Raw genomic sequence first — 57,671 nt, forward strand, 5'->3', positions numbered from 1 at the left:
CCAGGATCAAACTCTCCGATAAAGTAGTTTGACTGACTACGCACATCGCTGTGCGATTTATTTAAAACTTTGAATTAACAGGTACGTTTTGTCTTGTTTAGTTTTCAAAGAACTTTTTTCACTTCTCTCGAAGCGACCTCTTAATCATAACATTTTCAGTTTGCTAGGTCAATACTTTTTTAAAAAATATTTTCGCTAGGCTTGCCTTCTATTAAAAAGACAACAAAAATGATTATATCAGCATCATCACTATGTGTCAAAGCTTTTTTTCAATTCTTTATATAGTAAAAGCGCAGCCTATTACAGCTGCGCTTTTTCGTTTATACTTCTTCCGTTTCTTCCGGCTCTTCTTCATTCTTTTCCACAAGCGCCACAGTGGCTACATGCTCTTGATCAGACATGCGGATCAGACGGACGCCTTGTGTTACGCGTCCCGTAGTGGAAATATCATTAATATCCATTCTGATTAACACGCCGCTTGCCGTAATAATCATTAAGTCCTCTTCGCCTTTTGTTGCTTTCACGGTTACTAACGGACCATTGCTGTCAGTGATTTTACATGTTTTAAGGCCTTTTCCGCCCCGGCTTTGAACTCTGTATTCTGAAGCCGGTGTGCGTTTGCCGTAGCCGTTTTCTGTCACTATGAGGACGTGGGAGTCTTCTTCAAGAATCTCCATGCCTACAACGACATCATCATCTGTCAGCGTGATGCCTTTAACACCCGCAGCTGTGCGTCCCATTTGTCTTACATCTTCTTCAGGGAAACGGATCAGCAAACCGTTCTTCGTTCCGATGATGATTTGTTTCTTGCCGTCAGTCAGGCGGACGGCCATCAGTTCATCGTCTTCCCGGAGACCTAGGGCGATCAGCCCGTTATTCCGTATATTCGCAAACTGGGACAGTGCCGTACGTTTCGACACCCCTTGTTTGGTCGTAAAGAAGAGGTATTGCTCTTCATCAAACGTGCTGACCGGAATAATGGCATTAATCCATTCGCCTTTTTCAACTTCCAGAAGGTTAATAATCGGAATGCCTTTTGCCGTACGGCCGTATTCAGGGATTTCATAACCTTTAGAACGGTAGACCTTCCCTTTATTAGAGAAGAACAGGATCGTATCGTGCGTTGATGTGGAAATTAAGTGTTCCACAAAGTCATCTTCATTCGTTCCCATTCCCTGTACGCCTTTTCCGCCCCGTTTTTGGCTGCGGTATGTGGACGCCGGGAGACGTTTAACATAGCCGTTATGGGTCAGTGTGATGACGATGTTTTCTCTCTCGATAAGATCTTCATCTTCAATTGTTTCAAGACCGGACGTCACGATTTCAGTGCGTCTCTCATCATTGAAACGCTCTTTGATTTCATTAAGTTCTTCACGGATGATCTCAAGAACTCTTTCTTCATTGGCTAAAATATCTTTCAGCTCGGCGATAAGCGCAACAAGTGATTGATATTCCTCTTCAATCTTTTCGCGCTCCAGACCGGTTAATCGCTGAAGGCGCATATCCAGAATGGCTTGCGCTTGTTTTTCAGTCAGTGAGAATTGTTCGATCAAACCTGTTCTCGCAATTTCAGCCGTCTGGGAACTGCGGATAAGAGAAATAACAGCATCTAAATGATCGAGAGCAATTCTTAAACCTTCCAGAATGTGAGCTCTCGCTTCCGCTTTGCGAAGTTCGTAAGCCGTTCTGCGCCGGATCACAATCTTTTGGTGATCAAGATAATGCTCCAGACATTGTTTCAGGCTTAGTACCTTCGGCTGTCCGTCAACGAGCGCCAGCAGGTTGATTCCGAAAGACGTCTGCAGGGCCGTTTGTTTGTACAGGTTATTCAAAATGACGTGAGCATTGGCGTCACGGCGGATCTCAATGACGATTCTCATTCCGTTACGGTCGGATTCGTCACGCAGATCGGTAATTCCTTCGATTTTTTTGTCCCGGACAAGATCTGCGATTTTTTCAATTAATCTCGCTTTGTTCACCTGATAAGGAAGTTCTGTGACAATAATTCTTTCTTTTCCCGATGATGTCTCTTCGATTTCAGCCTTAGCCCGGATCGTAATGGATCCCCGTCCGGATTCATATGCCTTGCGGATGCCGCTCCGGCCCAAAATCTGACCTGCAGTCGGAAAATCCGGGCCCGGGATGTATTCCATCAGCTCCTGGTTTGTAATCTCAGGATTCTCACTTACGGCAAGCACGCCTTCAATGACTTCCCCAAGCTGATGCGGAGGAATATTTGTCGCCATTCCGACCGCAATACCGGCAGCTCCGTTTACGAGCAGATTCGGAAATCTCGAAGGCATGACGACAGGTTCTCTTTCTGCGCCGTCATAGTTATCTTGATAATCAATCGTATCTTTCGTAATGTCCCGGAGGATTTCCATTGCGATTTTTGACATTCTCGCTTCTGTGTAACGCATCGCGGCCGCTGAGTCGCCGTCAACCGAACCGAAGTTGCCGTGTCCGTCAACAAGCATGTAGCGGTAGTTAAAATCCTGCGCCATTCTGACCATTGATTCGTAAACCGCTGAGTCACCGTGCGGGTGGTACTTACCGATAACTTCACCGACGATACGGGCAGATTTTTTATATGGTTTGTCACTGGTCATGCCTAAATCATTCATTGCGTACAAAATCCGCCTGTGAACCGGCTTCAGACCGTCACGCACATCCGGAAGCGCCCGGGATACGATAACGCTCATTGCATAGTCCAGGAAGGATGTCCGCATTTCCTGACTGATATTGACTTCACGTACTTGTGGTGTGTTTTGTTCACTCATTAAAAAAACCTCCCTGAAGTATCACATGAAATAATGTGGGAGTAGATTGTCCATTATGATCTTCAATACGATTTCACTATTCTCCATTATATCAATAAACTTGTGTTTATACACATTAATTTAGTAGAATATACGGGTTTTGCGGGTTTTCAGAGGCTTTAGAAGCCGCTTTGAGAAAAAAGCCTTATTTCTTAACGAAAATAAGGCTTTCTTGGTTAAATATCAAGATTTTTCACGTATCTGGCGTTTGCTTCTATGAAGTTTCTCCGCGGTTCTACTTTGTCACCCATCAGCATTTCAAAAGTCTCGTCAGCGTCCATTGCATCTTCAAGATTGACTTGCAGAAGCGTTCTGGTCGCAGGGTCCATTGTCGTTTCCCAAAGCTGAGTCGCGTTCATTTCTCCAAGACCTTTATAACGCTGGAGGCCGGGCTTAGGTGATTGCGGAAGTTCTTTTAACAGCTCATCAAGCTGCTTATCATTATAAGCGTATTCCACCCGTTTTCCCTGCTGCACTTTATAAAGCGGCGGCTGGGCAATGTAGACATAGCCGTTTTCGATGATTTCCCGCATGTATCTGTAGAAGAACGTTAATAAAAGCGTTCTGATGTGGGCGCCGTCAACATCGGCATCCGTCATGATGACCACTTTATGATAACGCGCTTTTTCAAGATTAAAATCTTCTCCGATTCCTGTTCCGAGGGCCGTGATCATTGATCTGACCTCATTGTTTGAGAGAATCTTATCAAGTCTGGCTTTCTCAACGTTCAGAATCTTACCGCGCAGCGGCAGAATGGCTTGGAAATGACGGTCCCGTCCCTGTTTCGCTGATCCGCCCGCAGAGTCACCCTCTACGATATACAGCTCGGAAATGCTCGGATCTTTAGAAGAACAGTCCGCCAGTTTGCCCGGCAGATTGGAAATCTCAAGCGCACTTTTGCGGCGGGTCAATTCCCGCGCTTTTTTCGCTGCCATCCGCGCTCTTGCGGCCATTAAACCTTTTTCAACGATTTTGCGGGCTGAGTCCGGATTTTCAAGAAGGAATGTTTCCAGCGCAGAAGAAAACAGCGTATCAGTGATCGTTCTCGCTTCGGAGTTGCCGAGCTTCGTTTTCGTCTGCCCTTCGAATTGCGGATCAGGGTGCTTAATTGAAATAATGGCAGTCAGCCCTTCCCTCACATCATCCCCGCTTAAATTCGGATCATTTTCTTTGAAAATCCCTTTTCTTCTTGCATAGTCGTTTATAACACGGGTCAGACCGGTTTTAAATCCGGCTTCGTGCGTGCCGCCTTCGTATGTGTTGATATTATTTGTGAAAGAATAAATATTGCTTGTATAGCTGTCGTTGTATTGCAATGCAACTTCAACCGTTATGCCGTCTTTCTCGCCTTCGATATAAATCGGCTCTTCATGAACGACTTCTTTGGAACGGTTTAAGTACTCAACATAGCTTTTGATTCCGCCTTCGTAGTGGTACTCGTTTTTCCGTTCTTGTCCTTCACGTTTGTCTTCAATCGTGATGTTTACACCTTTTGTCAGGAAGGCCAATTCCCGGACACGGTTTGAAAGCAGGTCATAGTCGTATTCGGTTGTTTCTTTGAAAATTTCCGGATCCGGAACGAAGTGCGTAATCGTTCCGGTCTTATCAGTATCACCGATCACTTCAAGATCGGCCACAGGTACACCGCGCTCGTACGCCTGATAGTGGATTTTTCCGTCACGATGAACCGTAACGTCAAGAGTGGTCGACAAGGCGTTTACGACAGACGCCCCTACACCGTGAAGACCGCCGGATACTTTATATCCGCTTCCGTCAAATTTACCGCCGGCGTGGAGAACGGTCATGATGACTTCAACCGCAGGGCGGCCCATCTTCTCCTGGATACCGACCGGAATTCCGCGCCCGTTGTCCTTAACGGTAATGCTGTTATCTTTTTCAATCTCGATGTTAATATCTGTACAATAACCGGCCAGGGCTTCGTCAATACTGTTGTCGACGATTTCCCACACCAAGTGGTGAAGGCCTTTGCTGTTAGTTGATCCGATGTACATCCCCGGTCTCTTTCGAACAGCTTCCAAACCTTCTAATACCTGTATCTGATTCTCATCATAACTATTTTGCTGCTGTTCCATAGCCATGCACATTCACCTACACTTTTCTTAAACGATATATTCATTGTAAAGATCCGCTAAGAATCTATTTCTAACATAAATTGCGCACGTTTCTTCAGTGTGCCGGAAGATAAGGGAGAGTAATATATATTCTCAGTCGTGACTACGATAGACTTTGGCGTGCCGTTTACGGACGGCACTACTTTTTCTTTCTGTCTGTCCAGAAATTCTTCAACGATCGGCGATACATTGACCTTGCAGTCAAAAATGCCGACGATATCGCGTGTTGAAACGACAAAGTCGTCACCTAAATGAATATACAATCGCTCACCTCATTTCTTCACTTCACTAACGTACCGTTTTCCACACGGAACATTCCTGCTTGATGTAAGGTATCGTGGTCAATGCCATCCACGCTTGTCGTGGTGACAAATGTCTGCACACGGCCTTGGATCGTATGAAGCAAATGGGACTGTCGGTAATCATCCAGCTCGCTTAGTACATCATCCAAAAGTAAAATGGGGTATTCTCCGATTTCTTCATGAATCAAATCTATTTCGGCCAGCTTCAAAGACAAAGCCGTCGTACGCTGCTGTCCCTGTGAACCGTACGTCTGCACATCGCGTCCGTTCACATAAAAAAGGACATCATCCCGATGCGGTCCGAATAATGTGACGCCTCGTTCTATTTCTTTTTCTTTTAATTTCGAAAAAGACTCCTGGTAGCTGTTACCTATTTTCGACAAATCTTTGGGATCTGATACATCAAGCGCCGTGTGATACTTAAGCGTCAGTTCTTCAAGTCCCCGGGAAATGCCGGAATGGATCGGCTGCGCCCATTTTTCAAGCTGTGCCGTAAACTGCAGACGTTTGGCGACAACTTTTGCGGCTGCTTCAATCAGCTGATCAGTGAGAACGTCAAGCATAGTCCGGTCAGTCTGTTTCCGGCTTTGCAGCTGTTTCAGAAAATGATTCCGCTGTGAAAGGATTTTTTGATAAAGAGATAAATCATACAGATAAACGGCAGAAACCTGCCCGATCTCCATATCGAGAAATCTCCTCCTCACCTGAGGGCTTCCTTTGACGAGATTTAAATCCTCAGGGGCAAACATAATGGTGTTCAGCGCTCCGACATACTGACTGAGTTTTTGCTGCTCTATATGATTGACCTTGCCCTTTTTACCTTTTTTGGAGATGACAAGCTGCATCGGGATGTCCCCGTTACGCTTCATCACTCTTCCTTCTATTTTAGCATAGTCTTCGTCCCACCGTATAAGTTCTTTGTCATTTGAGGTGCGGTGTGACTTTGCCATCGAAAGGACATAGATGGCTTCCATCAAATTGGTTTTGCCTTGGGCATTTTCTCCGATGATCACATTCACCTTGTTTTCGAATTGAAGCTCAGCGCGCTCATAATTACGGTAGGATGTTAATTCTAAATTTTGGATATACAACCGCTGTCACCCGCTTTAATTGACGACTTGAAATGAACCAAATCCTTCAATCGCGACCACGTCTCCAACGTAAAGCTTTCTGCCGCGGCGATTGTCAGGTTCATTGTTGACAGTCACCTCATGCTCGCTCAGAAACCACTTCGCCATGCCGCCGGACTGAATCACATCGGCTAATTTTAAAAACTGGCCAAGCGTAATCATTTCTGTATCAATCGAAATCGGATTTGCCATATTATCGACCTCTTTCAAATATCACTAATATCTAATTGTACTAAAAAATCCTGAAATAAGGAAAGGGAAAACTCGAGGGAGCGGCTGATGAATAGAAAAGCTGCCGAACAAAGCCGGCAGCACATTCTGTTTGATTAATACGTTCTGACCGGAAGGATGAGCTGAACGATGGTTTCATCATTCGGCGTACGGATAAGAAACGGTCTCATCGCTCCCGTAAAGCTGATACGGATGTCCGCTCCTTCAAGTACTTTCAGTGCGTCCATCATATATTTTGGACTGAATGAAATATTTAATTCCTCGCCGTCAATCTGGTCAGCCAGCACAGCTTCGACCACTTTCCCGATTTCCGGAGAATTTGATGAAATCTCCAGCGAATCCGCCGGTTTGGCAGAAAGCTTTACAACGTTGTTGCGGCCTTCTCTCGCCAATAAAGAAGCACGGTCTATCGCCTGTAAAAATTCCTTCGTGTTCACGACGATTTCCGTTTTGCTTTCCTGCGGAATTAAGCTGGTCGTGTCCGGATAGTTTCCGTCAAGCAATCTTGAGAAGAACAATACGTTTTTCGCTTTGAACAGAACTTGGGTTTCTGTAATGACGATATCAACCAGTTCTTGGTTGTCATCAAGAATTTTGCTCAGCTCGGTTAAGCTTTTCCCGGGAATGACCACGTTATAAGAGCTGTCTTCCGGAATATCAAGCTTCGCCTTTCTTAAAGCGAGTCGGTGGCTATCCGTGGCAGTGCATAATAATTCACCGTTTTCGACTTTCCAGTTTACACCTGTCAAGATAGGGCGTGTTTCTGAGGCGGACACAGCGAACACGGTTTGGCGGATCAGGTTTTTCAAAAGATCCGTCGGAATCTGAATGGCGTGATGCTCTTCGATTTGCGGTAGATGCGGATATTCATCTGCATCAAGGCCGTTTAAATTAAATTCGGCTTTTCCGGAACGGATAATCGTTAAATATTGATTTTGAACTTCGATTTCAACAGTCGCCATCGGCAGTTTTTTAACGATTTCACTGAAGAAACGCGCTTGCAGCACGATACTTCCCGGCTGATCGATCGTCACGATTTCTTTATCATCATCTTCTTTCGGAATGAATGACTCGATTGAAATATCAGAGTCACTTCCTGTGAAAGATACACCTTCATCTGAGGCGACGATCTTAATACCAGTGAGAATGGGAATTGTGGTTCTGGATGAAACGGCTTTTAGAACGTCTTGTACACTTTCGACTAAACGATCTTTTTGAATCGTAAATTTCATGTTTATCCTCCTAACGGATAATATAATTAATATATTTTAAAAATAGCAGTAGTAATAGTAGGGCCTGTGGATTTGTGGATAAGTTGTGAAAAAGACAGGAAACACAGCCTATCCACATGTGGACAGACTGTGTATGGCTATGAAAAAGTTATTCACACTTTCCCCGATTCATCCGAGGACACTATTATTTAAGCAGTTCTTTTATTTCTTTCACCTGCTGCTGAAGCTGCTCGTCATCAATCAGCAGTTTTGAAATCTTTTCATGGGCGTGAATGACGGTTGTATGGTCTCTGCCGCCAAATTCTTCCCCGATTTTAGGCAAAGAAGAATCCGTCATTTCTCTTGAAAGATACATCGCAATCTGTCTTGGGAACGCCACGGATTTCGTGCGCTTTTTCGCTTTGAAATCTTCTAGCTTAATGTTGAACTGCTGTCCGACAATCCGCTGAATCTCTTTTATCGTAATGACCTTCGGCTTAGAAGACGGAATAATATCTTTCAATGCTTCTGCAGCCAGGTCTGCGTTAATGTCTTTATTGATTAAGGATGAATAGGCGACAACCCGTATTAATGCCCCTTCCAGTTCGCGGATGTTGCTGTCAATCTGATTCGCGATGTAAAGCATGACCTCGTTCGGAATATCAAGGCCTTCCGCCTTCGCTTTTTTTCTCAGGATGGCAATCCGCGTTTCCAGATCCGGCGGTGTGATATCGGTAATCAATCCCCATTCGAACCGCGAACGCAGGCGGTCTTCAAGGGTCGGGATCTCTTTCGGCGGTCTGTCGCTGGAAATCACGATTTGTTTGCTTTCTTCATGAAGCGTGTTGAATGTATGGAAAAACTCTTCCTGTGTTTGTTCTTTTCCGGCTAAAAATTGAATATCATCTATCAAAAGTACATCAACGTTCCGGTAGCGGTTGCGGAAATCAACGGCTTTATTATCGCGGATTGAGTTGATGAATTCATTTGTGAATTTTTCAGAAGACAGGTACACCACTTTGGCTGAAGGATTATGATCAATGACATAATGGCCGATCGCGTGCATTAAGTGGGTTTTTCCTAAGCCGACTCCCCCGTATATAAATAAAGGGTTGTACGCTTTAGCGGGTGCTTCCGCCACAGCCAGTGATGCTGCATGGGCGAATCGGTTTCCCGATCCGATGACGAATGTGTCGAATGTATATTTCGGGTTGAGCATGCTTTGGGGAAAATCAGACGGTTCCTCTTTTGCCGCTTTTTTCACTTGCGGTTTCGGTAAAAAGTTTTCTTCGTCCTGATTTTGAGGAATGACAAATTTGACGCTCAATTCTTCCCCGGTTAATTCGTATATGGTATCTGCAATGAGATGTAAGTACCTGGACTCCAGCCAGTCTCTGGCAAATTCATTGGGAGCGGTGATGGTTAAGGTATCCCCTTGCAGCGAATGGGCTTTCGTCGACTTCATCCAAGTTTCGAAACTCGGTTTGCTTAGCTTTTTCTCAATTTGAGCTAGAGCTTGATTCCAAAGATCTAATATATTCTCCATTATCCGGCACAGCCCTCCTTTTCTTTAAAAATCAGCGCCCTTTCCCTGTTATAGAACACAAAAAAAGAGCATATGGCTCTGACCATTCGTACACACGAAATGTTGAAAACATATAGTATAGTAGAAAAACAGCTTTTCGACAAATTCCACAAGTTGTGGACAACAATCTACACAAGCTGTGTGAAAACAATCCACAACTTATCCACAGTTTGTGGATAAAGAGAATGGGCTGGATAAGTAATTAAGAGTTAAAACACAAATATAATATCAAATTAAGCGAGGACTTGCAATGGTTCTCGTAATCTTATCCACAAACCTGACAACTTGTTGAAAAATCTTTGTCCACAGGAGTTAGCAATGTGAAAATGTTGTCGATAACGACTGTGGATATTAAAAAAAGGCAAAAAAATTATCCACATGTCGTTTTTTCGGGGGAGCGCGGCTTTTTTTGCGTTAAAAAAAGGAATATGAAAAATAAGGTTTCTAAACTGGTTAAGGTATGTTATCCTATTATGGTTGTAAGAAATAAAAGCACTGCTGAAGTTGACAATGAATAGGCAGCACAAATATAATAAGTAAGACTGTCTTTAACAGCTATTCCTCGAGGGAGGTGTCATAAATGAAAAGAACATTCCAACCGAATAACCGTAAACGCAGTAAAGTTCATGGCTTCAGAAGCCGTATGAGTTCAAAAAACGGTCGTCTAGTATTAGCACGCCGTCGCCGCAAAGGCAGAAAAGTATTATCAGCTTAGGCCACTGAATAATGTCAGTGGTCTTTTTTCACATTAAGAGAAAAGTGATGTCATGCGTCGCCCGGTACTGGAGAAATTTCTTCAGTATTCCGGCGGCCCGTTTTTTTTAGATAGAAATAAAAGTTTCTGCGAGTGAATATCGGAGTGAATTAAAGTGAAGAAGCGAAATCGGTTAAAGAAAAATGAAGATTTTCAAAAAGTGTTTAAACGCGGAACGTCTATGGCAAACCGCCAGTTCGTGCTGTATACGCTTGATCAGCCGAAACAGGAAGAGCTCCGGGTAGGGCTTTCTGTCAGTAAAAAAATCGGCAATGCCGTCGTGCGCAATCGGGTGAAGCGGTTAATCAGACAGGCTGTTCAGGAGGAAAAAGAGCTGCTCAAGCCGAAAGATTTTATTATTATCGCAAGAAAACCCGCCGGCGACCTCAGTTTTGAAGAAACGAAAAAGAGTCTGCAGCACTTATTCAGAAAAACCTCATTATATAAGAAATCTTCGTCAAAATAGCTCATATTTTGTTTTCTTCACGTTTTTAAAAGCGCTTCCTTTTATTTGGCGAAAAATGAACGCCATTTGAAACTGAAAGATGCTAAAATACATACAAGGTTCATAAAGATTGGTATAGGAGGAAACGTTCTTGAAAAGGAGAATATGGTTACTACTGAGTATGGTCGGTATGCTCGTGCTGCTGGCCGGGTGCTCGAGTGTGAAAGAGCCGATTACGGCGAATAGTCCGCATTTCTGGGACAAATATGTTGTGTATCCATTGTCAGAAGTCATTACGTACGTAGCGAAACTGACGGGCGATAACTATGGTTTATCGATCATCATCGTTACGATTTTAATTCGTCTGCTGATTCTGCCGCTGATGATCAAGCAGCTTCGAAGCTCAAAAGCAATGCAGGCGCTGCAGCCTGAAATGCAGAAGCTCAGAGAAAAATACAGCTCTAAAGATCAAAAAACGCAGCAGAAGCTTCAGCAGGAAACGATGGCCCTGTTTTCAAAGCACGGGGTGAACCCGCTGGCGGGATGTTTCCCGATCCTGATTCAAATGCCGATTTTGATCGGATTCTACCACGCCATTATGCGTACGCAAGCCATTTCACAGCACAGCTTTTTATGGTTTGACCTAGGAGAGAAGGATCCTTACTATATTCTTCCTATCGTTGCCGGTGTGGCCACTTTTGTCCAGCAGAAGCTGATGATGGCCGGAAATCCGACTCAGAATCCTCAAATGGCAATGATGGTATGGATTATGCCGATTATGATCATCGTATTTGCGATCAACTTCCCGAGCGCGCTTTCTCTGTATTGGGTAGTCGGAAACCTGTTTATGATTGCTCAGACATTCCTTATTAAAGGACCTGACATTAAACACGATCCGGAAACGCAGAAAGCGGGAGGAAAGAAAAAGTGAAGAAGGTGACTGCTGCGGGACGGAATGTCGAAGAAGCAGTTCAATCAGGCCTTCAGGAACTTCAACTGACGAAAGATCAAATAGAAATAACGGTGGTGCAAGAAGAATACAAAGGGTTTTTGGGTATTTTCGGGAAAAAGAATGCGATCGTAGAACTGGAAGAGAAAAGAAATCCTGTTCAGGAAGCGAAAGCGTATTTGGAAGAAATCATCCATTCCATTGCCGGACCTTCTGAGATTGTTACGGAAGAAAACAAGAAAACAGTCTGTTTTCACATTAAAGGTGAAAAAGCGGCGCTGCTTATTGGCAAAAGAGGACAAACACTCAATGCCCTGGAAACATTGACGCAGCTTGTTTTGAACCGCGGCTCCGGCCAGTATCGCCAAGCCGTTGTCGACGCTGAGAATTATCGGCGGAAAAGAAGAGAAATTCTGGATCAGCTGGCAAACAGGCTGGCCAAGCAAGTGTCGAAAACGAAAAAAGATATGCATTTAGAACCGATGCCGTCAGGTGAAAGAAAAATCATCCATGACGCGCTGTCAAAGCATCCAAATATCAAAACTTTTTCTACCGGTGAAGGCCGGTACCGCCATCTCGTTATTTCCCATAAAGATAGCAGAAAACCGAAGTCCGGGTAAAATCGGAACTTCGGTTTTTTTATTGGTAAAAATGGCTCTATTCCTAAGCAGAATCGCATTTTTTGCGTTTAAGTTTTTTCTTTTTCGGTCTATGCTGTTGATAAAAAAGGTTTTAGGAAATAAAATTAATTGTTATTCACATGTGGATAAGTTAAAGTAATAAGGGATGAATTTCTGCCTTTGTGGATAACGTATCTTCCACTTCAAACCAAACTATGTTATCTTTTAATTTTGGCGTAAATAAAATTTTTTATATAGATGGAAACAGAGATAAAGAGAGGTGAACAGCATGGATACAATTGCAGCGATTTCAACTCCGATGGGTGAAGGCGCGATCGCGATCGTTCGGCTGAGCGGCCCGGAAGCCGTAGAGATCGCCGACAAAATGTACAAGGGTCCGAAAGGCAAAACGCTCAGTTCGGCAGAATCGCATACCATTCATTACGGGCATATCGCGGACAGCACGACGGGACGGATTATTGAGGAAGTCATGGTGTCTGTTTTAAGAGCGCCCAGAACATTCACAAGGGAAGATGTCATTGAAATCAATTGTCACGGAGGTATTGTGACGGTTAATCAGGTGCTCCAGCTTGCTTTAAGAGAAGGTGCGAGACTGGCAGAACCCGGTGAGTTTACGAAGCGCGCATTTTTAAACGGACGGATTGACCTATCACAGGCGGAAGCGGTGATGGATCTGATCAGGGCCAAAACGGACCGTGCCATGAATGTCGCCATGAACCAGATGGAAGGACGGCTTTCCGCACTTGTCCGCCGTCTGCGTGATGAGTTGTTAGAAACACTTGCCCATGTTGAGGTTAATATAGATTATCCGGAATATGATGACGTCGAAGAAATGACGCATCAGCTTTTAGTGGAGAAGGCAAGCGGCGTGAAGAAAGAAATCGAGGCGCTGCTCCGTACGTCTGAGCAGGGGAAAATTTTGCGTGAGGGACTGTCTACCGTGATCATCGGCCGTCCGAACGTCGGAAAATCCTCTCTGCTTAACAGCCTTGTCCATGAAACGAAGGCGATCGTAACCGATATTCCGGGAACGACGCGTGATGTGATTGAGGAATATGTCAACGTGCGAGGCGTGCCGCTTCGGCTTGTCGATACCGCGGGAATCCGTGAGACAGAAGACATCGTCGAAAGAATCGGTGTGGAACGGTCACGGCAGGTTCTGAAGGAAGCGGATCTCATTTTGCTTGTGCTTAACCACAGCGAAGAGCTTTCTGAAGAAGATGTGAAATTGTTTGAAGCGGTTGAGGGAATGGACGTCATTGTCATTATGAATAAGACGGACCTTGAGGCTAAGATTGACGCTGAACGCGTCAAGGAACTGGCGAAAGGCCGGCCTGTCGTCACGACCTCATTGCTGAAAGAAGAAGGCATTCAAGATTTAGAGGAAGCGATTCAGTCGCTATTTTATACAGGAGCGATCGAAAGCGGAGATCTCACCTATGTCAGCAACACCCGTCATATCTCGATTCTGCATCAGGCAAAGCAAGCGATTGATGATGCGCTGAACGGAATTGAACAGGATGTTCCGATTGATATGGTCCAAATTGATTTGACAAGGTGCTGGGAGCTGCTGGGCGAAATCATCGGTGATGCCGTCCACGAAAGCTTAATTGATCAGCTCTTTTCACAATTTTGTTTAGGTAAATAAAAGGGAGGAAAAAACCATGGGGTATGAAGCAGGCCAATACGACGTGATTGTCATCGGCGCCGGGCATGCCGGTGTTGAGGCTGCCCTCGCATCCGCGCGCCAGGGAGCCAAAACGCTTGTTTTGACGATTAATCTTGATATGGTTGCGTTTATGCCATGTAATCCGTCTGTCGGCGGCCCCGCGAAAGGGATTGTCGTCCGCGAAATTGACGCGCTCGGCGGAGAAATGGCTAGAAATATAGATAAAACTCATATTCAAATGAGAATGCTGAATACAGGAAAAGGTCCGGCCGTACGGGCGCTGCGTGCGCAGGCGGATAAATTCCAATATCAGCACGAAATGAAGCATACGCTGGAAAAAACACCGAATTTGACACTTCTTCAAGGGATTGCCGAGCGTTTAATCATTGAAGACGGAGAGTGCCGCGGTGTCATTACGCAAACCGGTGCTGAATACAAGGCAAAAACGGTCGTGCTGACAACCGGAACGTATTTAAGAGGGCGGATCATTCTCGGTGATTTGTCTTACTCAAGCGGCCCGAATAACCAGCAGCCGTCTATTAAACTTTCTGAGCACTTAGAGGAGCTTGGTTTTGATCTCGTCCGTTTTAAAACGGGCACGCCTCCTCGTGTGTCAAGCGATTCCATTGATTACAGCAAAACAGAAATCCAGCCGGGGGACCCGGTTCCGCGCGCTTTCTCATATGAAACGGTTGAATACATTACCGATCAGCTGCCTTGCTGGCTGACTTACACGAGTCCTGAGACTCATGAGATCATCGACAGCAACCTGCATCGTTCGCCAATGTATTCCGGTATGATTAAAGGAACGGGACCGAGATACTGCCCTTCGATTGAAGATAAAGTCGTTCGGTTTAATGATAAACCGCGTCATCAGATTTTCCTCGAGCCGGAAGGCAGAAATACGCAGGAAGTATACGTTCAAGGTTTATCCACGAGTCTTCCTGAGGACGTGCAGCAGCGGATGCTGGCGACCATTCCGGGACTGGAAAAGGTGCAGATGATGAGAGCCGGATACGCGATTGAGTATGACGCGATTGTACCGACGCAGCTCTGGCCTACACTGGAGACGAAAAAAATCCCTAACCTGTACACAGCCGGTCAAATTAACGGTACATCAGGTTATGAGGAAGCGGCCGGGCAAGGAATTATGGCAGGGATCAACGCAGGCCGCAAAGCGCTTGGAAAAGAAGAAGTGATCCTCAGCCGTTCCGATGCTTATATCGGTGTATTGATTGATGATTTGGTAACGAAAGGAACCAATGAACCGTACCGTCTGCTGACTTCACGGGCGGAATACAGACTGCTGCTCCGTCACGACAACGCGGATCTTCGTCTGACGGAAATCGGCCACGATATCGGCTTAATTTCTGATGAGCGCTATGAAGCATTTGAGAAGAAAAAAGCGGCGATCGAGGCGGAGAAAAAACGTCTCTGGTCTGTTATTATCAAGCCGTCTCCTGAGAATCAGGAATATATCCGTTCACTCGGTGGAAGTGAGCTGAAAGACGGAGTGCGCGGCACAGATTTAATGAAACGTCCGGAAATGAACTATGAAACAGTGACAAAACTTGCGCCTGCAGATTCTCCGGTTCCGCAAGATGTGGCGGAACAAGTGGAAATTCAGGTGAAATATGAAGGATATATCGAAAAATCCTTGCAGCAAGTGGAAAAGCTGAAGAAAATGGAAAACAAAAAAATCCCTGATCGGATTGATTATGACGCCATTAAAGGAATTGCTACTGAAGCCCGTCAAAAGCTGAAAGAAGTGCGTCCTTTATCAGTTGCTCAAGCGTCCCGTATTTCCGGCGTCAATCCGGCAGACATTTCAATCCTGCTGGTATACCTGGAGCAGGGCCGTATTGCCAAGGTAGCTGAATAGAAAGGATGACGGCATGAATATAGAGGAATTTACATCCAGTTTAGCGGAGAAAGGGATTTCCCTTTCTGACCGCCAGCTGGAGCAATTCGAGTTGTATTACCGGATGCTCGTGGAATGGAACGAAAAAATGAATCTGACATCCATCACTGAGAAAAAGGAAGTTTATCTCAAGCATTTTTATGATTCGATAACGGCGGCATTTTATATTGATTTTGAAAAGGTCACCACTCTTTGTGATGTTGGCGCCGGCGCCGGTTTTCCAAGCCTGCCCATCAAAATCTGCTTCCCGCATCTGCATGTCACCATCGTCGATTCACTGAATAAGCGGATTACGTTTTTGGAAACTCTCTCTGATGCTTTACAATTAGAGCATACGACATTTGTCCATGACAGAGCGGAGACATTCGGACAGCGGAAAGACGTCCGGGAAAGCTTCGATCTCGTGACGGCCCGTGCGGTGGCGCGTCTGTCGGTCCTGAGTGAGCTTTGTCTGCCGCTGGCCAAGAAAAACGGCGTATTTGCGGCACTAAAAGCAGCAGCAGCTGATGAAGAGCTGAAAGCGGGGCAAAAGGCGATTAAAGTATTGGGAGGAGAGCTTGAACAAGTTCATTCCTTTACACTTCCTGTTGAAGAAAGTGAACGGAACATTATGATCATTCGCAAGACGAAAAGCACTCCGAAAAAATATCCGAGAAAACCGGGTACTCCAAATAAATCGCCAATTGAAGGGTAATTTAGACAGCCTGATGTGACAATTCCATCATATTTTCTGCAAAATTGATGAAGATACAGCAGGAAAAACCATGAGAAAATAGAATTATAAAAATGGCAGTTTTTAAAGGTGGTGTAGGTACATGAAGCATTCATTCTCTCGTTTCTTCGGGTTTGGTGAGAAGGAAGAGGAACCGGAGATAGCTGAGCATGATACAAACAAAGAAGAGATACTCGAAATACCGGTACATGCTATCGTTCCCAACCGTTTTCAGCCACGCACCATTTTCTCAGATGAAAAAATCAAAGAGTTAGCAATGACTATCCATACACACGGCATCATTCAGCCGATTGTTGTCAGACATACAGAAGATGAAGGACAATATGAGCTCATTGCGGGTGAAAGGCGCTGGAGAGCGGTACAGACGCTTGAATGGGAGAAGATTCCCGCAATTATTAAAGATTTTTCTGATACGGAAACAGCATCTGTCGCTTTGATTGAAAACCTGCAAAGGGAAGAATTGTCCTCCATTGAGGAAGCTCATGCGTACGCAAGGCTGTTAGAACTTCATGATTTAACACAGGAAGCCTTGGCGCAGCGCTTAGGAAAAGGCCAGTCAACGATTGCGAACAAGCTCCGATTGTTAAAGCTCCCGGAACCCGTCCAGGATGCGATTATGGAGAAAAAAATTACGGAACGTCATGCAAGAGCACTGATTCCGCTCAAACAGCCGGAGCTTCAGGTCACATTGCTTGCGGAAATCATTGAGAAAAGCTTAAACGTTAAGCAGACGGAAGACAGAGTGGTAAAAATGCTTGAACAGAATAAGCAGAAACCAAAGCCGAGACGCAAAGCGTTCAGCAGGGATACAAGAATTGCGATGAATACGATTCGTCAGTCACTGTCTATGGTAGAAGACAGCGGAGTCAGACTGAATACTGAAGAAGAAGAATTCGAAGAGTACATCCAGCTTACCATTCGGATACCTAAATAAAAACTCTCCTGATCAGCAGGGGAGTTTTTATTTTAATCAAAAAACTATTTTGAGATAATGATAGATTTATTGTGCACTATACATTATATATGTAAAAATTTATCTTTTTATGTCGTGAATTGTCTTTTTACAGTCAAAAAAGTCACTTTATCGGAGAACTTATATTAGAAAGTGTCTTTTTCGTTTACATTTTTTTCACTTGCTGATAAACAAATTATGAAAAAAATAAAACGCTTTACTCTTTTTTTGATAAGATAGAAACAAGACAGTACATGTTCATGTGAAGGTAGGTGACATCGTGGGAAAAATCATAGCAATTACGAACCAAAAAGGCGGAGTCGGAAAGACGACGACTTCTGTTAATCTGGGGGCTTGCTTGGCTTACATAGGTAAAAGGGTTCTTCTTGTTGATATTGATCCGCAGGGCAATGCAACGAGCGGATTAGGGATTGAAAAAGCCGATGTGGATCATTGTGTGTACGACATTTTAGTAGATGATGCAGATGTTACAGATATTATTAAACCGACTTCAGTAGAGAACTTAGATGTCATTCCGGCCACGATCCAGCTTGCGGGAGCGGAAATCGAATTGGTTCCGACGATCTCACGGGAGGTCAGGCTGAAAAGAGCATTAGAATCTGTGAAACAAAATTACGATTACATGATTATTGATTGTCCTCCGTCTCTCGGGTTATTAACGATTAATGCGCTTACCGCTTCAGATTCAGTCGTTATCCCGGTTCAGTGCGAATACTACGCTCTTGAAGGATTGAGTCAATTATTAAATACAGTTCGGCTTGTGCAAAAACATTTAAATACCGACTTAATGATAGAAGGAGTGCTTCTGACGATGCTTGATGCCAGAACGAACCTCGGCATTCAAGTGATAGAGGAGGTAAAGAAATACTTTAGAGATAAAGTGTATCAAACCATTATCCCTCGCAATGTCCGTTTAAGTGAGGCGCCGAGTCACGGCAAGCCGATCATATTATACGATCCGCGTTCGAGAGGTGCGGAAGTATATTTAGATTTAGCAAAGGAAGTGGCAGCGAATGGCTAAAGGCGGGCTCGGAAAAGGGATTAACGCGTTGTTTAATCAGGTTGATTTGTCTGAAGAGACAGTGGAAGAGATTAAAATCAGTGATTTACGTCCCAATCCTTATCAGCCAAGAAAACAATTTGACGATGAGTCATTAGCTGAACTGAAGGAATCCATCATTCAGCATGGCATTCTTCAGCCCATTATCGTGAGAAAATCATTAAAGGGCTATGATATTGTAGCCGGCGAACGCCGTTACCGCGCCGCAAAACTTGCCGGTAAAGAGACAGTGCCGGCTATCGTGCGGGATTTATCTGAATCGCTGATGCGGGAAATCGCTCTTTTGGAAAACCTTCAGCGTGAAGACTTATCACCGCTTGAAGAAGCTCTGGCATATGACTCACTGCTGAAACATTTGGATTTAACCCAGGAACAGCTCGCTAAACGGCTTGGGAAAAGCAGGCCTCATATTGCCAACCATTTAAGACTGCTGACGCTGCCGGAAAGCATCCAGAACCTCATTGCAGAAGGTACGTTATCCATGGGACACGGCAGAACCTTGCTTGGTTTGAAAAATAAAAACAAGCTTGAACCGCTTGTGAAGAAAGTGGTTGAAGAACAGCTGAACGTCCGTCAGCTTGAGCAGCTGATTCAGCAGTTAAACAGCAATGTTCCACGTGAAACAAAGAAAAAAGAACCTGTTCAAGATGTTGTGTTAAAAGAGCGGGAATCGTATTTGCAAAATTACTTCGGAACAACAGTAAATATTAAGAGACAAAAGAAAAAAGGGAAGATTGAGATTGAGTTTTTCTCAAATGAAGATCTTGAACGTATCCTGGAACTATTGTCTGAAAGAGAAGCGTAAAAACCATCTTTTTATAAAAAGATGGTTTTTTATATACGTCTTGTCAGCTTATGAAACGGACTGAGCCGTTCCTGCAGGCCTTCTGATTTATCTGTCAGCTGTAACCCCTCTGCTAAAACATTTGCCATGCTCATAACAAGATGAAGCCTCGTATTCTGCAGGACAAAATACTCCATAAACCCGCTGACATTGACGATTCCGTTGATATGGACGTCACCGATTTCAGGAAGGTCTTTTTGAACACCTGCTCCGGGCTTCAGCGGCCCATCGCCGATTTGAAATGACCCTACGCTTTTGACGCGGCCTAAACAAGCATCAACCGCTATAATAAACGGATTTTTATGTAGATGTTGAATATCTTTCAGCTTGTCTTTCATATTGACGGCGTGAACAGGATCTGACAGCGTGCCGTAAACGTGCAATCTGCCTAAATTCATTTTTTCTAACTTTGTTCCTACGAGCGGACCTAATGAATCTCCGGTCGACCGATCTGTACCGATACACACGGTGACTAACGGTCTGCCGGCTGCTTTACGTAAAGATGAAGTAAGGATCGCTTGTATTTGATTCGCAGCAGAAGAATCCGTATGAGAAACATATTGTTTTGCCCGTTCTTGAGAAAAAAGCCCGCCTTTTCGATTCATAAGGTTCACTTCCTTGTCATGTCATACGAGTAATACATTGTTGTTTTTGGTGTTGTATGGTTGTTTACAGTATATCCAGCGCTGCCTTTTTTTATGCTTATGTCATGATGAGCATGCCGGTTGTTTGAAAAGAGCGGGATAGAAAAAAGAACTCAGAGCAGTTATTCTCTAAGTTCATGAAAGAAATAAGACCATTTGATCTATGTCGACATATTGCTGATGATCTAATTTCAGCGCTCTTTTTTCTGTAGAGAAGAGGATAAATCCTAACTGAGCGTAGAGTTTTTTTGCGGGTTCATTTGTTGAAGTAACAGAGAGATGGAGCTGTTCTGTGTCTTTCATCTTTTTTGCCTGGCCGATGGCTTCTGTCAATAAAGCTTTTCCCGCGCCTGACCCTCGGTGTTTGGGAGAAATATACATAGAACCGATAACCGCAATGTGTCTTAGTTTAAACAGCGGATGCTTGGAGATCTTGAGGATTCCTATCAGTCTGTCTTTTTCAAAGGCGCCAAGCACGATAGCATTGCCGGCTTCAAGCCTGGCTTTGAATTTTTCGGACGGCCATTCTTTCTCCTCCTCATAGCTGACGGCGAATGCGTCGGGGTGATCTTTTAAAGCTTTGAGCCTGATATCGGAGTAAGGCTGGGTATCACTTGCGGTTAAACGCCTGATGTACATGATTTGAGCTCCTTATATAAATAAAATTTTCTGAATAGTTAATCGTCGTTATCATACCATATTTGTCCCATTTGTATGAATGTTTGCCGCTGTCACTCAATATAGTAGCAATATGCGGAGATGATCAGAAATTTTATGAGGTGATGAGGGTGTGGAGAGCCGGGATGAAGTGGATGCTGCTCATATTAAGCAGCCAGATTGGGGCTGGATATGCAAGCGGGCAGGAAATATGGCAGTTTTTCGGTGTCGAAAGCGGACTGGCTATTGTATTGTTTACAGTCATGTTTACGATTTCGGCTTATATTGTGTTGAAGATCAGCTATCGGGTTCAATCAACGCACTTTTTACCTGTGCTTGAGCATTTGATGGGGCCGGCTCTTGCTAAAGTCTATGATGTGCTTATTATGTTTTATTTGTTTTCAATGACGATGGTTATGATTGCCGGCGGCGGTGTGACGCTGCAAATGTACAAGCTGCCGTTTTGGATCGGTATTTTTCTTCTTTGCATTGTGACCGTCGGTTTATTCTTTTGGGATATAAAAGGAATATTATCTTTGAATAGTATTTTGATACCGATTCTTGTAGCGGGGCTGTTATATGCATTGGTCTTTTTTCAGACAACCCATCATTACACGTGGACGATAGATTTGACCCGCCAGTATAATTGGCCGGCAAGCATTACCTTCACGTCCTTAAACATCCTTTCTGTTGTCGCTGTTCTTTCTTCAATCGGGAAAGATATGAAGGGACTGGGAGAAGCGAAAATCGCAAGCGTTGCAAGCGGACTGATTTTCGGTATGATTTCATTTGTTTACAATGAAACGCTTGTACAGCTTGCGGGCAGTCTTACACAATATGAGATTCCTCTTTTCGCCGTCCTTGAAGGCGCTCCTTATCCGTTATTTCTTTGTATGGCAGCCGTGCTTTTTTTAGCCATCTATACGACAACCGTGACCGGTCTGTTCGGGCTGTCCAGCCGCATGCTTGCATTTGTGAAATTGCCGAGATGGACGCTCGTATCTCTTCTTTTAGCTGTGATGGTGCCTTTTACGACAATCGGTTTTTCAGATTTGATCGCCATTTTATATCCCATTTACGGGCTTTTAAGTCTTTATTTGCTGGTATGTCTTCTTCTTTACCCTATTTTAGGGAGATGGAAAAAAGTATAATGCTCATTTTGAGTGCGGCCGTTGCTCTTATCCTGTCTTTTTTTGTACAATAAATAAAGCAGTCTATGGAGAGAGGTGAAGGGTCTTGGCGGATAAAGACTTTGGCCTGAATGATATTGTTGAAATGAAGAAACCGCATCCTTGCGGTGAAAACAGGTGGAAAATCATTCGGATGGGAATGGATATTCGGATCAAATGCACGGGTTGTTCCCACAGTGTTATGATTCCGAGAAGAGATTTTGAGAGAAAGCTGAAAAAAGTACTCGTCAAGCATGAGGAGCCTACATCATAAGGGCTGGCGCTCATGCTTTTTCATATAGAGGAGAGGAAGAGGCCCGATGAGCAAAGTGCATCAGTCAGCGTGCCCGCTGAATTGCTGGGACAGCTGCGGCTTTTTGGTGACAGTTGAGGATGGAAAGGTGACGAAAGTAGACGGAGACCCGAATCATCCCATTACAGAAGGGAAAATTTGCGGCCGTGGCAGAATGCTGGAGACGAAAACGAATGCGCCGGAACGGCTTCGTTTTCCTTTAAAAAAGAAAGACGGCGAATTTGTCCGCGTTTCCTGGGAGCAGGCGTTAGATGAAATCGCGGAAAAAATGGCGGTGATTAAGGAGACGTTGGGCACTGCCGCAGTGCTGCACAGTCATGATTACGCCAATAACGGTCTTTTGAAGGCGCTCGACCAGCGTTTTTTCAATGGATACGGCGGTGTGACGGAGATTGCAGGCAGCATTTGCTGGGGTTCCGGCATTGAAGCGCAGCGCTGGGATTTCGGGCGTTCTTACGGGCATGGACCGCTTGATATTTATCACAGCAAGCATGTGATCGTATGGGGCAGAAACGTGTCCCGGACGAATATGCACCTCTATCATCATCTGCAGCAGGTGAAGAAAAAAGGAGCGACACTGACGGTCATTGATCCTATTTTTAACCCGACTGCAAAGCTTGCCGATCGGTATATATCCGTCAAACCCGGCATGGATGGCTGGCTTGCGGCGGGTGTTTTAAAAATATTATGCCAAACCGGCAGAACCGATTCTGATTTCATTCAAAGGCATTCGGTCGGTTTTGAAGAAATAGAAAAGCTTCTGCAGACGATTTCTTTTGAGGAGATCATTGAGAAAACAGAAACGTCTTTAGAAGTGCTAGAATATCTTGCTGATTTATATGCTGACGGTCCCGCCTCCACTTTTATGGGTCTTGGGATGCAGAGATATAAAAACGGGGGCGGGACGATACGGTGGATTGACGCTTTAGCTGCGGCGAGCGGAAATGTCGGTATCAAAGGCGGCGGCGCAAACTTCGGAAATGTGCAAGTCGGTGAAAGCTTTGCAAAGGCCGAGCTCACCCGTCCCGATTTGAAGAAAAGTTCGAGAACGTTTTCGATGATGACTCAAGCCGAAGAGGCGCTGAATGCAGCCGATCCGCCGATTGAGATGATCATCGTGACGTGCGGCAATCCGCTGACACAGGTGCCGAATACAAAAAAAGTGAAGGAAGCGTTTGAAAAAACACCGGTCACAGTGGCCATTGATTCAGTCATGACCGATACGGCGAAGCTCTGTGACTATGTGCTGCCGACGGCCGTTGTTTTCGAAGAGGAAGATATTTATTATTCCAGCATGTATCATCACTATGTTCAATATGGCAAGAAGCTTGCGGAACCGCAGGGAGAGGCAAAATCAGACCGCTGGATCTGGACGGAACTCGCAAAGCGTCTCGGATTCGGGGAACTCTTTGATTACAGTACGGAAGATTTCTTAAAAATGGGGCTCTCTTCTTTGGAGAAAGAAGGAATCACCCTTGAGCAATTAAAGGAAAAAGGACATATGCCGCTTCCGGTCAAACAGGTTCCGTGGAGTGATTTTCAATTTTTAACCCCGAGCGGAAAATTTGAATTCGTCTCGTCACTGGCAGAAGAGAAAGGATACAGCGGCCTCCCTCAATTGGAAGTGCCGGAGGAGTCTGTTTATCATGACGCCGGACTGGCCGGGAAATATCCGTATACGCTGCTGTCCATTCACCCGCAGCGCTCCAATCATTCACAGCACGTGCCGTTTATTGAAAAGCTTCAGCAGATTCAGGTGGATCTGTCGCCGGATATCGCCGAGGAGCTTTCACTTCAAGACGGAGATACGGCAGAGGTATACAATGACCGCGGCCGTCTGCGCGGCAGGGTGAAAATCATGAAGCAGGCTCACCCGAAGACAGTAAATATAGATGAAGGCATGTGGGCGGCATTCGGAGGCTCCGTCAACATGCTCACAAAGGATTCAAATTCCGATAATGGAATGGGAAGTACGCTTTTTGACTGTCTGGTAGCGGTTAAAAAAGGATAATCTAAGGAGAGAGAGGGCGGGAAATGCTTTTTTCTCAGCTTGTCTTTTCCTATGAACCTCCTTATAATTGCTCTAGGTTTACAATACGTTTATATGATGATGGTTTGATATAGAGGAGATGAAAGAATGGCTTTAACTGCTGGAATTGTCGGTTTGCCGAATGTCGGAAAATCGACGTTATTTAATGCAATTACCCAGGCTGGTGCCGAATCAGCCAACTACCCGTTCTGTACAATTGATCCGAACGTGGGAATCGTGGAAGTGCCGGATGAACGTCTGCAAAAGCTGACTGAATTGGTGAACCCGAAAAAAACGGTGCCGACTGCGTTTGAATTCACTGATATCGCGGGGATCGTAAAAGGCGCATCTAAAGGTGAAGGACTCGGAAATAAGTTTCTTTCTCATATCCGTCAGGTTGATGCGATCTGTCACGTTGTACGCGCGTTCGCTGATGACAATATTACGCACGTGTCAGGGAAAGTCGATCCGATTGACGATATTGAAACGATCAATCTTGAATTGATTCTTGCCGACATGGAGACAGTCGAAAAACGCATCACGCGTGTAAGCAAGCTTGCTAAGCAAAAAGACAAAGAAGCGGTTTTTGAATTTGACATTCTGTCTAAATTAAAAGAAGCTTTCGAACAAGAAAAGCCTGCCCGTTCCGTTGAATTTACGGAAGAACAGCAAAAGCTTGTGAAGCAGCTTCATTTGCTTACGTCAAAACCCGTGCTTTATGTGGCAAATGTAAGCGAGGATGAAGTGGCTGATCCTTCAGATAATGAATATGTTGCGAAAATCCGGGAGTACGCCGCGGGTGAAAACGCCGAAGTTATCGTCGTCTGCGCGAAAATTGAGTCTGAAATTGCTGAATTGGAAGGCGAAGAAAAGCAAATGTTCCTTGAGGAGCTCGGCATCGAAGAATCAGGTCTTGATCAGCTGATTAAAGCGTCATACTCTCTTCTCGGCCTTGCGACATACTTTACGGCGGGCGAACAGGAAGTGCGCGCATGGACATTCAGAAAAGGCATGAAAGCTCCTGAGTGTGCGGGTATCATCCACACTGACTTTGAACGCGGCTTTATCCGCGCTGAAACGGTTGCTTATGAAGACCTTTTGGCAGGCGGCGGAATGTCCGGAGCGAAAGAAGCCGGAAAAGTGCGTCTGGAAGGTAAGGAATATGTAGTCCAAGACGGAGATGTCATTCATTTCCGATTTAATGTATAGGACACAGTTGTAAAGGGACAAGAGCTTTGGTATAATATAAACTTGTGAGTAATAGAATTATTGCTCCTTGCCCATTATAGGGCCGCTTAGACCAAAAGGAGGTGCAAACAGATGAAAAAGTACGAAGTTATGTACATTATCCGTCCGAACATTGACGAAGAGTCAAAGAAGGCAGTTATCGAGCGTTTCAACAACGTATTAACTTCTAACGGAGCGGAGATCACTGGAACAAAAGATTGGGGTAAACGTCGTCTTGCTTACGAAATCAACGATTTCCGTGACGGTTTCTACCAAATCTTAAACGTTCAGTCTGAAGCTGCAGCGGTTGCTGAATTCGACCGTTTAGCTAAGATCAGTGACGATATCATTCGCCACATCGTTGTTAAAGAAGAAGAATAAGCAATTTGAAATATATAATGTTAAAAGGTGGTCTTTCATATGCTTAACCGAGTTGTATTAGTCGGAAGACTGACAAAAGACCCAGAGCTTCGTTATACGCCAAGCGGTGCGGCTGTCGCCACGTTTACTCTTGCTGTGAATCGTACATTCACGAACCAGTCCGGAGAACGTGAAGCCGATTTCATTAATTGTGTCACTTGGAGAAGACAAGCCGAAAACGTTGCAAACTTTCTTAAAAAAGGAAGCCTTGCCGGCGTAGACGGCCGACTCCAGACAAGAAATTATGAAAACCAGCAAGGACAGCGTGTCTTCGTGACAGAAGTCCAAGCTGAAAGTGTTCAATTTCTTGAGCCTAAAAACAACGGCGGTTCTGGATCAGGCGGATACAACGAAGGAAACAGCGGCGGAGGCCAATACTTTGGCGGAGGCCAAAATGATAATCCGTTCGGCGGAAATCAGAACAACCAGAGACGAAATCAAGGGAACAGCTTTAATGATGATCCATTTGCCAACGACGGCAAGCCGATTGACATCTCGGATGATGATCTTCCGTTCTAATAGATTATCGCTATATTCATAACGAGAAAGGTGGGAAATGACAATGGCAGGAGGACGCAGAGGCGGTCGTGCGAAACGCCGTAAGGTTTGTTACTTCACTTCTAACGGCATTACGCACATCGATTACAAAGATGTAGATCTTCTTAGAAAGTTTGTTTCTGAGCGTGGTAAAATCTTACCTCGCCGTGTAACTGGAACACACGCGAAATACCAACGTAAATTGACTATCGCGATTAAACGCGCACGTCAAATGGCTTTACTTCCATACGTAACTGGCGAGTAAGCCGAAAGAAAAGAGCAAGAGCCCGCGGGCTCCTGCTCTTTTTTTATATCAGTCCCCCTCCATCCTGCCGAATGTTTCACATGAAACATGGAAGTGCTTCTTACACCTTTGTTATCTTGCTCCTCTATTCAAAAACGCGTACTTAGGCAATGAATTTGTTTATACTGAAAAACAGGGGGTGGCTGAGATGGAGACAGACAGAAATATCCTGACTGATGAAAAGTGGAGCGCAATCATACGCAATGATGCTTCTTATGACGGAGTATTTTATTATGCAGTAAAAACGACGGGGATTTTCTGCCGGCCTTCTTGTAAATCGAGAGTTCCGAATAAAGAAAACGTACTGGTGTTTGATACGGCTGATGCAGCGCTCGATAAACATTTTCGTCCCTGTAAAAGGTGCCGGCCGAACGGTCTTCGTCTTCCTGATGAAGAATGGATTGCTCAAATCATTGAATACATTGAACGCCATTATCACGAATCCCTGACTCTGAGTGTACTGGCCGAAATGTGTCACGGCAGCCCCTATCATTTACAGCGGACATTTAAAAAAATCAGGGGAATATCCCCGATTGAGTATATACAGAAAATAAGATTGTCGAAGGCGGAACACCTTTTAAAGCATACTGATATGACAGTCATGGAGATCGCTCTGACTGTCGGAATTCCAAACACAGCGCATTTCGCGACTCTTTTTAAAAAGAGAACCGGGAGTTCGCCCACAGAATACCGAAAAACCGCCAAAATGGGACAGGGAGGTTCAATATGAGTAAAGAGCCTATGATCTATTGGACACTCTTCACACGGAATGATTGGAGCCTTTATACAGCCGCCACATCTAAGGGGCTTTGCTTTATAGGCTCAAATTATGGAAGCTTTGAAGAGTTTGAGCAGTGGGCAAAAAAATCACTGCCGCAATACCGATTGGCACGTGATGATGAAAAGCTGGCGCCTTATACGGCAGAGCTGTCCGAGTACATTGAACATGGCAGATCAGTTTTTTCAGTGCCGGTGGATCTTTACGGGACAGAATTTCAGCTTGCTGTATGGAAAGCGCTTATGGACATACCGTACGGCGAGACATACTCCTATTCGAATATAGCAGAAATGATTCAGAAACCGGCAGCTATAAGAGCCGTGGGCGCAGCGATTGGAAAAAATCCGGTATTGATTACGGTTCCGTGCCATCGCGTCATCGGAAAAAACGGGAAACTGACCGGATTCAGAGGCGGTTTAGAAATGAAAAAGCAGCTGCTGGCGTTAGAGGGCGGAAACATTGAAACACTGGAATACCGGCTGAGCCGGACAGGAGGGATCACATGAAACTGATTTCTTGGAATGTAAACGGCTTGCGTGCCGTGATGAAAAAAATAGATATCAATACTTACGTTCAGGAAACGGAAGCCGATATTCTATGTCTGCAAGAAACAAAAGTACAGGACGGACAAGTATCATTACAGCCTGAAGGATATCACGCCTATTGGAACTATGCGGTGAAAAAAGGCTACTCAGGCACGGCTGTTTTTTCGAAAGAAAAGCCGCTGCACGTGTTCTATGGACTGGGGATTGACGATCATGATCAAGAAGGACGGGTGATCACGCTTGAATTTGAGAACGTGTTTGTCGTCAACTGTTACACGCCGAATGCCAAACGCGGATTAGAGCGAATTGATTACCGTCTTCAATGGGAAGCCGATTTTAAGGATTATCTGCAGAAGCTTGACCGGAAGAAGCCCGTGATCTTATGCGGCGATCTGAATGTCGCACACAGGGAGATAGACTTAAAAAAGCCGAAAGCCAACCGGAAGAACGCCGGCTTCTCAGAGCAGGAGCGGGAAGCGTTCAGCGCCCTGCTGAACGCGGGATTTACCGACTCATTCCGCTATTTATATCCTGATCGGGAAGGCGCCTATTCCTGGTGGTCTTACAGGACGAACGCACGTGAGAAAAACATTGGCTGGCGGCTTGATTACGTCATTGTTTCAGACAGACTGAAGCCGCGGATCAACCAAGCGGCCATTTGTGCCGATATCATGGGTTCTGACCATTGCCCTGTTGAAATGACATTGGATTTATGATGAGATAGCAGTAAGAGAAATCCACTCTTGCTGCTTTTTTATCACCGAAAATGGAGGAGCACATGGCAAATATAAAAGAGATTGCAAAACTGGCGAATGTGTCGGTGGCTACCGTATCACGCGTGTTAAACCGACACCCGTATGTATCTGAGGAGAAAAGGCGTCTTGTGAATCAAGTGATGAAGGAGCTGGATTATACCCCTAATCGAACCGCCATTGATCTGATTCGCGGAAAGACCAATACAATCGGCGTGATTTTGCCGTACAGCGACCATCCCTGCTTTGACAAAATTGTAAACGGTATCACGAAGGAAGCGTTTGCCCATGATTACGTGACAACCCTTCTCCCCACCAACTATGACCCCGCTATAGAGATGACCTATTTCGAACTGCTGAAAATGAAAAAAGTTGACGGACTGATTGTCACGTCCCACGCGAATGAATGGGAAACCGCCGTGCCTTACCTGGAATACGGCCCCATTGTCGCTTGTGAATATACACAGCATCAAGAGATTCCCTGCGCTTATAATGACAGGCAGGAAGCATACAGAGAAAGCTTTTTGTATTTGAAAAACCGCGGACATCAAGACGTTGCTTTTACATGTGTGCGGGGAGCGGAAAAAAGCCCGAGTACGGCCGACAAGGTAACCGCTTATAAGGCGGTTTTCGGCTCTCTTGATGAAACCCGCATTCTGGTCGGATGCCATGATATGGACGACGGAAAGCGGGCGGGTGAGCACTTCTGGGGTTTCGACAAGGCGCCGACGGCCATCTATGCGCACAGTGATGACGTGGCTGCCGGCTTGTACCAGTTTGCGAAAGAACAAAAATGGGACGCGGAGATCATCGGAGAGGGAAATCTGAGCGTCAGCCGGGCATTGAATATTCCATCCCTGGAACTTCATTTGGAACGGGTCGGAAAGGAAGCATTTTTATTGTTTTTTCACGAAGAAACGGCTAAAAAACAAATTATGCATCAATTTCAGCGGAAAAAGTCTTGAGCTGAAATGGGTTTCATGCTTTATAAATAGATTGAGAAAAAAAGGGAGGCGGACATATGCGAATTGAACATGCAGCGATATGGGTGAAAGATTTAGAACGGATGAAAGAATTTTATGAGAAATACTTCGGCGCCAAGGCCAATGACCTTTATCATAATGAGAAAAAAGATTTCAAATCGTATTTTCTGACATTTGACTCCGGATGCAGGCTGGAACTTATGAAAAAAGGCGGCATTGATGAAGTTCCGTCACAGAATATGACCGGATGGGCGCATCTCGCATTTTCTACAGGCAGCAAGGAGCGGGTGAATGAATTGACGGAGACGTTTAAAAACGATGGATTTCAGGTTGTAAGCGGCCCGCGCGTGACGGGGGACGGATATTATGAGAGCGTGATAGAGGATGGGGAAGGCAATTTGATAGAAATCACAGTGTAACAGTGCGGGGGAACCCGCACTGTTTTATTGATTAAATTTGCTGTGCATTTGTTTTCGGGCCGAAGAGGATTAACAGAACGGAACATAGAAGCCAGCAGCCGCCGATGAACAAAAAGACGCTGATGTAGCCGAGCTTAACGGCAATAAATCCGACGAGCAGGGAGCCGAATATATTGGAAAAACGGCCGAGCCCGTACGCCAGCCCGCTCCCGGCCGAGCGATATTCCGTAGGATACGGTTCCGATGTGTAGGCGTATAAGTTTGAGGTGAAGATCCGTTCCGTGACGTTGACGACAAACCCAAACACAATAATCATGACGGGAATAAACGTCATGCCGTATAACAGTCCGGCAATGGCAGTCAGAAAAGCGCTTGCGGCCAGAATCCACTTCCTTTGGAACGTCTCGGATATCATGGAACCGAGCAATGCGCCAAGCGGCGCGCCGACAGAGTGAAGCACATTATACCACAGCGTTTTTTCCATGGTGATGCCGTTGCTTTTCAGCAGGCTGGGCACCCATGAAGCAAAGCCGTAAAAGCCAAAGGTTTCCAGAATCCATACCGCTGACAGGATGATGGTGATCTTTAAATTCCTGCCCTGAAACAGCCCTAAGTAGCCTGCGTGCTTCACTGTATGTACTTCTGCCGCCTCTTTTGGCGCGGGAAGCGGGCCTTTTTCTTTCTCTGCACGTGCTTCAAGACGGTTCATAATGGCGTTTGCCTGATCATATGCGCCCCGATTTTCGTGCCAGCGCGGCGATTCCTCAAGCCGGCGGATAAAAAAGAAATAAATGAGACCGGCCGCTCCCCATACGAATACGAGCCGCCACCCCCATGAGCCTAAAGGAATGACAAAAGCGGAAACAACGTTTGTGACGGGAACGCCGATCAGTCCGATCATGGCGCAAAAGGAGATGTATTTTCCTCGTACGGATGATGGGAAAAATTCCGCCAAATAGCTGTTCGTCACAATCATGGCGGCCGCGACGCCGAGCCCGGTCAAGAAGCGGAAAATCATTAAGGACGGAATGTCCCATGCCAGCGCATTCAGAAAAGATGAAATCGAAAAGACAAGGACAAAACAATTCAGCGCTTTTTTCCTGCCGATCCGATCGGACAGCCTTCCGCCGATGGAGGCGCCTAAAAACATGCCCAGGAAGGATGCGGCCGTGATGTCGGCAATGACGGACAGCTTCACGCCCCAATGCTCAATCAGCGCCGGAGCCACGTTGCTGAGCGTAAACAGATCAGCGAGATCGAAAAAATAGATGATTCCGAGAGCGGTTAATACTTGATAGTGCACACGCGAAATGGGGAGACGGTCTAATCGGTTCGCTACATTTGAGAATGTCTGATGTTTCATAAAAAACCCCCTGACTTAGCAATTGTAATCAGAAAATACTGTAAATTTATCTGACGAATACATTATAAAGGTCTTTTTTTGGCAAAAACAGAGTGTAAATAACCAGAGCCAAAGGAAACGGCATAGCGCTTTCTTCTTAAAATATATAACATTTCCTATATCTGTTTCTGTTTATATTATAAAATGTTGAAGGAAAGGAAGTTGATGCATAAATATGAATACGTTTGTACGCCCAGCAGAGGGAAGAAATAGCGTATGGAGATATCTTCTTTCTCTGTTGGTCATTGTGGGTTTGTTCTTTTTCGGAAGCATACTGACCGTGTTTTATATGTTTCTCACGTCCGCTTTCAATCCTTCACTGACGATAAATTGGGATGAGGGGGCATTAAGTGACCCGCTGGCGGATATTTATTTACAGCATATCGTCTATTTCATAGCGATCCCGGGCATTTGGATAGCGGTTCGTTTCATTATGAAACGGCGGTTTTTATCCATCATCACACCGAATCAGTCGCTGAACTGGAAGAGAATTTTCTTTGGATTCGGCACATATGTTGTGCTGATGTTTATCGCGGGGCTGATTGATTTTACAATTCATCCGGATCGTTTCTCGCTTCAGGAATTCCATGCTTCACGTTTTCTGCTCCTGTTAGCGGCGGCCGTCTTGTTGGTGCCGATTCAAACCTCTGCGGAGGAATTTCTCTTTCGCGGTCTTCTGCTTCAGTTCGCCGGAAAATTGACGGCAAACGCGGTGGTTCTGACAGTCATTATCGGCGGATTATTCGGCGCGCTTCATTTCGGAAATCCGGAGATGGAAAATGGAGCTCTCTGGGCGGGAATCGGATATGTCACCATCGGCATGATCTGGACCTTTATCACGATTAAAACGGGCAGTCTGGAGATGTCTCTTGGCGGTCACGCTGCCAATAATATGTTTTTATTTATCTTTCTCACAGAGGATCATTCGGTGTACGGCGGCATTCCGTCGATATTTACAACAGCAGCCGGCGGCTATGAAATATATGATTGCATATCGACTCTGGTGATCAATATCATCTTCGTATGGCTCGCGTTCCGTTTTGTGAAAAAAGAAAAGCAGCAGGCCGCCTAGGCTCTGCTGCTGATTTGTAAGGTGTTCATCGCTTCATCAATATCCGTCGTCGGCCTCCGGCAGGCGAAATTCTCACAAATGTAGACCGTTGTCTTCCCATCAATCATTTGATAACCCGCGGCAAAGTCAGAAATGCCAACAAGCTCATCCGGATGTTCTGCGGCGAGAATCGTATAGGCGGGAGTGAAATGCTCCTGAAGCGCCTCAATGAAACGTTTTCTGTCCGGATCATCTTTCCTTCCGAAAACAACAATTTCTTTTTGGGGCATTGTATGTGCCAGTACGCTTTGCATGAAGAAAGCGTTGCTGCTCGGATAGGCCTCTATTTCCCGTTTGAACACGGAAAACATCGCTTCGGCTTTTTCAATCAGTGATATATCACCCGTCAGGCGGCCGAGACGAAGCAGCTGTACGGCAGCCGCGCTGTTTCCGGAAGGCACGGCCCCGTCATAAACCTCTTTTTCCCTGACAAGAAGGGTCTCAGCATCATTCCCCGTAAAGAAGAAACCTCCGTGCCGTTCATCCCAGAACAGCTCCAGCATGCTTGTACATAACGTTTTCGCTTTCTGCAGATAAGACGGATGAAAACCCGCTTCATACAGTTCAAGGTAAGCCCAGATGAGAAAAGCGTAATCATCGATAAACCCTTTATTTTTCACTTCGCCCTCGCGATAGCGGACCATGACGCGCCCGTCCGGCATGAGGTGCCGTTCGAGAAAGCGGATGGCTGTTTCCGCCATGCTGAGAAAGTCAGGCTCGTGAAATACCTTTGCGGCTTTTGCCAGCCCGGCAATCATGAGCGCGTTCCATGAGGTCAGCACTTTGTCATCTGTATGCGGGTAGCTTCTGTTTTCACGGGCCTCCAGCAATTTTGTTCTTGCCTCTTCAAGGCGTTCGGCCAGCTCATGTCCTGTGAGGCCGGTCTCTTCGAGGATGGCCTCACGCCGCGTGAAAATGAGGTGCGGGATGTTTTCGCCTTCAAAATTGCCTTGATCTGTGATGTTATACACCTTGCAGTAAAGCAGGCCGAGTTCATCACCGAGAAGGTTCATGATTTCTTTTTTAGACCATATGTAATATTTCCCCTCACGGCCTTCGGTATCAGCGTCTAAAGCTGAGAAAAAGCTGCCGTCTTCATGCATCATTTCCCGCTGAATAAACGTTACGATCTGCATCGCAATCTGTTTGTAGCGCTCATTACCCGTGACTTGGTAGGCTTCCGTATAGGCGGTCAGGAGAAGGGCGTTGTCATACAGCATTTTCTCAAAATGCGGCACGAGCCATTCATTATCAGTCGAGTAGCGGGCGAATCCGAACCCGATGTGGTCAAAAATTCCGCCGTTCGCCATGCCGTCAAGTGTCTTGGTTACGCCGGCCAAAGCCTGTTCCTTGCCCGTATAGCTGTAGTAGCGAAGCAGAAACATGAGCATATGCGGCATCGGAAATTTCGGAGCCTGGCCGAACCCGCCGTACACTGTGTCAAACCCGCCGGCCAGCTGGCGATACGTGTCATGAACCGCCTGTTCGCCAAGCATGCCCTCAGCCGGGTGAACCTTGACTTCAAGATGAGCGGCGGCGTTTTCGGCGATATCCTCGACATGCTGCCGGTCATTCGCAAACGTTTCGGACAGATGTTCAAGCACATCGATAAAACCCGGACGGTTAAATTTGCTCGTCTTCGGAAAATACGTCCCCGCATAAAACGGCTTCTGATCTGGTGTGACGAACACGTTCAGCGGCCACCCGCCCTGCCCCGTCATCAGCTGGCAGACTCTCATATACACGGAATCCACATCAGGCCGCTCCTCACGATCAACCTTGATGGCTATGAATTTATCGTTTAACATACCGGCGATCTCTTCGTCCTCAAAAGATTCGTGGGCCATTACGTGGCACCAATGACACGTCGAATAGCCGATGCTGACAAGAACCGGCTTGTTTTCGCGTTTCGCTTTTTCAAATGCTTCATCTCCCCAAGGGAACCAATTCACAGGGTTATGAGCATGTTGAAGTAAATAAGGAGACTTCTCAGCGATTAATCTATTGGGTTTATTGTTAGTGGGCATGGGATCACCTTCTTTCATTTAAGTTACTTATTTAACTTACCATATTTGCTTGAAAAAATACTTCAATGTTTAACATGTATAAGCACAGAAAATTAATAAACGAATAACTATGTTTATGACTATAGAAATTGAGGTGGAGTTTAATGAAACATAGTTATTTTTATAGGGATTGTATTCATCCTCAAACACAACAAGTCTATCCTGATGGAACGTGGACGTGCGTCTTTGCTACAGTGCAGTCTTGTCAAAATGGCCAATGGCATAACACTGGATTAAATTGCGATATCCCTCCATATTATCCAGTGTTTCAGAAAAATTTATGTTGTCAGTATTGGGATGGGCGTGGTTATCGGTATAGATGTGCAGTCAATTCATGTCCTCTTTGGGGACCAGATAATAGTGTTTTTAATCAAGCATGGGAAGTTTTAAATTGTGATGATTGCCATGCCTAAAATTTAAACAAAAAAAATGAATTTAATATAGCACAACGATATCAAGACTAAATATCGTTGTTTTTTATTTTAAAATCTTAGCATTATGATTATACTATCTTCTTACTTCAAATAAGTGGTGTAATTAGGGAAAACAAGGGGACTTGTATATGGAGATTTTAAACGTAATTTTGCAGTTAATATTGGTTTTTGTCGGTTGGTTTATAATTACTTATGTAAAAAAATTACCTGATCAAGTGCATGCCAAAAATTTTAAAAAAATTGAGCACGATTTAAATACTCAGTTAGAAGAATTTAGAAATAAACTGACTACTGACCTAGAGTTAATGAAAATCAATGAAGCTCAGTTACATATTCATAAGACAGAAGAATTTGTGAGACTTATTAGGCTACTTGTTATGAATTTGACTGATAAAGATTATATAAATGACTTGACAACAAATGAAGAAGTTAAGAAAGAGCATAGTAAAAGCATGACTGAGTTAGGTTCTAAACTTTTTTTCTTTGCATCAGATGATACAGTTAAAAAGTTTGTTGAGTATAGAAAGCAATCTTTAAAAATAAAAGGTGATAAGCCCACAGAAGCTGAAAGATTAATAGTCCTTTTGGGTGAACTAATGGTTTTAATAAGAAAAGATTTGGGATACAGTCAAACAGAATGTGATAAGAATGATTATTTACATATCTTGTTGAATGATTGGGATAAGTATGAACAAAAATATAATAATTGAGGATAACTTTTGTTATCCTCTTTTTATTTTTTTAATATCATGTCAAGCCTCGAAAGTATTACTATTGCCGCAAAAAAAACGCAATCAGATTGTTTGTGTGCAGCCAAAATGTACCTTTTTACATTAAGAATTGTAAATGGCTAATTGATCTGACATAATACAATTAATGTAAATATTCGAATAATTTTGTAAATATGCGGGGTGAGATTTGCTTGAATCATATATCTATAAAAAAGAAAGGATTCCATATGAAGTTTTAATATCTAAGTTGAATTCATGGTATACAACCATAAGGAAAAACATGATTGATGAAACCAAAAAGAAGAAGTCAAAAATTGAATCTCTTTTAGAAGAAGTCGAAATGAAGCAAGAGGTTCTCCTATATTATCAACTTTTAGATTTTTAGACATGAACTAATGCTAATTTATTTGAGATCAAAAGACGTTTAAGAAGTTAGGAATACTTACGAAATTTTTTTAAAAAAGAAAGAAGGCAGTGTTTTAAAAAAATGCATTAATATTATTTCTTCTTTTTTATGGGCATGTACGAATTCAGAAGAAAAGAACTTGTTTCTGCAATAAACCGCGTTTAGTTTGTCTGAAACCAAATTATCAGATATATCTGCTCTAATAGACGTGGCACTAATAACATGTTACTGAATGTAAAAAAATCCATTGTCGGGAGATTAACAGAATGAAAACAGCAGACTTCTTCAGAAATCTGCTGTTTTCTTATCACAATATCAAGATCGCCATATAAATACAATTTGCAAAAAGGCAAATCAAAACTAAACTTAGATGTTTCTTTTTTATCTAACGTACTTACTATTCTTGAGATAAATAATTAAAATCCGTTTCTTTAAATTTAGGGAGTTTTTTGTCGATTTTTAAAGTGGACAATAACTCTTGAACATACTCTCGAATTGCAAGCATGTCAAATGGGAAATCGAAATCAAACTCCTCTTTAACAGTTAAAGTGTCCATTACATATGAACAATTATATTTCATACCCAAAAGATCATCATTAAAACTTAGTACATCTTGATATGACGAATCAGATAACTCGAAATGGGAGATTAAAAATATTTTTACATTATTACCTTCTTCAGAATCTAGCAATCTTTCATCAATGAATAACAAAAAAGCAGTTCTGTCATCATCGTTTAATTCCACTTGAAAGAATTCAAAATCTCTTAATCTCAATAAACGTTTAAATCTCGTGTTTAAAGTTCTCATATTCCTTTATCTCCGTTTCTTAATTTAAGCTACTATCGCTTTCCATTGAAACATAGTAAGGGATTTAAATGCAATGCCTAATGCCATAGCTAATACAATAAGAGGTGTAGGATCAATTACCATCTGCCACCAGCTTTTTTTATGTACTTGTTTTCGAGCTTCAGAAAGTTGATTTTCTTTTTTCTTATACTTTTTCCATTGAGAAGTACTCTTTAATTTTTTGACTGCTGATTTAGGTGCTTTTGATAAGTGACTTCCATCATGGCTTGTTCCATCCATGTTTTCACTGGCAATTTCTTTTTTTCCATTATATACATGTACATGCCATTTACCAGTCTTTTTATCATGAGGCTCATCAAATCTAGCTTTATAACCTTTTCCTAAGTTTACCCATTCTCCACCAGCAGCGTGTGCTGACTGGCTCATTGAAGTTGAGAAAACAGCAAAGCTAAATACAATCGTCATCATAATAACTAATGACTTACTTAAAAATTTTAACAATGCAAACATCTCCTTAATCATGTAATCACTCAAAATTATACAAAAAAGAGAGATGTATTTTATTGATTATTGAGGAATTTAAGCTAAAATTAAGGTAATATTACCTAAAAATATAGGGTTTATTACCCTTTGTAGAGATTTTCCTGTTTTGAGAACAAATTATGACACCAGTGACACGTCGAATAGCCGATGCTGACAAGAACCGGCTTGTTTTCGCGTTTTGCTTTTTCGAAGGCTTCTTCTCCCCAAGGGTGCCAGTTGACTGGATTGTGGGCGTGTTGAAGTAAGTACGGTGACTTCTCTGTGATTAAGCTGTTTGGTTTGCTATTGTTTGGCATGGGCTCACCTGCTTTCTATTCATATTTGTACGTTTAACATACCACAATCTTCTAAAAAAATTCAGACACTCAACTTTGTGAACCAAACCCAAGTCATTAAAAAGGAGAACTGCTTATGACTCTATTTTCAGGGTTAAACTTCATCTTTCCTTATTGCTTTTTAGATAAGAAGTAAGGATTTAAAATCTTTATCATTTTATTTACTGTTAGATAAGTGAAACACACCCCGGCGACTGTAACCATCCCGCCTGTCAGTGCAATAAACGTGGGTACTTCACCTAACCACACCCAAGAAATGACCAAGGTTATGGCTGGTGTTAAATAAAGTGAAATGGCTGCTTCTGAAGCACCGACGAGTGAAGTGACATACGCAAGTGCAAAGTAAGGCACAACCGTTGGTAATAAGCCTAAGTAAACGATAGACAATGTTGAGTTCATTGAAGCGTTCAAAAACTCTTCCCCTAAGCCAGGCAAGAATACAAGCATAGGTACTGTCCCGCCCCAAATAGTGAATGTAACGAATGGAATAAATCCATATTTTTTTATATAGCGGGCTTGAAAAACGAAATAAATACTCTCCGAAAAAGCTGCCAGCAGGATTAACAAAATGCCGTTCACTGAATTTGTATAGTTTCCTGCCCCAAATGAAATGATCGACACACCCAATAAACTTATGATAGAGCCAACCCATTTATAAAGCCCAAAATGTTCACCAAAAAACAGACGAGATAACATTGCAGAAAAAATAGGTGTCATGGTCACGAGTAAGCTTGCTACCCCTGCGCTGACTGTTTTTTCTCCGATATTCAGCAAAATGTGATATAGTGCAAAACCTAAAAATCCTAAAGATAAAATAGCAGGGATATCCTTCATATCAGGTAAACGCATATGAGTCAAAACAGCAAAAACCACCAGTGCCATTGACCCAATCAACAAGCGAAACAAAGCGAGGTGTTCCGGCGTGTAACTCTCCAAGCCCGCGCGAATTCCCGGGAAAGCTGATGCCCACAACCCAATCATCAGACTGTAAGATATGCCGATTCGAACTGTTTTCTTTCGCATCTTTCTCACTCCTCTTTACAAAAACCAACCAGTTATTTAATGTGTTTCTATATTAATAAAGATTTGATGATATGACTTCAACCAGTTAAATAGATTTTGACCCAACCACTTTAAGGAGGATACTTTTTATGAGCGCTCCAGAAGAAAAAAAGATGAAAAAGCTTCCTAAGTACATACAAATCATTCAATTTATAAAAGAGAAAATAGGAAATGGAGAATGGCCGATTGGAAGTAAGATTCCAAGCCAGCGCACGCTTGCCAAACACTTTGAGGTGAACAGGAGCACAGTCATTACAGCTTTAGAGGAATTGATGGCGGATGGATTAATCGAAGGCAGAATGGGCAAAGGGACAGTTGTTACGAACAATACATGGACACTTTTGGCTAAGAATTCCGCCCCTGATTGGGATCAGTATGTAACCTCCGGAATCCAGCAGCCAAGCCAAAAAATCGTTCAAGAGATCAATAAATCAGAATCAAATTCCGATCTTATACAGCTCAGTAAAGGAGAACTTTCACATGAGATTTTTCCTTTAGCTGTTATGAAAGAGATCATGGGAAAGGTATCTCAAAACATAGAGGCATTCGGGTATGAGGAACCAAAAGGCTATTTGCCTTTGAGAGAGGCATTAAGCGGCTATTTAAGAACAATTGGGATTCAAGCTTCTCCTTCTTCCATTCTTATTGTTTCAGGCGCACTGCAAGCCTTACAGCTGATATCAATGGGGCTTTTACAAAGGGGATCGACCGTATTTCTCGATCAGCCGTCTTATCTTTATTCACTACACGTATTTCAATCAGCCGGTATGAAGCTGACTGGAGTTCCTATGGATAATGATGGACTTTTGCCTGAACATATCCACATGGCAAGGGGGGAACGGGGGAGGGCTATCTTATATACAAATCCTTGTTTTCATAATCCGACAGGTATTTTAATGTCAGAACGGCGACGAGAAGAAATCCTTGCGGCAAGTGAGAATGCACAGCTTCCCATTATTGAAGATGACATTTATCGTGAGTTATGGATAGATGAGATTCCTCCAGATCCTATTAAAACAATTGATAAAAATGGGCATGTGCTTTACATAGGCAGTTTATCGAAAACATTAAGTCCGGGTTTGAGGATTGGATGGATTGTCGGGCCGGAACCAGTGATTGAACGTTTATCCGACATAAAAATGCAAACAGATTACGGCTCCAGTTCGTTATCCCAGAGAGTAGCGGCAGAGTGGTTTACATCCGGTGAATACCAGCAACATCTAGAACAGGTGAGAAGTCAATTAAAGGTGAGAAGACAATTGGTCATGAGTCTTTTAGAAACCAATTTGAAGAATGTCGCTGCATGGAATATGCCGAAGGGAGGATTCTTTGTCTGGGTCAAAATATTGCCTTCACTATCTATGAAATTACTTTATACAAAAGCTTTGACAAAAGGGATACTTCTCAATCTCGGCAGTATCTATGCTCAAGAAAAAGGGAATTATATTCGCTTATCATATGCTTATGCATCTCTTGAAGACCTTCAAAAGGGAATTTATGAATTGGGTTTGATGATTAAAGAATTGGCAAGCAGATAAATATATAAGAGACATGCTATCAATGACAAGAATCGGCTTGTTTTCGCGTTTCGCTTTTTCAAATGCTTCTTGTCCCCTCATGAAAACCAGTAAAAAAGCCGCTAACAAAGCGGCTTTTCTTAAGTTAAGATGCCGAATGTAAAAAAAAGGTTAATTTCTACTCTCCTTGTTTTATTCAAACTCATTATTGGGCTGTATAACCGCCATCCATTACGACGGCCTGCCCTGTAACACCTTTAGCTTTGTCACTGGCGAGGAATACTGCGTAATCAGCGATTTCTTGCACGGTTAACAAACGTTTTTGAGGAACCAAGGGGTAAATGACTTCTTCAAACACCTTTTCTATAGAAATGCCTCTAGTCTCTGCAATATCTTTTAACTGGTTTTGCACCAATGGAGTGTCGATATATCCCGGACACAAGGCGTTGACAGTAATTCCGTATTCCGCTCCTTCTAATGCTGATACTTTAGTTAAACCGATCAAACCGTGTTTAGCGCTGCAATAAGCTGCCTTCCCTGCAAAACCAATTAAACCATTTATGGAAGCCATATTGATGATGCGGCCAAATTTTTGTTTTTTCATCAAAGGGAATACTCTTTTTGTCGCACTAAAAGGAGCAGTAAGCATTAATTTCAGCATAAATTCAAATTTATCAGTCGGGAAGTTTTCTATATCCGATACATGCTGAATCCCCGCATTGTTTACCAGAATATCCAATCGCCCAAAGGTTTCAAGTGTCTTAGAGAAACTTTTTTCAACTTGTTCTTCGTTTGTTACATCACAAACTGCAGAGAGGACTTCGTATCCTTGTCCCTTAAGTTCCTCAGCTGCATGATGCACGGCTTTTTCGTTCAAATCGGAAATTACCACTTTTGCGCCTTCTTTAGCGAATTCACGTGCAATTTCTAAACCAATTCCGCTAGCCGCGCCTGTAACAAGAGCAACTTTACTTTCCAATAATTCACTCATAGTAACCCCTCCAGGAAACATTTTGGTCTCCTAAAAGTTTACACCCGGCAATTGTATAAGTAAAATGAATAAAAAGAATATAATGTATTCGTTAAACTTATGGAATGGAGATCATACGATGGATATACGCCAAATCACATACTTTCTTGAAGTTGCTAAATCCAACAGTTTTACTAAGGCATCAGAAAATCTGCATTTGTCACAGCCTGCCTTAAGTAAGATGGTTAAAAGTTTGGAAGAGGAATTAAAGGTTGAGCTCATTGATCGATCCGCTAGACAAATCGCTTTGACAGATGCAGGCGAAATTGTATTTGAGCAAGGCCAAATGATTATGAAGTCAATAGATGACTTGTCGACGAACTTATACGATCTTTTACATTTAAAAAAAGGAAAAGTGAAAATTGGAATACCGCCGCTTATCGGTGTCTTGTTTTTTCCTAAAATCATTAAAGGATTTAAACAATTGTATCCTGATGTGAACATCAAGCTGATAGAACATGGGGGTAACAAGGTGAAACAGGAGGTTGAAGATGGGGTACTGGATCTTGGCGTGGTTATTGAACCAGTGGACGAAGAGCAGTTTGATATTATTCCATTGCTTAATGAAGAACTGATGCTCTTCGTTCATTCCGCTCACCCGCTTGTTCATAAAGAGATTGTGGAAATGCAAGACTTGAAAAATGAACCTTTCATCCTGTTTAGTGAAGACTTTTCTCTTCACGATCGGATTATTCAAGAGTGTATTAGAGCCGGTTTTCGTCCAAATATTGTTTATGAAAGTTCTCAATGGGATTTTATCAGCGAAATGATTGGAGAAGAACTAGGTATCTCCATTTTCCCTCAGTCTATAGTGAAAAAGACTGATCAAAGTTTAGTTAAGGCAATTTCCATTGTTAATCCATCAATTCCTTGGAAAGTGGCGATTATTTTAAAAAAAGGTAAATACGTTTCACACGCAGTACGCGAATTTATCCGGTATATTTCATTTTTTTGTAAGAGTAATTACGTAAATCAAGATAACTCATGAAAAAAATGAATGGTTTTTATAGTTTTTATGTATTTTACGGTTAGAGAGGGCTGCGATATATTATCTTATGTCAGAAAATAAGTACCTTTCAGGAGGAAATTCAAATGGATCAAAGCCGTTACCAACAAGGTTTAGACAAATTAATGGAGTACACTTTAACAAGCGATGATAAAATCTCTACGCATTTAAAGATTTCTGAAGACTTGAAAGATATCGCCCCAGATGTAAGTAAGTACATTATAGAATTTGCTTATGGAGATATATATTCACGGCCGGGATTAACCAATCAACAGCGTGCGCTTGTTACCATTTCATCCCTTGTAACGCAAGGAACCGAGCCTCAGCTTGAACTTCATATCAATACAGGGCTTACATCCGGATTAACACCGACTGAGATTGTAGAGAGTATCACCCAATTGGTTCCTTATACAGGCTTCCCGCGTGTACTTAATGCTCTTTCAGTGGCTAAGAAGGTGTTTGCACAACGACATGTAGAAAGCCATTGAGAAATAAAGAGCTTGTATGGAATGCGCGATATTTAGTAAAAACTCATCAGTAGAATATACACAAAACGACAGCCTATAAGGCTGTTTTTTAACATTAAAATGTCTGACCTCTTTTTTGTTTTTCGGTTGATCATATGTAAAAGCGATTATATTAATCGCTTTTTGATACTTCAAAACATGCTAAGCTTTGACCTCTTTATCAGTAAGCACTTTTAAAGCATCTCTCACTTTTAAGGCGAAGTTGACAGGTTTATCAATCGCTTCGAAATGAATATACATCAGTCTCGGTTTGTCAAACAGCCAGTGATTGTGAAGTGACGTTACAATCAGATCATGTTTCCGAAGGACGCTGATAAATGGATTGCTTTCTTTTTGCAGAATTACAGTTTCTCCGCTGCAAAGAGCACGGCCGTCTTTTGTCATTGATTCAAATGAAAACATTTGCGGAATGAGCAAAAATGATCTTCCGGGCCGTCCCAGTACAACCGGTTTTATATTTGTTCGTGATCTCATTACTGTACAAATTCCATTTTCAAACGTATGCATGGTTCCGCCTAGAATATCGTTGAATTCGTCACAAAGACCATGCCGTTCAATCATTTCCCCGTCAGTTTTTGGTACCGCACGCACAGTTTTAGTAGTCAGAACTCTCAGGGCCTCTCTCACTTTTCTTGCAAAATTGAGAGGTTTATCAATTGATTCAAAATGCATAAACATCAGACGCGGTTTATCAAACAGCCAATGGTTATGAACGGCAGTTACGATGATACCGAATTTGCGCAGCTCACTCATTAACGGGTTCACTTCTTCTTGCAGTAAAACAGTCTCACCTAAACATAAAGCTCTGCCTTCCCGATCCATACTTTCAAATGAAAAGGCCTGAGGAATAAAAGGAAATGCTTCGGCTCTTCTTCCGAGTACCACCGGATGAATGTTGCTTCGAAATCTTGTCGCCGTACATACGCCATTTACGACACTGGGCGTTGAATTGAGAATTCTAGCAAATTCTTTGCAGAGCCGTGATGGCTCCATACTCGTTTCTTCCACTTCATATCTCCTCCTGGAATCTATTTACAACGTACTTAGTATTAAAGATATGTGAAGATAGAAAGAATGTAACGCGTCAGCAGTCCATATTAGATAGAATCAGCCTTTCTTGTATAATTTGAGGTTTTCTTCCCTTTTTATAATCTCTTTAACTGTTAATTTTTAATAGATTAAAAGCTTTTGATCGGACTATTTAAGAAATGAAAACATTATAAATTGGTGGTTTTATTCCAGCTTTGATTTTTTTGTGGCGGCCATTTGTGACAAGCACCGGCTGCGCACACATACCTTATAGTTGTGACTGAGTTTCAGAATATGAAAAAAAGCCTTTATACAAGGCTTTCGGTAAATAATTCATACAGCCGTTTGGCTGCTCATTAGTGACAGCTCACAGCTCTTTTGTCATTAAGACATGCGGGATGCCGTCTTCCATAAATTCCGGTGAATCTGTCTGATAGCCCAGTTTGTGATAAAAGCCTTCCGCATGTGTTTGTCCATGCAGTTTACATTGGGTGATGCCTTTTTCTTTTACCATGTTTTCTAATTCGCTTATGATTACTTTGCCCAACCCGTATTTGCGGTAAGGCTTCAGGATGCAGATTCGTTCGAGCTTGCCTGTATGGTTTACAATGCGGACGCGTCCTGTGCCGGCAGGCTGACTTTCATGATAAACCAAGACATGCCCGCACTGTTCCCCAAGCGTATCGAACTGATCAAATTCATCGGATTCAGGTACTTGCTGTTCCTCAATGAATACTGCTTTTCTAATCTCAAGCGCTGCTTGCAAATCAATTTCCGTTGTTATTCTTTTTATCCTCATGATCAATCAATCCTTTTCACATATTAGTCTGGACTGCACGGCTTGCTTGTGGTCTTATAGAAGTAACGGTAAAACAATTATATTGCATATGCAACAAAAACATGAAGGGTTTGAAAAGATATGACTGATATTTTGCGGGAAATCGGCATGATCGCACGGGCACTGGATTCCATCAGCAATATTGAATTTAAGGAATTAGACTTAACAAAAGGGCAGTATCTCTACCTTGTGCGTATATGTGAAAACCCGGGAGTGATACAGGAAAAAGTGGCGGAAATGATTAAAGTCGACCGAACAACAGCGGCGAGGGCAATCAAAAAACTGGAAATACAAGGGTTTATTGAAAAGCGTCCTGATGATCAAAATAAAAAAATAAAAAAGCTGTTTCCGACTGAAAAAGGGAGAAAGGTTTATCCATTATTGCAAAGAGAAGGAGAGCATTCTGCGGAGGTAGCCCTGTCTGGCTTTACATCTGAGGAAAAAGAAACCATTTTCAGCCTTCTTCAGCGGGTGAGAAAAAATATAGAACATGATTGGGAATATGTGAAGAAGGGGAATAAAAGAGATTATTAATGGTCATTAGTTCCTTTTAGTGAATGATTACGTTGTGAATGATTAAAGTCATAAATGGATACGTTATCTGTGAAATCTCCTTCCTCGGTTCCTGCTTCAACTAGCCGATAGGCTTATTTTTAACGAAAAGTATCAATTATGGTATATTTAAATAAGAAAAAATAATTGAAGCGGGGAATGATATGAGTACAATCGAAAAACAAAGACGTAAGAAAATCAGAGCGAAATCAATCGTACGGGCCATCATGGTCATCATCGGCGGAATTATTGCCGCGTATGGACTGGAAACCGTATTGATTCCGAATAGTGTATCTGACGGCGGTGTAACCGGACTCAGCATTGTCTGTTCACAGCTGTTTCATTTGCCTCTTGGGATCTTAATTGCGGTGATCAATATACCGTTTGTCTGGTTAGGATATAAGCAAATCGGGAAAGGTTTTGCGTTTCTATCAATTATCGGCATTATCTCACTTGCCGCGGGCACGAGTTTTTTCCACCACACACCGGCTATCATCGAGGGAGACACCCTGTTAATCACCGTTGTCGGCGGGATTATTCTCGGCTTTGGAATGGGATTGGCATTGCGCAACGGCGGCGCATTAGATGGAATTGATATGCTGGCTGTGCTTCTGTCACGGAAACTGCCGTTTGGCACGAGCGATCTCATTTTATTTTTAAACATTTTTGTGTTTATTTTTGTTTCTTTTGTATTCGGGCTGCAAGGCGCATTGCTTTCCGTCATTGCTTACTACATCGCATCCAAGGTGATCCATGTGGTTGAGGAAGGCTTAAGCGGTTCTAAAACATTTCAGATTATCACCAACGAGCCTGCATTAATGGTAGAGACCATTCGTGAAGAATTGGGCCGGAGCGCTACGTATAAAGAAGCATACGGCGGTTTTTCTCATGAAAAATTCAAAGAAATCACATGTGTCATCAACCGTTTGGAAGAAACCAAACTGAAGGAAATTATTAATGACATTGATAATCAAGCCTTTGTGACGGTATATGATGTCGCTGAAGTAAAAGGCAGTAATTTCAGAAAAATCCATAATCATTAAGAAGGAGCTGCCGTTCACCGGCAGCTTTTTTTAAAAAAGGAGAAAAAACTTGCAAAAAAAGAATGGCGGCTGTATATTATTGATATATCAATCATTGACTAGTCAATTAATTGCGCAAAAGAAAGTAGGGATGGGTTTTGACAGCATGTTGTTCAGAGGAAGGCGAGATTTTGTATCAGCTCCAATCACTGCACAAAGTGATCGGCACGAAGTTTGAAGCGTGCACCGGAATCAGCCAATCCCGCCTTGAGCTTCTCGCCGTGCTTTTTTACGTCGACGAGATCAGCCAAAGCGATCTTCAGAAAAAGGTGAATATTGATGGCGCAGCCGTGACAAGACACTTGAAACAGCTTGAAGCCAAAGAAATGGTCACAAGAAGGCGGAAGCCCGAGGACAACCGAATTATACTTGTCCGGCTTACTGATCAGGGGCGGGAGAGAATTGAGGCTTCCAAAAAGGAGAAGGAGCGTTTCATAAAGGAAATGCTTGCCGGTGTCAGCGAGGAAGAACGCAATATGTTAAAAAACGTATTGTCGCAGATGCAGAATAATATAGAAAATATGAAAGCATAGGAGTGTATTACACATGAAAACAAACGACTTTATGGACATTATGAAAGGGCGCCGTTCCATTCGGAATTACGATCCGGCCGTAAAAATCAGCAAAGAAGAAATGACTCAAATTCTTGAAGAAGCAACGACAGCGCCGTCTTCAGTCAACGCGCAGCCATGGCGTTTCCTCGTCATTGACAGCCCTGAAGGAAAAGAAAAACTCGCGCCGCTTGCCAGCTTTAACCAAACACAAGTCAGCACATCATCTGCGGTGATCGCGGTTTTCGCAGATATGAACAGTGATGACTATTTAGAAGAAATTTATTCAAAAGCGGTCGAACTGGGCTACATGCCGCAGGAAGTAAAAGACAGACAAATCGCTGCTTTGACGGCGCATTTTGAAAAACTGCCGGAGCAAGTGAACCGTGAAACGATTCTGATTGACGGAGGTCTCGTTTCCATGCAGCTGATGCTTACGGCACGCGCGCACGGCTATGACACAAACCCGATCGGCGGCTATGATAAAGAAAAGATTGCCGAGGTTTTCGGAATGGATAAAGAGCGTTATGTACCGGTCATGCTGTTATCAATCGGAAAAGCGGCAGACGAAGGATATGCTTCCTACCGTCTTCCTATCGAAACAATCGCACAATGGAAATAAGGTTGAAGTGAAGCTGAGAGGAGAGGGACAGTGGACATAATTGCGGCTGTTTTCGTCGGAATTGTAGCTTTAGAACATATATTTATCATGATACTTGAAATGTTTTTTATCAATTCGAAGGCTGCCAAGCGGTCTTTCAAATTGCCGAAGCATTTAGAAGGTGATCGGAATGTGGCGGTCATGTTTGCAAATCAAGGTCTGTATAATGGATTTCTGGCTGCCGGCCTCATTTGGGGACTGATCCTCGGAGCTGATCCGATTGGCCATATGATTCAAATGTTTTTCGTCATCTGTGTGGTCATCGCGGCCATTTTCGGAGGCTTTACTTCAAACAAATCAATTATCGTAAAACAAGGACTTCCGGCTGTTCTAGCGCTTATTTTTCTTTTATTGGCGTAGCAGACGGAGTGAGGGCTTCCGGAAAGGAAGCCCTCTTTTTTTATTCTGTTTTGAAAATCATTTCTTATATACATCACTATAGATTGGGGAATGTCAAATCAGCGGGGGCAAGCAATGGATTGCAGTCGCTTGGAATGAGTATGGTTCCGGATGTGATCAGCTCGTTTCAACACATATATCCTTATGTCAATTTTCAGTTGAACCAAGCGTCAAATCAGCTGTCACTCCTTCTTAATTGTTATTTGCTGAAATAGATGGAGCGGACTCCATGTCAATCTGTTTTTTTGAAAAAAAGCTGATCGGCAAATATGGTATGATTTACATAATCAGGGAGTGGGGTTGCAGAGGATGAATACGAAGAGAGCGTATTACGCTATTTTATACAGCCAGACCGCTATCAACTTGGGGTTTTCACTTTATACGATGGCCGTTATCTTGTTTTTGTTTACAAAAACCGGTTCGACAGCGATGGCCTCTCTTATGACGCTCGTCAGCATTGTATGCCGCGTATTGGGCAGCGCCGTTTTGCCGCTGGTCACCGGCCGGTTCACGCTTCGTTCTTTGTTAATCAGTTCTCAATTGATACAGATCACACTGTTAGTCTGTTTGTTTTTTGTCATCCAAACCGGTTTATCCGCATTCTTTTTTCTGCTGTTTTGTCTGATCGGAGGCATTTCTTTTTGCAACGGATGGTTTGCTCCGATAAAAAGCGCGCTGATTGGGGAAATCATTCCTCCTGATCGAAGGGCGAAAGCGAACAGTTTATTATCTGCGGCGGATCAGACCGTTCAGTTTGCGGGGTGGTCTCTGGGCGGCGTCATCATAGCCTTCTTGGGAGAGAGCGATACAATGATCGTCACTGTTATGTTATTGGTTTCTTCGCTTTTGGGCATCATTCTGTTTCTTCAAGTACGCATGTGTGCGCCGGCAGCAGTCAGGGGACGTTCCCTTTTTGCAGATGCGGCAAGCGGCTGGGTGTATTTATTTCAGCAAAAACAGCTGAGGGTTCTCATTGTGATGGATGTGATCGAATCGTGGGCAGGCATGATATGGATCGGGTCTGTGTCCTTAACTTATGTGCATGACGTCCTTCATAAAGGAGAGGCTTGGTGGGGGTATGTCAACGGAGTCTATTATGCAGGGACGATGATCGGCGGACTGATCATCTATAAGTTATCCGGTAAGTTTCAGCATCATCTCATTCCGCTTATGCTGACGGGAGCCTTGGCATATGGAGTGTTCACGTTTATTTATGGGTTGATCACAAGCGCCGTTACGGCCCTTTTTCTGGTGCTGTGTATGGGGCCGGCTTGTGTATTACGAGATCTCACGCAGGAAACATTACTTCAAAACATCACGACCGAAAAGACACGGGTCAATATATTAGCAGCGAGATCAGCTTTAGTTCAGTTCATTTTTATGTTTTCCATTATTGGAACGGGGGTCATCTCGGATGTATTCGGCGTGCGGTTTATTTATATTGGCGCAGGCCTCCTCTTATTAATTTCGGCTTTTTTCGGATTTTCTCAGCTGCGAATGAAGAAGTTGGTACAAAGCCGCATGTAGTGTAGTATAATTAGGAACATACGTTCTATATCGAGAGAGGAGAGGGGAATGTGGGACATCTGGCACTGCAATTGTATGATTATCATCTTTGGGCAAATCAGCAAATATTCACCCGGCTTAAAGAGCTTCCGGAGGATGTGTACCGTAAGGAGATTCAAAGTGTCTTTCCGTCGATAGCCGGTGTATTGACTCATGTGTATCTGTCGGATAAGGGGTGGTTTGATGTGTTCTCCGGAGAGCGTCTGGAGGATACGCTGAAATCAGCTGAACAGCAAAAAGAGGACATCTTGTCTAAAGAGATAGAAGAGCTGGAAGATATGTTCTCGGAATTATCAGACTGGTATCAATTATTTTTGCAAAAGGAAGAAAATATCAGTCGCCCCCTTGAAATAGAGCATCCGTCAGGTGACATCATGAAAACCGCAGCGGCCGATATGATCCTCCATGTTGTGAACCACGGAACGTATCATCGCGGGAATATAACAGCCATGCTCAGACAGATGGGGTATGCTTCTGTGCCGACGGATTACGGTATGTATTTATATATAAACAAAAAGTAAACAAGACAGCCAACGCGGCTGTCTTGTGATATCAGTAAAAAAGCCAAATCATATGAGTGATTTGGCTTTTTCGTTTGCTATGCCATGTTCTGCAGCCGTTCTAAACTGTTTTTCCAATTCGCTTCAAGCGCTGTAAAAGCAGCGGCGGCATCTTGCTGTTCTAATGCGTGAATGATATCAGAGTGTTCATTATATGATCTGTTTAAAGCGCCGTTTTCACTGAAATAGCGGATTTCCATTCTCTGAATTTTGACTTTCAGGCTTACAAGCAATTTGTGAAGTTCGGTGTTGTCCGCAAGCAGAATGATGCGCTGGTGAAATGCATTGTCCGCTTCCAGGATGGCCGGTTTATCGCCGTCTTTCATTGTTTGAAGAAGATTTTCATTCAGCTGTTTCAATTCCTGAATCACGGCATCGTCCACATGCGGGAGAGCTTGCTGCAATGCGAGTTTTTCAAGCGTCCAGACGATGGAATACAAGTTTTCCGCTTCTTTTAACTCAATCGGAGCGACAAGCGTCCATCTGTTCGCTTTTGTTATCACCAAGCCGTCATCTTCGAGCCGCAATAAGGCTTCCCGTATCGGGGTGCGGCTGATTCCCAATGTTTCCGACAAATCCTTGTCCTTTAACTTTGTTTCCGGTTTGAGCTTGCCCGTTATGATCCAGTCTCTGAGTGTGCGATACACTTCGTCCCGCATGATGGTTCTTTTCAGCACAGGTTCTTTGTTTTGATTATCCAATGGAACACCTCATGAATCGTAGTATACATATTTGCATTTTACCACAGTCCGGGCGCTGGTTAGAAATGAAGAGGGCGTCTAAGAATGAATCGAACCGAGATGCTTCATCTCAATATGCTGAAAGTCAGCGGAGCCGCCTTCAGAAAAGAGCGTGATTCCCTGATCTTCGTGTTTTGGGAACACTTCATTTGTCAAAACGGTTTTTCCGTCGTCTGCAAATACTTCAATACTTGTTTTGTCCACGAGAATTTTCAGGTGGACGCGCCCTTTGTTTCCGTCAAATGGGGCTTTGCTTTCGGCGTATGCGCCGGTTTTATCAGGCTGGTCTGTAAACGATCTGTTCACATAGGCATAGCCGTCTTCTGCTGAAATACCGACATCAATATGCCGGCTTTGGTCTGCTGATTCTCTGAGTCTGACGCCTGCATTTTTGATATCTGACCAAGCGATGTCCATATCAAGCTGATATATATCACCTTTGATCGCCAATGTCTCTGAACCGTTCACCTGTTTGTGTTCTATGCTGTCAGTTGAAGAGGTTAATTGGTTCAATGCTTCAACCGGCTCTGATACAAGGCTGTATGTGCCGCCGTCCTGCTGCTGAAGGCGGATTTCACGGACGATAGAATCCGTGCCGTTAAAGCCGTTTTTTAGTGTCGGTGTTTCATTCGGATAATCCCAATTGTTCATCCATGCCAGCGCATAGCGTTTTGTCAGCGGATCTTCGCTATTACCGTCTTCAAATGTGACGCCGCCGTACCAGTCAAAGCCGTAATCGAGCCATTGCGGTTCTTCTTGATCGGCGGTAAATTCCTTCCCGTCAAAGTTTCCGGTCCAATACGCGTACGTATTCGGTTTGCCTGCGGGTTTGCCGTTTGCGCTTACGCCCAGAACCCACTTGGCTGTTCCGTCATCTGCACGCATCATATAAAGGTCGGGGCATTCGACGAGGCCGATCTGCTGAGTGATAAAACCGCCCGTGTATGTCCAATTTTTTAAATCGGGTGATTCATAAAAACCGATTTTTTCGCCTTCGGCCATGGCCATCACCCATTTGTCATCCTGTTCATCCCAGATCACTTTCGGGTCCCGGAAATCCTTAGTTCCCGGATTTTTCATCACGGGCTGATCACTATAGGAAGTAAACGTTTTTCCTTTATCCGTGCTGTACCATAAATATTGTTCCTGGGCTTTTGTTTTGGCTGTCGGCTGCGTTGTGACGGCGACCAGCGCGTTTTTGCCGAAGCCCGCGGTGTTGTGTTTATCAATGACGACAGAACCGGACCAGATATCGCCGTTTTCGTTGGTGTATTTCGGAATAGCCGTGCCTTCGTCCGTCCAGTGCACCAAGTCCTCTGATACGGCGTGCCGCCATTCTGTGCCGTTGCCGTTCGGGTAATCCCGATTATAAAGATAGTAGTAATGATATTTCCCCTCGAAAAAAATGGGCTTTTGAGGGTCGTTTTTCCATTTGTCCGGGGTCGTAAAATGATACGCCGCCCGGTAATCTTTCTTATGCTCCGTGTTTGTGTCAGAGGAATTGTGGCTTTTGTGCGGCAGTAAGCCGACAAACAGGAACGCACCCAAAAAGATCAATATTACAATGGGCCATTTTCGTGCCATGATTGAATTCACCATCTTGTTTAGAAATAAAAGAAAATGCCAATGAAGTATCGGCATTTTCTTTTTGTTGTTATTAGTTGTTAACCGTAAGCTGTCCTTGTTCAAGGATGCTGTTTTTAACAACGGATGTTTTCTTGTTTTTGATGTTCAATAAGAAGCTTGGCGCAAATGTTGCCTTTTTATCCTCAAAGAAGCCTCTGTTTGTCATGTAGCTTGTGATCACGACATTGTTGCCTTTGGCTTGCGGCACTGCGAAGTGAGAGTAAGTGAACGTCACATCGTTAGGATCAAGACCCATTTGCAGTACAAGACCAGTTTTGTTCAGCGGCTTGTAAGGACCTGTTAAAGAGTTTGATACATAACCAAGCATGTAAATATCATTTGAGTTAATACCGTCGATCGTCATTTTTGAACCGCGTGAATCAGTGAACAGGTACCATTTACCGTTCATTTTGAAAACATTCGCGCGCTCGATTTCATCAGTTACCGTGTTTGAAGTGATCAGCGGCTTCATGACTTTTTTCAATGTGTAGTCATTGTTTAATTCTACGATACCGAGGGCGCCGTTCGCTAATTCAGCATCGCGTTTTTTAGCGCTCTGCTGAAGCTTCTGACTTTCTTTACGGAAGAAGTTTGTGCTGCCGCCGTAGTACGCTTTGTTAAATAAAGATTCTTCGCCTTGGTATCCGTTATCTGTTCCCGTGTTGGCTTCGAATACAAGGTATTTATGGCCTTTGTCTTCAACGTAGTGAGGGTCTCTCAGCGTATGGTTGTCGCCGGATGTATAGTTCCCTTCATCGATAAACTGCTGAACGTTTTGGTATGTTTTTCCGTCACCGTCAAAAATCGTTTTATGATCTTCCACTCCGTTGATCTTGAGCGTGTCATCAGATTTTGACACATTTACCTGCGCCGTTGTCAGGCTTTGTTTGCCGTAATGTGTACCGGAAAAGTCAGTGTAGAATAAACGGATTTTTCCATCAGATGTAAAGGTTGCAGAACCGGACCATTCTTGTGTCTGTTCTTTCAGGATTTCATCGTTGGCGTCGAACTTATCGCTGTCTTTAAAGACACGGCCCGCGTTTTTCCAGCTGTCGATCGAGTTGTCGCCGACTTTTTGATAAAACATGTAGATGGATGTGTCATCAGCGTCTTTCGGGCTTCCGGCAAGAGCAAACACGACGTGATAGCCGTTGTATTCAGCTACTGTTCCGTCAGCGTTTTGGAGCGGCCAGCTGTCCCACACATCCAGTCCTTTTGCGGACTCGATATTTTTAATTGTTGATTGGTCGAATTGAGGCACTTGGTATTTTTCACTTTGCTGCTGTTTAGGGATCTGCAGCATATCATGGCGTGTGATGTGAGAGACGCCGTACGTTTCTTTGTAAGGTTTTTGGGTATTTTCTTTCGCGAAGGCTTGAGTCGCTCCTCCTGCCAGAAGTGCAGTCGTAAAAGTTAGAACTGTGGCTCGTTTTGCAAATTTTTTGATGTTCATGTTCATTTCTCCTTTTGTATGTACCTTTTTTTGCGATCTGCCGATTCGATCCTCCTGCATTCATGGATGGCAGGTTTGTTACAGAAAAAAAGACCTAAAATATGTAAGGGGTGACGCCAAAGAATACACTTTGCCCTTAACACATTTTAGGTCTTGCCTGCTTTATCAGTAACAATCCTGCATGATTTACTTGTCGACATCATTCTATTAGACTCTGATTCTATTGACAACTGGTCTATTTTCCTCTTTTGGATGATAGTAAAATGAAAAAAGGCCTTTTAATATATGGGTAATTGAGACTAAGGGGTGCTCTGGGCCTAGGAAAAAACCTCTCTAAAAAAGAGAGGTTATTTTTTCTTGATAGATAATAAAGCGATGGTGGCTAAAATCAGCAAAGTACCCAGCCATTCTGATATTCCGAAGGGAACATGCAGCCAGATAACAGCTAAAAAAGCTGCCGACAGCGGCTCTGCACAGGCGAGCAGGCTGGTTTCAGAGGCACTCAGATATTTCAGGCTTTCCAAGTAGCAATAAAAAGCGATGAGCGTTCCGAAAATGATGATAAACACAATCGCGGCGTATGCCGGCAAGGACCACTCGCCTTCAAATTTCCAGGGCGGGCGGATCAAGCTGAGGGCGGCCCCGCCGATCAGCATGCCCCATCCGACAATAATGGCCGATCCCCATTTCTTCAGCAGACGATGCGGCTGAAGGGTGTAAAACGCCAGTGCAAACGCCGAGCTGATGCCCCAAAAGACGGCCAAACCGGATATGGACAGGCTTCCGACATTCCCGTGCGTGACCAAAATGAATGTGCCGGCAACCGCCAATAAGACGGCCAGAAGCTCTTTTGCTGAAGGAATTCTCTTTGCGCGAATCGCTAAAAAGCATGTAATGATCGCTGGCCCTAAATACTGAAGAACGGTAGCAGCGGCCGCGTTGCCGTACTCAATTGCCGCGAAGTAGGTGTATTGAACGCCTAACATTCCGAAAATCCCGAATAAAAGAAGGGGAATTCTGTCCCGTCTGTCTTTCCAAACAGCCCATATCCGTCCTTTTTCTTTGCGGTATGCGATGCCGAGCAGAAGCGCCCCTGACACCAGAAGGCGTACCGAAGTCAGCCATTCTGTATTAAAATGGCGGTGCTGGAACAGATACTGGGCAACCGTTCCCGAGACCCCCCATAAGATAGCTCCTGTCAGCACAAGCCAAATGCCTGTTGTTCGTGAATAAGAAAGAGCAGCGTGTTTTTCCAGGATAGACACCCCCGATTCTGATGTTGCGAAATTAACTTTAATTAGAAAATGAACGTCTTACATGTGATATATTATATATTACATATTAGTTTTCGTCAAAATGATTTTCGTAGAAAGCGCTTACAAAACGGCCGTCTGATGAATGAGCAATAAAAAAACACCCCGGCGGGTTTCCGGGGTGTGTTGGTTATTCTGCAATCGCGTCTGTTAAAACAGGAACGACTTGTTTCTTTCTGGATACGACGCCTTTTAAAAGAGCCGTGTTGTTTTCTAAAGTCACGTTGAATGCTTTTTCCACTTTTGACGCTTGATCACCGATGGCAAGCGCAAGGGAATCGTTTTCCAGAATATCCGTAATCACGAGAAGGAACAGGTCAAGGTTCTTCTCGGCAATTACTTTTGAAAGAGCCGCTTCTAATTCCGGCTGCCGCTTTTTAACATCTTCAATATCAACTGTGTTGACTTGGGCGATTTCGACTTTTTTGCTGCCGAGCGTGAACTCTTTCGCATCAAGAGAAATCAGTTCTTCCACAGTTTTTTTGCTTAAGTCGGCGCCCGCTTTCAGCATGTTTAAGCCGTACTCTTCCGCATCTACGCCGGCAATTTCAGCAAGCTCTTTTGCCGCTGCGATATCTTGCTCCGTGCAAGTCGGAGATTTAAATAACAGAGAGTCAGAAATGATTGCTGACAGCATGAGGCCTGCAATTTCTTTCTCGATTTTCACGTTATTTTCTTTGTACATTTTGTTTAAGATCGTAGCCGTACAGCCGACCGGCTCAGCACGGTAGTAAAGAGGTTCCGCTGTTTCGAAGTTGGCGATACGGTGGTGGTCGATAACTTCAAGAACCTGAACGTCTTCGATATCCTTGATGCTTTGCTGGCGTTCATTGTGGTCAACAAGGATGACGCCGTTTACTTCGTTTGCGGCTGTTTCCACCAAACGCGGGCTTTCCTGTTTGAAATAATCAAGCGCGTATTGTGTTTCGCCGTTGACTTGTCCAAGGCGGACGGGCTCAGCATTGAAGCCGAGTTTATTTTTTAGATCAGCGTAGGCAATGGCAGAGCAAATGGTATCTGTGTCTGGGTTTTGATGTCCGAAAATAAGAATTTTTTCCATAATAACTCCTTGTCCTTTTTTGTAGTGTAAACAATCTTTTTATAGTTTAACACGTCTTGAGGAGGGTGTAATCTTCAAAACCTTAAAAATTGATGTGAAAAAGAAGCATTTTTGTTGAGAGTTGGGGAGGGTTGCGAGTAAAATACTGGGTAAGTCAGATGCTAATCAGCATATAGTATCAAAAAAGGTACTATGGAGGATGAAAAATGAACATATATCCGAATAAAGAAGGTTGTCCGGTTGAACTGACGCTTTCCGTTATCGGCGGAAAGTGGAAGGGTATTTTGTTTTATCATATGATCGGCGGAAAAAAGCGGTTTAATGAGTTTCGGCGCATTTGCCCCAGCATTACGCAGCGTATGCTGACGCTTCAGCTTCGCGAGCTTGAGGCGGACGGCATCGTGCATCGCGAAGTATATCAGCAGGTGCCTCCAAAGGTGGAGTATTCTCTTACCGAATTCGGCAGGTCGCTGGAACCGATCGTTTTGCAAATGAAGAAATGGGGAGATGCCAACCGGGAGTTTCTCGAGGCATACCGGGAAAAAACGTCTCCTCAAGATCAGTCCGCTCAAAAATAAGAAGCAGCAAAGGATTAAATTCCTTGCTGCTTTTTTTTATTTCATCGCGATGGCCTTTCTGGCGTTGCGCACATCATTCTTCAGCAATTCGCTCAGGTTGTAAGCCGGATATTGACCGCGTTCTTCCATATACTCAAAGACCATTTGATGCCACTTGATGGCAGCGTTTAAGTGCTTGACGAAAACGTGTCTTAATTGAGGTGTGGCCGTCTCTGTAATGGCTCCGGCATAATTGCGGACAGATGTTTTGGCCAGGATGAGCAGGCCGCCGCTGTAAAAGGAGGAATCAGCGCGCTCTTCTGTTTCATCCTCACGAAAAGCGGGAGCTTCAGGGAAGAAAGGAAGCAGTTCACGCAGATTTTGTTCCAGCGAATGGATGGAAAATCTGTAAAGCTGTTTTAATCTGGCATCGCTTACGTCCCGCTCTGTTCTTTTTAATTTCACAAGTCCGTTTGCCTGGAAAGCCACTAACTCATGCAGTTCTAACGTTTCATGCCATGCTAATGTTC

At 43.7% G+C, this 57,671-nt stretch carries 59 protein-coding genes and 1 pseudogene (1 of these 60 running past the window's edge); 36 read left to right on the forward strand and 24 right to left on the reverse strand.

The features are described 5' to 3' along the window. Positions 1–320: 320 nt before the first annotated feature. From gyrA to dnaA, 7 genes are all read right to left on the reverse strand, one after another. Complete coding sequence (gene gyrA / locus ACWHAR_RS09710) at positions 321–2,780, reverse strand: DNA gyrase subunit A (protein WP_032875298.1); 2,460 nt, start codon at positions 2,778–2,780, stop codon at positions 321–323. Between the two features lie 215 nt (positions 2,781–2,995). Beyond that, on the reverse strand, positions 2,996–4,912 hold the full coding sequence (gyrB, locus tag ACWHAR_RS09715; RefSeq protein WP_007409911.1) for a DNA topoisomerase (ATP-hydrolyzing) subunit B: 1,917 nt from the start codon (positions 4,910–4,912) through the stop codon (positions 2,996–2,998). Positions 4,913–4,968: 56 nt separating this feature from the next. Further along, positions 4,969–5,214: an extracellular matrix regulator RemB gene (remB, locus tag ACWHAR_RS09720; protein WP_004392908.1), complete on the reverse strand. Its 246-nt coding sequence runs from the start codon at positions 5,212–5,214 to the stop codon at positions 4,969–4,971. Between the two features lie 17 nt (positions 5,215–5,231). Then, the gene (gene recF, locus ACWHAR_RS09725) at positions 5,232–6,344 is read right to left on the reverse strand and encodes a DNA replication/repair protein RecF (RefSeq protein ID WP_007409910.1); all 1,113 of its coding nucleotides are present in this window, start codon (positions 6,342–6,344) and stop codon (positions 5,232–5,234) included. 15 nt (positions 6,345–6,359) lie between these two features. Beyond that, positions 6,360–6,575 (reverse strand): ribosome maturation protein RlbA, encoded by a 216-nt coding sequence (gene rlbA / locus ACWHAR_RS09730; RefSeq protein ID WP_004392910.1) that lies wholly within the window; start codon positions 6,573–6,575, stop codon positions 6,360–6,362. A 134-nt stretch (positions 6,576–6,709) separates the two neighbouring features. Next, positions 6,710–7,846 (reverse strand): DNA polymerase III subunit beta, encoded by a 1,137-nt coding sequence (dnaN, locus tag ACWHAR_RS09735; protein WP_007409909.1) that lies wholly within the window; start codon positions 7,844–7,846, stop codon positions 6,710–6,712. A 184-nt stretch (positions 7,847–8,030) separates the two neighbouring features. Next, positions 8,031–9,371, reverse strand: coding sequence for a chromosomal replication initiator protein DnaA (gene dnaA / locus ACWHAR_RS09740; protein ID WP_007409908.1), 1,341 nt, complete (start codon positions 9,369–9,371; stop codon positions 8,031–8,033). A 619-nt stretch (positions 9,372–9,990) separates the two neighbouring features. Here dnaA and rpmH point away from each other — a divergent pair. The 10 genes from rpmH to ACWHAR_RS09790 all read left to right on the forward strand — a co-directional run bounded on the left by rpmH (position 9,991) and on the right by ACWHAR_RS09790 (position 19,360). After that, positions 9,991–10,125, forward strand: a complete 135-nt coding sequence (gene rpmH, locus ACWHAR_RS09745; RefSeq protein ID WP_003178075.1) for a 50S ribosomal protein L34 — start codon at positions 9,991–9,993, stop codon at positions 10,123–10,125. Positions 10,126–10,279: 154 nt separating this feature from the next. Continuing rightward, entirely contained in the window at positions 10,280–10,630 is a 351-nt protein-coding gene (gene rnpA, locus ACWHAR_RS09750) for a ribonuclease P protein component (RefSeq protein WP_004392944.1), read from the forward strand. A 160-nt stretch (positions 10,631–10,790) separates the two neighbouring features. Then, positions 10,791–11,540 carry a YidC family membrane integrase SpoIIIJ gene (spoIIIJ, locus tag ACWHAR_RS09755; protein ID WP_007409906.1) on the forward strand — a complete coding sequence of 250 codons (750 nt, stop codon included), beginning with the start codon at positions 10,791–10,793 and terminating at the stop codon, positions 11,538–11,540. Then, entirely contained in the window at positions 11,537–12,178 is a 642-nt protein-coding gene (gene jag, locus ACWHAR_RS09760) for an RNA-binding cell elongation regulator Jag/EloR (protein ID WP_032875304.1), read from the forward strand. The genes spoIIIJ and jag overlap by 4 nt, the downstream gene beginning before the upstream one ends. A gap of 289 nt (positions 12,179–12,467) precedes the next feature. Continuing rightward, positions 12,468–13,847 carry a tRNA uridine-5-carboxymethylaminomethyl(34) synthesis GTPase MnmE gene (gene mnmE / locus ACWHAR_RS09765; RefSeq protein WP_007615094.1) on the forward strand — a complete coding sequence of 460 codons (1,380 nt, stop codon included), beginning with the start codon at positions 12,468–12,470 and terminating at the stop codon, positions 13,845–13,847. A 16-nt stretch (positions 13,848–13,863) separates the two neighbouring features. Continuing rightward, on the forward strand, positions 13,864–15,750 hold the full coding sequence (mnmG, locus tag ACWHAR_RS09770) for a tRNA uridine-5-carboxymethylaminomethyl(34) synthesis enzyme MnmG (protein WP_007615086.1): 1,887 nt from the start codon (positions 13,864–13,866) through the stop codon (positions 15,748–15,750). Positions 15,751–15,763: 13 nt separating this feature from the next. Then, the gene (gene rsmG, locus ACWHAR_RS09775; RefSeq protein ID WP_007409901.1) at positions 15,764–16,483 is read left to right on the forward strand and encodes a 16S rRNA (guanine(527)-N(7))-methyltransferase RsmG; all 720 of its coding nucleotides are present in this window, start codon (positions 15,764–15,766) and stop codon (positions 16,481–16,483) included. A 121-nt stretch (positions 16,484–16,604) separates the two neighbouring features. Beyond that, positions 16,605–17,456, forward strand: coding sequence for a nucleoid occlusion protein (gene noc / locus ACWHAR_RS09780; protein WP_007615083.1), 852 nt, complete (start codon positions 16,605–16,607; stop codon positions 17,454–17,456). Between the two features lie 298 nt (positions 17,457–17,754). After that, positions 17,755–18,516 (forward strand): sporulation initiation inhibitor protein Soj, encoded by a 762-nt coding sequence (gene soj, locus ACWHAR_RS09785; RefSeq protein ID WP_007409899.1) that lies wholly within the window; start codon positions 17,755–17,757, stop codon positions 18,514–18,516. Continuing rightward, positions 18,509–19,360, forward strand: coding sequence for a ParB/RepB/Spo0J family partition protein (locus ACWHAR_RS09790; RefSeq protein WP_032875307.1), 852 nt, complete (start codon positions 18,509–18,511; stop codon positions 19,358–19,360). The genes soj and ACWHAR_RS09790 overlap by 8 nt, the downstream gene beginning before the upstream one ends. 29 nt (positions 19,361–19,389) lie before the next feature. Here ACWHAR_RS09790 and yyaC read toward each other — a convergent pair whose 3' ends face one another. Further along, positions 19,390–20,004, reverse strand: coding sequence for a spore protease YyaC (yyaC, locus tag ACWHAR_RS09795; RefSeq protein WP_032875310.1), 615 nt, complete (start codon positions 20,002–20,004; stop codon positions 19,390–19,392). Positions 20,005–20,178: 174 nt separating this feature from the next. Next, positions 20,179–20,682 (reverse strand): GNAT family N-acetyltransferase, encoded by a 504-nt coding sequence (locus tag ACWHAR_RS09800; RefSeq protein WP_032875313.1) that lies wholly within the window; start codon positions 20,680–20,682, stop codon positions 20,179–20,181. A gap of 143 nt (positions 20,683–20,825) precedes the next feature. On the opposite strand from ACWHAR_RS09800, the gene ACWHAR_RS09805 reads away from it, so the two are divergent. From ACWHAR_RS09805 to ACWHAR_RS09860, 12 genes are all read left to right on the forward strand, one after another. Continuing rightward, positions 20,826–21,851, forward strand: coding sequence for a YkvI family membrane protein (locus ACWHAR_RS09805; protein ID WP_087920784.1), 1,026 nt, complete (start codon positions 20,826–20,828; stop codon positions 21,849–21,851). Positions 21,852–21,936: 85 nt separating this feature from the next. Further along, positions 21,937–22,143 (forward strand): DUF951 domain-containing protein, encoded by a 207-nt coding sequence (locus ACWHAR_RS09810; RefSeq protein WP_004392973.1) that lies wholly within the window; start codon positions 21,937–21,939, stop codon positions 22,141–22,143. Positions 22,144–22,189: 46 nt separating this feature from the next. Beyond that, a complete protein-coding gene (locus ACWHAR_RS09815) occupies positions 22,190–24,193 on the forward strand; it encodes a molybdopterin-dependent oxidoreductase (RefSeq protein ID WP_032875323.1) in 2,004 nt (667 codons plus the stop codon). Between the two features lie 126 nt (positions 24,194–24,319). Beyond that, positions 24,320–25,420 (forward strand): redox-regulated ATPase YchF, encoded by a 1,101-nt coding sequence (ychF, locus tag ACWHAR_RS09820; protein WP_004392975.1) that lies wholly within the window; start codon positions 24,320–24,322, stop codon positions 25,418–25,420. Between the two features lie 111 nt (positions 25,421–25,531). Continuing rightward, entirely contained in the window at positions 25,532–25,819 is a 288-nt protein-coding gene (rpsF, locus tag ACWHAR_RS09825; RefSeq protein ID WP_004392977.1) for a 30S ribosomal protein S6, read from the forward strand. A gap of 39 nt (positions 25,820–25,858) precedes the next feature. Continuing rightward, positions 25,859–26,377, forward strand: coding sequence for a single-stranded DNA-binding protein SsbA (gene ssbA / locus ACWHAR_RS09830; protein WP_007615071.1), 519 nt, complete (start codon positions 25,859–25,861; stop codon positions 26,375–26,377). 43 nt (positions 26,378–26,420) lie between these two features. Continuing rightward, complete coding sequence (gene rpsR, locus ACWHAR_RS09835; RefSeq protein ID WP_029325793.1) at positions 26,421–26,660, forward strand: 30S ribosomal protein S18; 240 nt, start codon at positions 26,421–26,423, stop codon at positions 26,658–26,660. A gap of 187 nt (positions 26,661–26,847) precedes the next feature. Next, entirely contained in the window at positions 26,848–27,429 is a 582-nt protein-coding gene (locus ACWHAR_RS09840; protein ID WP_032875326.1) for a bifunctional transcriptional activator/DNA repair enzyme AdaA, read from the forward strand. Then, positions 27,426–27,983: a methylated-DNA--[protein]-cysteine S-methyltransferase gene (locus ACWHAR_RS09845; RefSeq protein WP_032875329.1), complete on the forward strand. Its 558-nt coding sequence runs from the start codon at positions 27,426–27,428 to the stop codon at positions 27,981–27,983. The genes ACWHAR_RS09840 and ACWHAR_RS09845 overlap by 4 nt, the downstream gene beginning before the upstream one ends. Further along, complete coding sequence (xth, locus tag ACWHAR_RS09850) at positions 27,980–28,738, forward strand: exodeoxyribonuclease III (protein WP_032875332.1); 759 nt, start codon at positions 27,980–27,982, stop codon at positions 28,736–28,738. The genes ACWHAR_RS09845 and xth overlap by 4 nt, the downstream gene beginning before the upstream one ends. Before the next feature lie 62 nt (positions 28,739–28,800). Beyond that, positions 28,801–29,739 carry a LacI family DNA-binding transcriptional regulator gene (locus ACWHAR_RS09855; protein ID WP_032875335.1) on the forward strand — a complete coding sequence of 313 codons (939 nt, stop codon included), beginning with the start codon at positions 28,801–28,803 and terminating at the stop codon, positions 29,737–29,739. A gap of 56 nt (positions 29,740–29,795) precedes the next feature. Next, complete coding sequence (locus ACWHAR_RS09860; RefSeq protein WP_032875338.1) at positions 29,796–30,176, forward strand: VOC family protein; 381 nt, start codon at positions 29,796–29,798, stop codon at positions 30,174–30,176. Between the two features lie 31 nt (positions 30,177–30,207). Here the strand turns inward: ACWHAR_RS09860 and ACWHAR_RS09865 are convergent, their stop codons facing one another. Then, a complete protein-coding gene (locus ACWHAR_RS09865; protein WP_032875341.1) occupies positions 30,208–31,539 on the reverse strand; it encodes an MFS transporter in 1,332 nt (443 codons plus the stop codon). Between the two features lie 214 nt (positions 31,540–31,753). On the opposite strand from ACWHAR_RS09865, the gene ACWHAR_RS09870 reads away from it, so the two are divergent. After that, the gene (locus ACWHAR_RS09870) at positions 31,754–32,650 is read left to right on the forward strand and encodes a CPBP family intramembrane glutamic endopeptidase (RefSeq protein WP_032875344.1); all 897 of its coding nucleotides are present in this window, start codon (positions 31,754–31,756) and stop codon (positions 32,648–32,650) included. Here ACWHAR_RS09870 and ACWHAR_RS09875 read toward each other — a convergent pair. Then, positions 32,647–34,716, reverse strand: coding sequence for a thioredoxin domain-containing protein (locus tag ACWHAR_RS09875; RefSeq protein WP_032875346.1), 2,070 nt, complete (start codon positions 34,714–34,716; stop codon positions 32,647–32,649). The genes ACWHAR_RS09870 and ACWHAR_RS09875 overlap by 4 nt on opposite strands. Before the next feature lie 601 nt (positions 34,717–35,317). On the opposite strand from ACWHAR_RS09875, the gene ACWHAR_RS09880 reads away from it, so the two are divergent. Next, entirely contained in the window at positions 35,318–35,899 is a 582-nt protein-coding gene (locus tag ACWHAR_RS09880) for a hypothetical protein (protein ID WP_032875349.1), read from the forward strand. A gap of 301 nt (positions 35,900–36,200) precedes the next feature. Next, positions 36,201–36,305: a hypothetical protein gene (locus ACWHAR_RS09885; protein ID WP_229023903.1), complete on the forward strand. Its 105-nt coding sequence runs from the start codon at positions 36,201–36,203 to the stop codon at positions 36,303–36,305. Positions 36,306–36,723: 418 nt separating this feature from the next. On the opposite strand, the gene ACWHAR_RS09890 is transcribed toward ACWHAR_RS09885, so the two are convergent. The 4 genes and pseudogenes from ACWHAR_RS09890 to ACWHAR_RS09905 all read right to left on the reverse strand — a co-directional run bounded on the left by ACWHAR_RS09890 (position 36,724) and on the right by ACWHAR_RS09905 (position 39,035). Beyond that, the gene (locus ACWHAR_RS09890; protein ID WP_032876887.1) at positions 36,724–37,071 is read right to left on the reverse strand and encodes a hypothetical protein; all 348 of its coding nucleotides are present in this window, start codon (positions 37,069–37,071) and stop codon (positions 36,724–36,726) included. A gap of 87 nt (positions 37,072–37,158) precedes the next feature. Further along, positions 37,159–37,635 (reverse strand): hypothetical protein, encoded by a 477-nt coding sequence (locus ACWHAR_RS09895; protein WP_023357232.1) that lies wholly within the window; start codon positions 37,633–37,635, stop codon positions 37,159–37,161. A gap of 161 nt (positions 37,636–37,796) precedes the next feature. After that, positions 37,797–37,973, reverse strand: a pseudogene (locus ACWHAR_RS09900) (DUF255 domain-containing protein); the annotation flags it as partial. 150 nt (positions 37,974–38,123) lie between these two features. Continuing rightward, a complete protein-coding gene (locus ACWHAR_RS09905) occupies positions 38,124–39,035 on the reverse strand; it encodes a DMT family transporter (RefSeq protein WP_032875356.1) in 912 nt (303 codons plus the stop codon). 128 nt (positions 39,036–39,163) lie between these two features. Between ACWHAR_RS09905 and ACWHAR_RS09910 the strand changes: the two genes are divergently transcribed. After that, entirely contained in the window at positions 39,164–40,612 is a 1,449-nt protein-coding gene (locus ACWHAR_RS09910) for an aminotransferase-like domain-containing protein (RefSeq protein ID WP_032875359.1), read from the forward strand. A 184-nt stretch (positions 40,613–40,796) separates the two neighbouring features. On the opposite strand, the gene ACWHAR_RS09915 is transcribed toward ACWHAR_RS09910, so the two are convergent. Beyond that, complete coding sequence (locus ACWHAR_RS09915; protein WP_032875362.1) at positions 40,797–41,582, reverse strand: 3-hydroxybutyrate dehydrogenase; 786 nt, start codon at positions 41,580–41,582, stop codon at positions 40,797–40,799. A gap of 118 nt (positions 41,583–41,700) precedes the next feature. On the opposite strand from ACWHAR_RS09915, the gene ACWHAR_RS09920 reads away from it, so the two are divergent. Both ACWHAR_RS09920 and ACWHAR_RS09925 read left to right on the forward strand, forming a co-directional pair. Then, positions 41,701–42,609, forward strand: coding sequence for a LysR family transcriptional regulator (locus ACWHAR_RS09920; protein ID WP_032875365.1), 909 nt, complete (start codon positions 41,701–41,703; stop codon positions 42,607–42,609). Positions 42,610–42,713: 104 nt separating this feature from the next. After that, the gene (locus tag ACWHAR_RS09925; RefSeq protein ID WP_007615035.1) at positions 42,714–43,115 is read left to right on the forward strand and encodes a carboxymuconolactone decarboxylase family protein; all 402 of its coding nucleotides are present in this window, start codon (positions 42,714–42,716) and stop codon (positions 43,113–43,115) included. A gap of 180 nt (positions 43,116–43,295) precedes the next feature. Here the strand turns inward: ACWHAR_RS09925 and ACWHAR_RS09930 are convergent, their stop codons facing one another. Together ACWHAR_RS09930 and ACWHAR_RS09935 are read right to left on the reverse strand one after the other, a co-directional pair. Then, on the reverse strand, positions 43,296–44,162 hold the full coding sequence (locus ACWHAR_RS09930) for a DUF1259 domain-containing protein (protein ID WP_032875368.1): 867 nt from the start codon (positions 44,160–44,162) through the stop codon (positions 43,296–43,298). Positions 44,163–44,550: 388 nt separating this feature from the next. Then, entirely contained in the window at positions 44,551–44,982 is a 432-nt protein-coding gene (locus ACWHAR_RS09935; protein WP_032875371.1) for a GNAT family N-acetyltransferase, read from the reverse strand. 120 nt (positions 44,983–45,102) lie between these two features. Between ACWHAR_RS09935 and ACWHAR_RS09940 the strand changes: the two genes are divergently transcribed. From ACWHAR_RS09940 to ACWHAR_RS09970, 7 genes are all read left to right on the forward strand, one after another. Further along, positions 45,103–45,555 carry a MarR family winged helix-turn-helix transcriptional regulator gene (locus ACWHAR_RS09940; RefSeq protein ID WP_007615031.1) on the forward strand — a complete coding sequence of 151 codons (453 nt, stop codon included), beginning with the start codon at positions 45,103–45,105 and terminating at the stop codon, positions 45,553–45,555. Between the two features lie 182 nt (positions 45,556–45,737). Then, positions 45,738–46,616 (forward strand): YitT family protein, encoded by an 879-nt coding sequence (locus tag ACWHAR_RS09945; RefSeq protein ID WP_032875374.1) that lies wholly within the window; start codon positions 45,738–45,740, stop codon positions 46,614–46,616. Positions 46,617–46,753: 137 nt separating this feature from the next. Further along, complete coding sequence (locus ACWHAR_RS09950) at positions 46,754–47,188, forward strand: MarR family winged helix-turn-helix transcriptional regulator (RefSeq protein WP_032875377.1); 435 nt, start codon at positions 46,754–46,756, stop codon at positions 47,186–47,188. A gap of 13 nt (positions 47,189–47,201) precedes the next feature. Further along, on the forward strand, positions 47,202–47,828 hold the full coding sequence (locus ACWHAR_RS09955; protein WP_032875378.1) for a nitroreductase family protein: 627 nt from the start codon (positions 47,202–47,204) through the stop codon (positions 47,826–47,828). Positions 47,829–47,858: 30 nt separating this feature from the next. Next, entirely contained in the window at positions 47,859–48,227 is a 369-nt protein-coding gene (locus ACWHAR_RS09960; RefSeq protein ID WP_004393040.1) for a DUF1304 domain-containing protein, read from the forward strand. 348 nt (positions 48,228–48,575) lie between these two features. Then, a complete protein-coding gene (locus ACWHAR_RS09965; protein ID WP_032875381.1) occupies positions 48,576–49,793 on the forward strand; it encodes an MFS transporter in 1,218 nt (405 codons plus the stop codon). 50 nt (positions 49,794–49,843) lie between these two features. Then, positions 49,844–50,353, forward strand: coding sequence for a DinB family protein (locus ACWHAR_RS09970; RefSeq protein ID WP_032875384.1), 510 nt, complete (start codon positions 49,844–49,846; stop codon positions 50,351–50,353). A 77-nt stretch (positions 50,354–50,430) separates the two neighbouring features. On the opposite strand, the gene ACWHAR_RS09975 is transcribed toward ACWHAR_RS09970, so the two are convergent. From ACWHAR_RS09975 to ACWHAR_RS09995, 5 genes are all read right to left on the reverse strand, one after another. Beyond that, positions 50,431–51,093, reverse strand: coding sequence for a GntR family transcriptional regulator (locus tag ACWHAR_RS09975; protein WP_032875387.1), 663 nt, complete (start codon positions 51,091–51,093; stop codon positions 50,431–50,433). A gap of 78 nt (positions 51,094–51,171) precedes the next feature. Beyond that, positions 51,172–52,716 (reverse strand): glycoside hydrolase family 32 protein, encoded by a 1,545-nt coding sequence (locus tag ACWHAR_RS09980; RefSeq protein WP_032875390.1) that lies wholly within the window; start codon positions 52,714–52,716, stop codon positions 51,172–51,174. A 73-nt stretch (positions 52,717–52,789) separates the two neighbouring features. Further along, the gene (locus ACWHAR_RS09985) at positions 52,790–54,211 is read right to left on the reverse strand and encodes a glycoside hydrolase family 68 protein (protein WP_032875393.1); all 1,422 of its coding nucleotides are present in this window, start codon (positions 54,209–54,211) and stop codon (positions 52,790–52,792) included. 347 nt (positions 54,212–54,558) lie between these two features. Further along, positions 54,559–55,476, reverse strand: a complete 918-nt coding sequence (locus ACWHAR_RS09990) for a DMT family transporter (RefSeq protein WP_278251236.1) — start codon at positions 55,474–55,476, stop codon at positions 54,559–54,561. Between the two features lie 178 nt (positions 55,477–55,654). After that, on the reverse strand, positions 55,655–56,584 hold the full coding sequence (locus ACWHAR_RS09995) for a manganese-dependent inorganic pyrophosphatase (protein WP_004393053.1): 930 nt from the start codon (positions 56,582–56,584) through the stop codon (positions 55,655–55,657). 206 nt (positions 56,585–56,790) lie between these two features. Between ACWHAR_RS09995 and ACWHAR_RS10000 the strand changes: the two genes are divergently transcribed. Beyond that, on the forward strand, positions 56,791–57,162 hold the full coding sequence (locus ACWHAR_RS10000; protein WP_007615010.1) for a winged helix-turn-helix transcriptional regulator: 372 nt from the start codon (positions 56,791–56,793) through the stop codon (positions 57,160–57,162). Positions 57,163–57,198: 36 nt separating this feature from the next. Here ACWHAR_RS10000 and ACWHAR_RS10005 read toward each other — a convergent pair whose 3' ends face one another. After that, on the reverse strand, positions 57,199–57,671 hold the 3' portion of the coding sequence (locus tag ACWHAR_RS10005; RefSeq protein WP_007407913.1) for a spore coat protein. 13 nt of this gene lie beyond the right edge of the window; the window shows 473 of its 486 coding nt (coding positions 14–486); its start codon lies off the right edge, out of view — the gene reads right to left on this strand; it ends in the stop codon at positions 57,199–57,201.

It is taken from the genome of Bacillus sp. LR--39 (assembly GCF_053613335.1).

Coding starts and splice junctions, on each gene's coding strand:
- gyrA (WP_032875298.1), bottom strand. CDS start 2,780: ATGAGTGAACAAAACACACCACAAGTACGTGAAGTCAATATCAGTCAG.
- gyrB (WP_007409911.1), bottom strand. CDS start 4,912: ATGGAACAGCAGCAAAATAGTTATGATGAGAATCAGATACAGGTATTA.
- rlbA (WP_004392910.1), bottom strand. CDS start 6,575: ATGGCAAATCCGATTTCGATTGATACAGAAATGATTACGCTTGGCCAG.
- dnaN (WP_007409909.1), bottom strand. CDS start 7,846: ATGAAATTTACGATTCAAAAAGATCGTTTAGTCGAAAGTGTACAAGAC.
- dnaA (WP_007409908.1), bottom strand. CDS start 9,371: ATGGAGAATATATTAGATCTTTGGAATCAAGCTCTAGCTCAAATTGAG.
- rpmH (WP_003178075.1), top strand. CDS start 9,991: ATGAAAAGAACATTCCAACCGAATAACCGTAAACGCAGTAAAGTTCAT.
- spoIIIJ (WP_007409906.1), top strand. CDS start 10,791: ATGGTCGGTATGCTCGTGCTGCTGGCCGGGTGCTCGAGTGTGAAAGAG.
- mnmE (WP_007615094.1), top strand. CDS start 12,468: ATGGATACAATTGCAGCGATTTCAACTCCGATGGGTGAAGGCGCGATC.
- mnmG (WP_007615086.1), top strand. CDS start 13,864: ATGGGGTATGAAGCAGGCCAATACGACGTGATTGTCATCGGCGCCGGG.
- rsmG (WP_007409901.1), top strand. CDS start 15,764: ATGAATATAGAGGAATTTACATCCAGTTTAGCGGAGAAAGGGATTTCC.
- noc (WP_007615083.1), top strand. CDS start 16,605: ATGAAGCATTCATTCTCTCGTTTCTTCGGGTTTGGTGAGAAGGAAGAG.
- ACWHAR_RS09790 (WP_032875307.1), top strand. CDS start 18,509: ATGGCTAAAGGCGGGCTCGGAAAAGGGATTAACGCGTTGTTTAATCAG.
- yyaC (WP_032875310.1), bottom strand. CDS start 20,004: ATGAATCGAAAAGGCGGGCTTTTTTCTCAAGAACGGGCAAAACAATAT.
- ACWHAR_RS09800 (WP_032875313.1), bottom strand. CDS start 20,682: ATGTACATCAGGCGTTTAACCGCAAGTGATACCCAGCCTTACTCCGAT.
- ACWHAR_RS09805 (WP_087920784.1), top strand. CDS start 20,826: ATGAGGGTGTGGAGAGCCGGGATGAAGTGGATGCTGCTCATATTAAGC.
- ACWHAR_RS09815 (WP_032875323.1), top strand. CDS start 22,190: ATGAGCAAAGTGCATCAGTCAGCGTGCCCGCTGAATTGCTGGGACAGC.
- ychF (WP_004392975.1), top strand. CDS start 24,320: ATGGCTTTAACTGCTGGAATTGTCGGTTTGCCGAATGTCGGAAAATCG.
- rpsF (WP_004392977.1), top strand. CDS start 25,532: ATGAAAAAGTACGAAGTTATGTACATTATCCGTCCGAACATTGACGAA.
- ssbA (WP_007615071.1), top strand. CDS start 25,859: ATGCTTAACCGAGTTGTATTAGTCGGAAGACTGACAAAAGACCCAGAG.
- rpsR (WP_029325793.1), top strand. CDS start 26,421: ATGGCAGGAGGACGCAGAGGCGGTCGTGCGAAACGCCGTAAGGTTTGT.
- ACWHAR_RS09840 (WP_032875326.1), top strand. CDS start 26,848: ATGGAGACAGACAGAAATATCCTGACTGATGAAAAGTGGAGCGCAATC.
- ACWHAR_RS09845 (WP_032875329.1), top strand. CDS start 27,426: ATGAGTAAAGAGCCTATGATCTATTGGACACTCTTCACACGGAATGAT.
- xth (WP_032875332.1), top strand. CDS start 27,980: ATGAAACTGATTTCTTGGAATGTAAACGGCTTGCGTGCCGTGATGAAA.
- ACWHAR_RS09855 (WP_032875335.1), top strand. CDS start 28,801: ATGGCAAATATAAAAGAGATTGCAAAACTGGCGAATGTGTCGGTGGCT.
- ACWHAR_RS09860 (WP_032875338.1), top strand. CDS start 29,796: ATGCGAATTGAACATGCAGCGATATGGGTGAAAGATTTAGAACGGATG.
- ACWHAR_RS09865 (WP_032875341.1), bottom strand. CDS start 31,539: ATGAAACATCAGACATTCTCAAATGTAGCGAACCGATTAGACCGTCTC.
- ACWHAR_RS09870 (WP_032875344.1), top strand. CDS start 31,754: ATGAATACGTTTGTACGCCCAGCAGAGGGAAGAAATAGCGTATGGAGA.
- ACWHAR_RS09875 (WP_032875346.1), bottom strand. CDS start 34,716: ATGCCCACTAACAATAAACCCAATAGATTAATCGCTGAGAAGTCTCCT.
- ACWHAR_RS09880 (WP_032875349.1), top strand. CDS start 35,318: ATGGAGATTTTAAACGTAATTTTGCAGTTAATATTGGTTTTTGTCGGT.
- ACWHAR_RS09885 (WP_229023903.1), top strand. CDS start 36,201: ATGATTGATGAAACCAAAAAGAAGAAGTCAAAAATTGAATCTCTTTTA.
- ACWHAR_RS09905 (WP_032875356.1), bottom strand. CDS start 39,035: ATGCGAAAGAAAACAGTTCGAATCGGCATATCTTACAGTCTGATGATT.
- ACWHAR_RS09910 (WP_032875359.1), top strand. CDS start 39,164: ATGAGCGCTCCAGAAGAAAAAAAGATGAAAAAGCTTCCTAAGTACATA.
- ACWHAR_RS09915 (WP_032875362.1), bottom strand. CDS start 41,582: ATGAGTGAATTATTGGAAAGTAAAGTTGCTCTTGTTACAGGCGCGGCT.
- ACWHAR_RS09920 (WP_032875365.1), top strand. CDS start 41,701: ATGGATATACGCCAAATCACATACTTTCTTGAAGTTGCTAAATCCAAC.
- ACWHAR_RS09925 (WP_007615035.1), top strand. CDS start 42,714: ATGGATCAAAGCCGTTACCAACAAGGTTTAGACAAATTAATGGAGTAC.
- ACWHAR_RS09935 (WP_032875371.1), bottom strand. CDS start 44,982: ATGAGGATAAAAAGAATAACAACGGAAATTGATTTGCAAGCAGCGCTT.
- ACWHAR_RS09940 (WP_007615031.1), top strand. CDS start 45,103: ATGACTGATATTTTGCGGGAAATCGGCATGATCGCACGGGCACTGGAT.
- ACWHAR_RS09945 (WP_032875374.1), top strand. CDS start 45,738: ATGAGTACAATCGAAAAACAAAGACGTAAGAAAATCAGAGCGAAATCA.
- ACWHAR_RS09955 (WP_032875378.1), top strand. CDS start 47,202: ATGAAAACAAACGACTTTATGGACATTATGAAAGGGCGCCGTTCCATT.
- ACWHAR_RS09965 (WP_032875381.1), top strand. CDS start 48,576: ATGAATACGAAGAGAGCGTATTACGCTATTTTATACAGCCAGACCGCT.
- ACWHAR_RS09980 (WP_032875390.1), bottom strand. CDS start 52,716: ATGGCACGAAAATGGCCCATTGTAATATTGATCTTTTTGGGTGCGTTC.
- ACWHAR_RS09985 (WP_032875393.1), bottom strand. CDS start 54,211: ATGAACATCAAAAAATTTGCAAAACGAGCCACAGTTCTAACTTTTACG.
- ACWHAR_RS09995 (WP_004393053.1), bottom strand. CDS start 56,584: ATGGAAAAAATTCTTATTTTCGGACATCAAAACCCAGACACAGATACC.
- ACWHAR_RS10000 (WP_007615010.1), top strand. CDS start 56,791: ATGAACATATATCCGAATAAAGAAGGTTGTCCGGTTGAACTGACGCTT.